A 57,671-nucleotide genomic window follows, 5' to 3' on the forward strand; every position below is an offset into this window, starting at 1 on the left:
TGGATTCGATCCCCCTGCTGACCTCCATCCCCGGTGTCGGATCAGCGCTTGCGCATCGGCTGCACGAGGATCTGCAGATTGACACGCTGGAACAACTCGAAATGGCGGCACACGACGGGCGGCTGGCGGACATCGAAGGAGTGGGGCCCAAGAAACTGCAGGGCATCATCGATTCCCTCACCGCCCGCCTCGGACGCCTTCGGCGGCCGCTTCATACTGCCGGACCCGCCTCAACCGGCGAACCCTCTGTCGAAGAATTGCTGGATGTGGACAGGGACTATCGGGAGTCTTCCCGTACGGGCACGCTCCAGCATATCGCGCCGCACCGCTTCAATCCCGGGAAAGAAGCCTGGCTGCCGATTCTCCATACTCACCGAGGCGCCCGCCACTATACCGCCTTGTTTTCGAACAGCGCGCTGGCCCATCAACTCAAGAAAACGCGCGATTGGGTGATTCTCTACTATGACGACGGTCAGGGCGAGAGCCAATGCACAGTGGTCACAGGGCGAAGCGCACCCTTTGCGGGCAAGCGGATCATTCGAGGAAGGGAAGCCGACTGCGCCTCGTACTATCACTCCCTTGCATCGAGCCCGGCGGTCGGGGATTCGGAAAGTCAGGCGTGATCGCGAAAGGCACTCCTGTGAACGACAAGCCCTATTGGTCGATACCTCCGCAAGAACTCCTCACACAGCTCCAGACGGAACCTGACGGTCTCCGCACTGCGGAAGCACGAGAGCGCCAAGCGCGTTATGCCTCCGCCCGCCTCAAGCCTCACCAGGACATCCGCCCGCTCCTTGTCTTGCTGGCCCAATTCCGGAGCCCGATTGTCCTGATTCTCCTGTTTGCGGCAGCCCTGTCGTTCTTTCTCGCCAGCCACACCGATGCGCTGATCATCCTGACCATCATCGTGGTGAGCGCCCTGCTGGGATTTTGGCAGGAGCACGGCGCGGCCAAAGCAGTGGCCTCCTTACTCGCCCTCGTCCGGGTCAAGACGGAAGTCTGGCGGGACGGGCAACTCGTTGAGGTGCCGCTTGAAGACATTATCCCCGGCGATGTCGTCAACCTCTCCGCCGGTTCCAGCATTCCCGGTGACGGGATCGTGCTTGAATCCAAAGACCTCTTCGTCGACGAAGCCACGTTGACCGGCGAAACCTATCCGGCCGAAAAATCGGCGGCCGTTGCCTCCCCCACAGCCGCCCTCAACCAACGGACAAACAGTCTCTTCCTGGGAACCCATGTGGTCAGCGGGAACGCGAAAGCCGTCATCGTGCACGTGGGCAAGGACACCGAATTCGGCGGCATTGCCTCTCACGTCATGCTGCGGCCTCCGGAGACGGAGTTCGAACGAGGCGTGCGGCGCTTCGGGTACCTCCTGCTCGAAGTCACGCTGCTGCTCGTGTTCGCCATCTTCGCCATCAACGTCTATCTCAACCGGCCGGTGCTCGATTCCTTTCTTTTTTCCATGGCCCTCGCCGTGGGCCTGACCCCGCAGCTTCTGCCGGCCATCATCAGCGTAAACCTGTCTCACGGGGCAAAACGCATGGCCCGACAGAAAGTCATCGTCAAACGCCTCGCCTCCATTGAAAACTTCGGCAGCATGAACGTGCTCTGTTCGGACAAAACCGGAACGCTGACCGAAGGCACCATGCGTCTGCATGCAGCGCTCGATCTGGAAGGGCAGAAGAGCGAGCGGGTCATGTTGTACGCCTGCCTGAATGCCACCTACGAAACCGGCTTCATCAACCCCCTCGATGAGGCGATTCGGAAACAATGTCTGTGCGATCTGTCCGAATATCGCAAACTGGATGAAGTGCCCTACGACTTCCTTCGTAAACGGCTCTCCATTCTCGTAGCCACACCCACGACCCACCTCCTCATTACCAAAGGCGCGGTGGAGCCGATGCTGACCGTCTGCACGAGGGCGGAACTGCCGGGCGGCACAATGGTTCCCATGGATGGATGCAAGGAGAAAATCCAACAGCAGTTCCAGGATCTGAACCGCCAGGGGCTTCGGACGCTCGGCGTAGCCTATCGCGACATGGGTGACCGGCCGCACATCGGCAAGGACGAGGAAGCAGAGATGACGTTCCTCGGGCTGATGGTCTTCGCGGACCCGGTGAAACCGGACATGGCCGCAACCATCGCCTCCCTGCGCCGGCTGGGCGTCTCCCTGAAGATCGTCACGGGCGATCATCGCCTCGTCGCCGCCCACGTCAGCGAACAGGTGCAGCTGGATCATCAGCGGCTCTTGACCGGTCAGGAGCTTCGCCGGATGACCGATGAGGCGCTCACGCAACGGGTCAACGACATCGATGTGTTTGCGGAGGTGGAACCCAATCAGAAGGATCGCATCATTCTGGCCTTGAAACGTTCAGGCAACGTGGTGGGCTACATCGGCGACGGCATAAACGATGCGCCCGCGCTGCATACGGCAGATGTCGGCATCTCCGTGGACGGCGCCGTCGATGTGGCGAAGGACGCCGCCGACATCGTGCTGCTGGAGAAAAACCTGGCCGTCCTGGCGCAAGGCGTGCGCGAGGGACGCACCACATTCGCCAATACCCTGAAGTACGTCTTCATGGCGACCAGCGCCAATTTCGGCAATATGTTCAGCATGGCCGGCGCCTCCCTCTTCCTGCCCTTTCTCCCGCTGCTGCCGAAGCAGATTCTGCTCACAAACCTGCTCACCGATATTCCCGAAATGACGATCGCCACCGACCGCGTCGATCATGAACTCATCGATCAGCCCCGCCGCTGGGATATCGCGTTTATTCGACGATTCATGCTGACCTTTGGACTGGTCAGTTCTGTATTCGATTACCTGACGTTCGGCGCGCTGCTCTGGATCCTCGAGGCGTCACCGGAACAATTTCGTACCGGATGGTTTATCGAATCCGTGATTTCCGCTTCAGCGATTGTACTGGTCATTCGAACCCGCCGGCCATTCCTGACGAGTCGGCCCGGTGTCCCCCTCATGCTGGCCACCCTCGGGATAGCCGTACTTACCTTGCTCTTTCCCTTCCTCCCGATCGCCTCGCCGTTCGGACTGACTCCCATGCCGACGTCGTTCCTTCTACTCTTGGCCGCAATTCTGGCCGGCTATGTCCTCACCGCCGAGGCGGTCAAACACCGCTTCTATGCCGGAATACGCAACGCCTAATTGCCTGTCACACGGCCGTTGGTCGATATGGTAAGGTATCGGCCGAAAGAGACGACGCCATGACTGTTCACGCACAATTTCCCGACGAACAAACCGCCGACGGGGCCTTCACCAGGCAGCCGGACGCGTTTCATCGCTGGGTCACCGCAGACGGCAGCTCAGGCTTTCCTGCCACTCCCGGACGCTACCACCTCTACGTATCCTGGGCCTGTCCCTGGGCCCACCGGACGATCATCGTGCGCGCACTCAAGAAGCTGGAATCCGTAATCGGCATGACCGTCGTAGACCCGGTCCGTGACGAACGGGGCTGGGCCTTCAGGGAAGGGCCCGGGCATTCACCGGACCCTATCAACGGATTCCGGTTTCTCAGCGAGGCTTACAAAGCGACCGATCCGCAGTACAAGGGGCGCGTGACGGTCCCCGTCCTCTGGGACACCGTCACCAGACGCATGGTCACGAATTCCGACGATGATCTGATGCGGATGTTCAACAGCGCGTTCAACCGCTTCACTGAGAGCACGTTGGACCTCTATCCGGAGCAGCTCAGAACGGAAATCGACGAGCTGAACCGGTTTCTCTATGACAATGTGAACGACGGCGTCTATCGCGCCGGCTTCGCGACCTCGCAACCGGTCTATGACAAGGCCGTGCGCCGGCTCTTCGACGCGCTCGATCAACTGGAGACCCGCCTCAAGGACCGTCGCTATCTGTTCGGCCCGCACTTCGTCGAAAGCGATTGGCGGTTGTTCGTCACGCTGGTGCGGTTCGACGCCGTATATCACGGCCATTTCAAGTGCAACATCCGGCGCATCATCGACTACCCGAACCTCTTCGGCTATCTCAAGGACCTCTATCAGACCGACGGCATCGCCGGGACCGTGAACTTCGACCACATCAAACGCCACTACTACGTCACCCACGACGATATCAATCCCACTCGCATCGTGCCGCTCGGCCCCGAGCAGGACCTGACCACTTCGCATGGCCGTGAACGGCTGGCCTGACAGTCGCTGACTCGACAGCAACCGAACGCAATCCTGAGAACACCGCTGCCCCTTTTTACCCCAGATGAATAGACAGCGCTGGGGAGCCACTCCCCACCGTCTCAACCCTCAGGCTCTCCCGGATTCCCGAACCACTTCATCTGCCGACATAATCCCATGCCGGGCGCCTGGCCTGTTGGATGCATAATTATCCATACGAACCATCGGCAATCTCCGTTCCGGCCATGCAACCTTGAGGGAGGAACAGATTTGCAGGCATCGGCAATCTGGAAATATTTCAGTTCCAATCGCATCCTGCAGCTTGGGTTAGGCTTCTGGTTGACAGTGCTGGTCTGGGATGCGCCTCTGCTTGTCCCGGCTTACGCGGAGAAAGAAGAATCCCGTTTCTGCCAGGGGTTCCTGTACTGCGAAGAGACGAAGGGGGACACAACCTCGACCCAAGCGTTTTTCTATCTCTATTCGACTGAAGAGCGCGGAGCTTACTCACGCCTCACCGTCATTCCGTTCTATTCACGTGAAATGAATCCCGAGACACACTATCTGCGGCGGAGCGTCCTCTGGCCGTTGGGGATTTCCGAAGTCAAAGGCGACGCCTCCTACCTTCAAATTCTCCCGTTCTACTGGCATGCCGAGGATCCGACCCGGCAATACACCGTCTTGGCTCCCCTCTATTTCAATTACGAATCAGGGGACCGCAGCTACACACACCTGATCCCCCTCTACGGGCATCATCAGCACGGCAATTATTATCATCGCTATTTTGTGTTAGGCCCGCTCGCCATGGCCACGTACAACACGAACACGAGCTTCAAGGAATGGGACGTGCTCTTTCCGCTGATCCATTACGAAACAGGCCTCAGAGGCTCTGCAACCAGGCTCTTTCCGATCTACTTCTCAGGGGACAACCGCCAGGACGGCAGCTGGTATCGCCATATTCTTCCCCTCTATGGCCGATCTGTGAGCCCTGAAATCGATCTGGGCTATCTGTTTCCCTTTTATGGATCATTCACCAACACCGCCGGACAAGAGACGCGAACCTCGGCCATTGGACTGCCGCCTATTCCCCGGTTGAGCCTTCCTGCGCTCGCCCTCTACGAACACGCCTCGACGCCGACGTCGGTCTCAGACCGCCTGTTTCCTCTGTACTCCTATGAGGAGGATCAAGCCCGCAGCCACACCGGCTGGTCATTCCTGGGCTACAATGAGTTCACCCTCACCGGGTATGGCCGCGATTCCAACCACACCTGGCATCAGTTCATTCCGCTCTACCGGACGAGCGAAGATCTCGCGACCCAGACCCAGGACACCACCGTCCTGGGCATCGGCCCGCTCTCACTCTTCCGGGCCTGGACCAGTCCTGAGGGCAGCGGCCACCGTTTCTTCCCGCTCTATCTCTACGATCATCCCGGCCCCCAGGAGTGGCACTGGTCCGCCCTGTTCCCGGGACCGCTCTCCCTCTATCGTCATGACCGCACAGGCAACGCGATCCAGGATCGTTTCACGCCTCTCTACGATTGGAGGCGCGACGGAGAGAAACAGGCCTTGTCCGTGCTCGGAGCATCCACGTTCTCGATGTTCTATCAAGAACGCAGCGGCGCAGAGTTTTCCCAGAGGCTGTTCCCCCTTTATGGATACAGAAGTTCCGATCAAGGCATGTCGCAACTGTCGTTCATGGGATTCCCGCCGCAAGAACAGTCATTCGCCTGGTCACTCTATGAGCAGGCCCGTTCCCCGACCTATTTCCTGACGCGGTTCTTTCCCTTGTATCGGTTCGAGCGGAACGACGAAACGAAAGAAGTGAACTGGTCGGCGATTCTCCTCTATCAACACACGGAGACAGAATCATATCTGCGCGACGAATTCCTACCGCTGCATGAATACGAACGCGACGCCCGCACGGACACGACGGAATTGAATCTCATCGGCCTCAAACCGATCACCTTCTTTAAACAGAGCGCCGGCCCTGATGTTCGCAGGTCCTATCTGTTTCCGCTTTACGATTATGACCGGAAGGGCGCCGCGAGTCGCCTCGCGTTGATCGGATGGCCCCACATGGGCACTCTGCCGACACTGTCTCTCTTCGAAAGGGAAGAAACAGACTCCCTGGACGCACACCGGTTCTTTCCGCTCTACCGCTATCGGCGGGATAACGCGACCGACGCCCGCGACTGGGATGCGCTCTTCCTGTGGTGGCATCGACAAACGAAGACCCATCTGCGGGATACCTTCATTCCGCTGACGGATATCGAACAGGAGGGCGAAACCGGTGGCAGCCGTGTCTCGCTCATCGGACTCCCGCGGATCGGCGACTTGCCGGCATTGACGCTCTTCAACTGGGAGCAGACGCCGTCGCTCAACACCCATCGCTTCTTCCCTCTCTATCACTATTCATACGACCAGCCGCAAGACGCCACGACATGGAACGCGCTCTGGCTCTACTGGCATTATTCGGATCCGGCAGAGACACACAACACCTTTTTCCCGCTGGGAAGCCTGCGGCAGAATGCTGACGGACAGGCCTGGGATTTCTCCGCCTTGGGAGTCGAGCCGCTAAGCCTGGTTCAGGTGAGTGGAGGCCCCGCCAGCGTCCGAAACCGCTTCTCACCGCTCTGGGACTATCACGAAGAAGGAGGCGACTGGGGGCTCTCGTTTGTCGGGATCCGGGAGCTGTCTCTATTCTCCCATGAGGAGACCGCCGGGAGCACCACCGACCATTTCTTCCCCGTATGGTTCCGGACAGAGTCGGAGGCAGAGTCGCGGAACCTCATCTTCCCGCTGTGGAGCACCGCTGAGAATCGTCGCAGCCGGGAACGCTCAACCGGCCTGCTCGGCGTCGGCCCGGTTTCGCTGTATTACCGGGAACAATCGCCGGCCGGCATCACCACGCGTCTCTTCCCCGTCTGGAGCGACCACTATGAGGAGGCCACACAGGAGAGCCGGACCGGCGTGCTCGGCGTGGCCCCGTTCTCCCTGTACTATGGGCGTACGAATCCGACAGCGCACGAAAACCGGCTCTTCCCCTTCTTTCGCTATACGAACGACCGGATCAAGGACGAGTCGGAGTTCTGGTTCTTATGGCCGCTGTTCGACCGCAAAACGGCCCAGGGGAGGACGACGGAAACCAGCTGTCTCTGGTGGCTGTTCGAATATCGAAGCCCAAAAGAGGACGAGTGGGAATATTGGATTCTGGGCCACCCTCCCATCGCCATGTACATGCGAACCGTCACACCGGCGCGGACTCTGGTGGAGGTCAACCCGATCATACCGGGGTGGAGGCGGGAATACGTGGAAGGGGTCGGCACATCCTGGGCGCTCTTCGGCGGCTTGATCGGGATGGACGCCATGCCCGACGGCACCCACAAACTGCGCCTCTTCTGGAGAGACCCCTAGAACAACGAGGCGGCAAAGCACAACTGTCGCCGTAAACTCCCGGCACATAAGATCGCCGCCCCCTGATGTCGGCTCCTCAGCTCGTGTGAACGAGCAACATCCTGCCGCGCCGGTTCAGGGCGCGCACCTTGCGCGCCCCCGTCGCTCCGTGCTAGTGTGACGCGAGATCGCGTAAGACCTTCCTGGTTCGGGGGCCGCAGTCCCCCCGGTAGAGACCTGGTCTGACGCGATCTTTTTCTATCTGCACGCAGCCGTCCTGCATCTGCTGAGCATACCCCGTAGGCATTACCGCCCATCGCTCGCACGTCCAGTCCGACCAAGTCGTGAGGATTGCTTTAACCATTTCAAGAGGTGTTTCGTTGTTTCATGCATGTCCGTCAACCGTTCGAGCCTTCCTTCGCAATGCGGCAGGAAGCCTCTATCACATCATCGTCGTCGCCCTCAGCGCAGGCATCGCGCTCCTGCTCCCGGCAGGCGCCAAGCAGTTCCTGGCGTTCTGGTCCCATGTGGAGCACGACAAACTCTCGCTCATCGCCGTGGAAATGACGGTGGCCGTGCTGCTCATTGCCGGCCTCAACTACATCCACCGCAGCATCCGGGACCGGGCCCTCGCTTCGGTGGCGACCGGAGCCGGCCTGGTGTCCTTCTTCCCCCGCCGCGCGCGCCGCGCACAGGAATCCATCGCGGAATTGAAAGAAGAGCATGGCACCGGCCGGACCATCAAGGTGATGGGATCCAGCGGGTGCAGCGCGTTCGTCGATCAAGTGGGAGATCTCTCCTCGGTGCTCGATAAATGTCTCGGCGCCCATATTCTACTGGTGAACCCGTATAGTTACGAGGCCAGCCATCGCATCCGGGCCCTCAACCACCCCGAGATCACGCTGGATGCCTTCCGGCAGGAAGTCCGGCAGAGCATCGCGCTGCTCAAACGACTGAAGGCGATGGGAAAAGCCGTCAAGCTGAAGCTCTATGCCGATCCGCCCCTGATGAAAATGGTGATCCTCGGCGATTACCTCTGGCTTCAGCACTATCACGCCGACCTCGCCGTCGGAACCATGCCGGAGTATGTCCTGCGCCATAATCGCAAGGAACATGGGCTCTTTACGCTCTACGCGCATTATTTCGAACAGCGATGGGAGAGTGCGGAGATTCCGGAATACGACCTGGAGACAGACGAATTGGTCTACCACAGTCGCTCCGGCCAGGAGATCCGCCGCGAGCGGTTTGAACCCCATGCGGCGCCTGAGAACATCGGCGCCCTCACAGACGGGCTGGATTGTCTCGACGAGCCCGGCCGAATCAGCCGAATCGACGGGTACAATCCCTACAGGGACGGGCAATCAATGGACATCCCGTCCTTGAGCAGCCGTTAGAAGACAGGCTGAGGCTCAGGTTGATGGAACGCGATGGTTCGACTCGCGCATCTCAGCCTGAGCCCCGACCTGAACCTTCCCATACCGCCAAGGACCTTCTTCAGCCACCCCCTAGAACAGCGGATGATGCGGGCTGGAGGTGAACGGCGCGGTGCCGGGCGCCTGGCCGGCATTCCCTAGAAACCTCCAGGCACCGTCTTCGTGCACCAGGAAATGGACTTCACGGAACCAGCTATCGAGCGTGATCCGTTGCCCGCCCTTCCTCTCGGCGCCGTACAGCCCGCCGGTACAGGTCACCTCCGCGCGGAGTTGCGAGCCGGACCGCAGCACCTTGATATCTGAGAAGAGATGCGTGGAGGACAAACCCGTATAGTGCTCAAACACCTCGCCCCAGATCCGCCGGACGTCCGCACGCTTCAGCCCGTGGTAGTTGTAGGCCTCGGCATAGAACTTCAGCAGGGCATCAAGGTCTTGGCGCTGGACGGCTGATTCCGCGCGGCCGAACGCCGCCAGGAGCTCCTGCACAACCGGCTGCGTGGCGATCGCCGCACGATCCGCAATCATCAGGCCGTCGACCGTCATCGACGCCTCCGGCAACACCTCCACCGCCGCATGGCTGTCCGGCGAGAGGCACAGCCCCGTGAACAACCACACCATGGTGAGGCTGAGTCGAACAGTCCCCCTCTTCATAAACGAACCTCCCCCTCTTGAACATTCGTGGCAAGGTGAGTCCATCCCTTCGCCTCCGTCCCGGCCTGAACGAACGACCTGCATACCATCACTTACTTCCTCCGGGTCATCGCCTTCTGCGCTTCGCCGAGCATGAACGGGATGAGTGCCAGCCCCACGGCCAGCAGCCAATGCCTTCCATCCAGCGAAACCACGTTGAAGATGTCGTCCGTCCACGTCACCTGAACGAGCAAGACTTGTAAGGCAATCGAGACCCCCACCGCCAGAATCAGGGACCGGTTGGTGAAAAGCCCCAGCGTGAAGATCGAGTGGGTCCGGCTCCTGCAGGCAAAGGCATGGAACAGTTGCGCAAGCACCATCACCACAAAGGTAAGCGTGCGGGCCTGCTCAAGGGGCGCTCCTTCCACATAGACGCTCAGGACAAAGGCGCACACCGCGACGAAAGCCAGGAGTACCCCCTGAACTCCCATCAACAGCAGCCTGCTCCTCTCCAGCACCGGAGCCTGTGGATCGAGTGGCCGCCGGCGCATTACGTCCGGCACGGCGGGATCCACCGCCAGCGCCAGCGCCGGCAGCCCGTCGGTCACGAGATTGATCCAGAGAATCTGGACTGGCAGGAGCGGGAGCGGAAATCCGGCGACCGTCGCGACAAGCATGACGAGGATCTCACTCAAATTGCACGACAGGAGAAAATGCACCGATTTGAGAATATTGGCGTAGATTGTCCGCCCCTCCTCGACGGCCGACACAATCGAGGCAAAGTTATCGTCGGTGACGACCATATCAGCGGCTTCCTTCGTCACATCCGTTCCCGTTAGGCCCATGGCCACCCCGATATCGGCGGTCTTGATGGCCGGCGCGTCGTTCACGCCGTCGCCCGTCATGGCGACAATCGCCCCGCGCGCCTTCCACGCATGGACGATGCGCAGTTTATGCTCGGCGGACACACGGGCGAACACCGTCACGCCCTCGACGAGTTGGGTCAACTCCGCATCAGTCAGACTGTCCAGTTCCGCCCCCGTCAAGGCCGATCCGTCCCCGTCGTAGAGGCCCAACTCCCTGGCAATCGAGAGCGCTGTGTCCCGATGATCGCCGGTGATCATCACCGTCCGGATGCCCGCCTCGCGGCATTGTCGCACCGCCCGTTTGGCCTCCGGCCGCAGCGGGTCTTTCATCGCCATCAACCCGAGAAAAATCAGATGGCGTTCGACGAGGCCGGGAGACTCGTCGAACGGCTCCACCCCGAGACTCCGCCGCGCCACCCCGAGCACCCGTAACGCATCGGCGGCAAAGCCGGCGTTGGCCGAAACGATGCGCTGCCGATCCGCTTCCGTCAGCGCCCGTACCGTGCCATCGGCGGCCATCACGAACTCGCACCGACCGAGAAGCACATCCGGTGCGCCTTTCAGGAATGCCACGGGACCATCGCTGGTCTGCCTGATGACCGTCATCATCTTGCGATCCGAATCGAACGGGATCTCGGCCACCTGCGGATTACCGGCCTCCAACTCACTTTTGTGGATCTGCCGTTTGGCCGCCGCAACCAGCAATGCCCCTTCAGTCGGGTCGCCGAGGACCGACCACACGCCCTCCCGCTCCTGCAAGATGGCCCCGCTGCACAGGACCGCCGATGTCAACACCTCCAGCAATCCAGGAGCGTTGCTCGGCACGGGGCCGGGGGCGAGGGGCGAGGGGTGCTCGGGCCGGAGTTGTAGCGCTTCACCATCCTTCCTCCCTTGCCTCTCGCCTCTGGCCTCTCGACCCGCACCATTAACTTCCCGAATATTCCCCGCCGGCTCATATCCTTCGCCGGTCACCTCGAACGTGCGCCCATCCACATAAAGCCGCGTTACCGTCATTTCATTCTTGGTCAGCGTCCCCGTCTTATCGGTACAGATGACCGTCGTCGCCCCCAGAGTTTCGACGGCAGGCAAGCGGCGAATCAGCGCATGCCGCTCCACCATGCGGGTCACACCCAGGGCCAGCGTAATGGTCACAATCGCAGGCAGTCCTTCGGGAATCGCCGCCACAGCGAGGCTGACGGCAGTCAGAAACATATCGACCAGCGGCTCGCCGCGGAGCACGCCCAGCCCGAACACCAGCGACACAATGGCCAGCGCCAGATAGATCAGGACATGGCCCAGACGCGCGAGGCGTCGCTGCAGGGGAGTCGGCTCACGCTCTGTCCGTTGCAGCAGCGACGCAATGCGCCCGAGCTCCGTCCGAAGCCCCGTTGCGACGACCAGGGCGCGGCCCTTCCCGCCGACCACGTTCGTTCCCAGGAACACCATGTTGACGCGATCGGCGAGCGGAAGATCGGGCACCGGCCGCAGGGCGGACGACTTCTCGACCGGGGTGGACTCTCCCGTCAGGGTAGCTTCTTGCGCCCTGAGATGCGTGGCCGACAGCAGCCGCGCGTCTGCCGGCACCCGATCCCCCGCTTCGAGGAGAATCAGATCGCCTGGGACCAGGGCCTGTGCCGGCAGCACATGGACCACCCCGTCTCGCACCACCCGCGCGGTGACGACCGACAGCCGCTTCAAGGCCGCCAGCGAGCGCTCCGCCTTGTATTCCTGCCCGAATCCCAGAAGGGCGTTGAGGACGACGATGGCGACAATCGCTCCCGCATCGATCCATTCCTGCAGGAGACCGGAAAGCACCGCCGCGCCGATCAACACCCAGATGATCAAGCTGGAAAATTGCGCGAGCGCGAGTTGGAGGAAAGAGGGCGGAGGGGTTTCCGGAAATTCGTTCGGCCCATGGTCGTTCAGCCGCTCAGCCGCATCGGGCCCGCTGAGCCCGGCCGTCGGATCGGAGCCCAATCGTCCCGCAATATCTTCTGATGTGAGACTATGCCACGGTTGAACGTCCATCTGCTGGTCAGATCCCATCCTGCTCCAACCTCCACTGCACAAGCCGTGCAAGACTGCACCCGGTGACTACGTTGTCATACCTCAATCGGCGGGAGATTAGAAGAAGGAAGGCTTCGGACCTGCGGCACTCCTCGACAAACCAGCAGACCGGTGTCGCCCCAAATGCCTCACGAGGGAGGAACTTTCGAAGAGCTGCGGAAGGCTATCACCCTTTCCCAGAGCCGGACTCCGGACGCAGGATGCCCCGGAGCCCGGCCCGGTCGTTCATCGCGCCCTCACCGGTCCTCACTGCGGAGACGCATTCACCTTCGTCCCTTCTTTGACCGGCGGTTCAATCATGATATTCGGACCCTGCACTTTCGGCAGGAGGCCGGCGCCCGGTTTTTCCAGGATCCGTCCGTCATGATCATTGATGGACAGATTCTGCATCACGTGAGGATCATCAATCGACGCAGCCTCGAACAACCATTTCTCACCGGTCGCATTGATCTGTCCCGGATCATTTGCCAACGACTGCCCGTTCACCGGATCAACCGCCTTGCCCATAGGATACCCGTGATGTTGCGGCAGCATCGCCGGATTGGCGGCAGCCCCTGAGACAGTCCCGATCACAAGCACGAGCGTCGCGTATATGATGTGTGAGGTCTTCATAAGCCAACCTCCTTGCTGAACGTGGGAAACACAACAACGCCCTCGCGGGCACAGGACCGGCAAGGGCGCAACGACACTAGAAGAGAGGGGGGAACACGTGAACGGTAAGAAGAGGCCTACCCCGGCTTCATAGCGACCTCCGGGTGACGCTATAGCAAACACCCCGCTTCATCGATGAGTCAAGCGTCGGGGACCGGCGGCCGAAGCCGCGCGACAGGGACGCAGCGGTCAAGGATCGTACTCGCCGTGTCCAACGGGGCGGCCGGTCCGCAGCGCCTCACGCCCTGCGCAGGAACTCCGGCCGATCTCTGATGGATACCATCTTGATCAGGTCCCGGATGGAGAGCACCCCGACAATCTTGGCATTCTCTGTCACCGCCAGGTGGCGCACCCGCTTCCGGGCCATGAGATCGCTGGCATCGCGAATCGTCCGGTTGATATCGATGTCGAGCAGCGGGGAGTTCATCAGCGATCCGACACGGACCGTCCTGGCATCCAGTTGATAGGCAATTCCCTTCCGGACCAGATCGCTTTCCGTAACAATCCCCACCATCTCGCCGGCCTCGATGACGAACAGGGAGCCGATGTGTTTCTCCACCAGGCGGGTCGCCGCCGCCGCCACGGTCTCGCCGCTCTCGATCGTCTCCAGGGCGGTGCGCATCAGCACGCTCAAGGGGCGATAAACATTCTCCAATTCCCGGGCCGGGCCGGTTTCCGCCTCGACGAAGTGCCGGACCAAATCCCGCGCGGAGATCAACCCGACCACGTCGTTCCCCTCCGCGACCGCGAGGTGGCGGACTTTGTGCGTCTCCATCAGATGACTGGCGTCCAGCATCGGACGATCCGGCGCGATCGTCAGCAACGGACTGGCCATCACCTGCCCGGCGGTGGTTCGCGCAGGATCGAGCCCTTGCGCCAGGACCTTCCGAACCAGATCCGTCTCCGTGATAATGCCGACCATGCGGCAGTCCTTGCCCTGGCGATCGAGCGATTCCACCAGAATGGAACTCAGGCCCTGCTCCCGCATGCGCCCCGCCGTCGCCACCACCGTCGCCTCCTGCGGCACAGCCTCCAACTGGCGATGCATGTACTCACTGACACGTTGCCCTGCCGCTTCTGTCATACCGGCTCCTTTCATCGGGATAGATCTATAAAAGCAATCCCTGCTTTGTCATGCATACTTTATCCTCCCTCCTCACACTCACTCAGGCGGCTGGATGAGCGGAGGTGCGGGCTGGTTTGTGCCCTGGCGGACATTGCCACCAGGAAAGCCAAGATGACGCCGATGTGCGCCGACATTGCGATGCTCCATCGCAGCTTCAGAGGCGCACTCGGCTCACAAACACATGCCCTAACCGTCACCATGCCATCCGCGCATCATGGCGCAACCAGACCGGGCACCGCTCATCCAGCCGCACTCCCCCTCACCAGCCTAACTGCCATTGATGTCCATACCGTTCGACGAGCGCATCCGCCTCGCGCGGCCCCCAGGTGCCGGCCGTATAGGGATACACGGTGCGATCGCCGGTCAGCAGGGGAGTGTAGAGCCGCCAGGCCGTTTCGGTAAATTCCGCGCTGACAAAGAGCGTCTGATCCCCGATCATCACGTCACGCAGGAGCGTCTCGTAGGCTTCGGGCAACTGGCCGAGGGATTTCTGATAGTCGAATTGCAGCGCATGATCGCTCAGGCGGAACGGCCGCCCCGGGCTCTTCACGGAAAAACAGAGCGAGAACCCTTCGCTCGGCTGCAGGGTAATGAGCAGCTTGTTGGAGGCGATGCTTCCCGGATCGAGCGACCGAAAGACCTGCGTGGGGGCCTCGCGAAAGATGACCGCCACCTGCGTGAGTTTTCTGGGGAAGCGCTTCCCGGTCCTGAGGTAGAACGGCACGCCCTTCCAGCGCCAATTCTGAATCTCCGCTTTCAGGGCGACATACGTCTCCGTGTCCGAGTCCTTCGGCACGCCGGGTTCCTCGCGATAGCCCGGAATCGTCTGACCCGCAATCTGCCACGAGCTGTACTGACCGAATACCGCATCCTCATGAGTGATCGGCGCGATGGAATGCAGCACTTTGAGTTTTTCACTCTGGATCGCCCCCGCATCGAACGACACCGGCACTTCCATCGCGACCACGGTCATCAGTTGGGTCAGATGGTTCTGGACCATGTCGCGGAGCGCCCCGGCCTGCTGGTAGTAGGCCCCGCGATGCTCGACGCCGAGGTCTTCAGCCACGGTGATCTGCACATTCTCAATGCGGTCGCGGTTCCACAGCGATTCGAAAATCGGATTGGCGAAGCGGAATGCGAGGAGATTCTGCACCGTCTCCTTGCCGAGATAATGATCAATGCGATAAATCTGGGATTCGTCGATATAGTGATGCAGTGTCGTATTCAGATGCTGGGCCGAGTGAAAGTCGTGGCCAAAGGGTTTTTCAAACACGACGCGGACCCACCCACGACTCTTGAGCAGCCCCGCCTGATCGAGCCGCTGTATCGCGATCGGCACCGTATCAGGGGGCAGGGCCAGATAGAACACCCGGTTCTCAGGCATGTTGTGGGTGCGCTCCAACCGGCGAATATACCCGGCCAACGCCTCGTAATCCTGGACGGCCCCCTCATGCACCGTCTGGTAGTGAAGACACTCGTCGCACCAGGCGCGCAGCTCCGTATTATTGTGCCAGCCGGCTTTCTGCAGGCCTTCAAACGCCCAGAGCCGGAACCCCTCTTCGCCCATCTCGGGCAACGCCGCCCCGACGATCAGCGTATTGCGAGTTTCCAGTATCCCCTGATCCCGCAGATGATACAGCGCAGGCAGCAGTTTCCGGCGCGTCAAATCACCCGTCGCACCGATAATGACAAACATATGCGGCTCAACCTGCTGTTGCGACATCCCTACGTTCCTCTCTCACAACAATCATTGGAGCCTTTCGATTCACCCGATACAGATATCATGCTCCTTCTACCATTCGTCGTTCCATCCCATCCCTCTCTTCCTACTCCTAAGGCTGAAAGAGTGAACAGGTTCGGTGGCAACATCGCAGGACACAGTGCTCAGTAGCAATATCAGATCGCCTGCGACGACATTACGCCGTTTCGGCGCAGTTTTATAGGAGCAGGCGCCGACTGCCCCGGAGACAGGCTGATCGAGTTCACTTGCATGATATCGCCACCGAACCTGTTCACCCTTTCAGCTGCCCTCTCCTTCCCCTTACACCCATTCCGGCGCATATTCCTTCCCCGCCTCCCTCTCCGCAAACCATCGATACAAGGCCGGCAACACCACCAGCGTGAGGGCGGTCGACGTGAACAACCCGCCGATCACCACCGTCGCAAGCGGCCGCTGCACTTCCGCCCCGATCCCCTGGGCGAGCGCCAACGGCAACAGACCCAGCAGGGTCGTCATCATGGTCATGACGACCGGGCGCAGCCGCAAGCTGCAACCCGTGACGATCGCCTCATCCGTCTGTTTCCCTTCATGGCGCAGCTGATTGATATAGGACACCAGCACGATCCCGTTCCCCACCGCCAGGCCGAACAGTTCGATGAACCCGATCGACGCCGGCACACTTAAGTATTGACCGGAGAGCCAGAGCGACACCACGCCGCCGATCAGGGCGAAGGGAAGATTGAGGATGATCAAGGTCGCGTACCGGAGCGAGTGAAACGCCCAGAAGAGCAGGAAGAACACCAGCCCCAGCGTGATCGGCACGACGATCAACAACCGCGCATTGGCCCGCTCCATGTTCTCGAAGGCCCCGCCCCAGGTCACGCGATACCCTTCCGGTAAGAGAATCTGCGCCGCCAGCTTCTTCCGCCCTTCATCCACGACGCCGCCGATGTCCCGCCCGACCACGTTGAAGCCGACATAAATGCGCCGCGTGACCTGTTCGCGGCTGATACGGAGCGGCCCTTCCCGCATCTCGATCGTGGCAAGCTCGCTCATCGGGATCAGCGCGCCGGACGCCGCCTTGACCCGAATCTCCCCGATAGTCGCGACACTGTTGCGTTGCGGTTCAGGAAACCGGAGAATCAATTGGAACCGCCGCTCACCTTCGTAGACATGGGTCGCCGGTTTGCCGCCGATGGCGGTAGTGATAATCTCCTGCACGTCGGCTACGTTGATGCCGAAGCGGGCGATCTTCTGCCGGTCGATATCCACAGTGAGATACGGCTGCCCGGCAATCTGCTCGACTTTGACATCTTTGACGCCCTTGATCTGTTGCATCAAGGCGGCAATCTCCTCCGCCTTGTCATGCAACACGTCGAGATCCCCCCCGTAGAGCTTGATCGCGCACTCGGTCCTGATGCCGGAGATCAGCTCGTCCACCCGCTCCTGAATCGGCTGGCTCATGAGCACGGAGATGCCGGGAATCTCCGCCAGCTTGTTTCTGATGGCATCGGTCAACTTCGGCTGAGTGGTCGCGGTCTTCCACGTGCTCCGATCCGTGAGGGACACGATCGGGTCGCTCTCATTCGGCTCTTCCGGTCCAAAGGCAATGTCGGGCCGGCCGATCTTGCTCACGGCCATCCGCACTTCGGGAAACTCCAGCATCGCCTTATGGGCCTGCTTCTCAATCTCGATGGACTCGGGAAGCGACACGCTCGGCAGCCGGACGATCTGAGGCGTCAATGCGCCTTCTTCCAGAAGGGGCATGAACTCCCGCCCGACGAACGGTACAAGCGCGAGGCTCCCCACCACGATCGCAGTCGAGCCGCCCAGGACGAGCGCACGACGCTGGAGCGCCCATCGCAACACGGGTTCATACCGCTGCTTCATCCAGCGGGTCAGGCGCGTTTCCTCCGGATGGTCTCCGCGCAGCATGACCGACGCCAGGACGGGCGACAACGTCAGGGTGACCACCACCGAAGCCAGGAGCGCGATCACCAGCGTGTAGGCCAGCGGCGCGAACATCTTCCCTTCCATGCCGTGAAGGGTCATGAGCGGCAGGAAGACGACGCTGATGATCAAAATGCCGAACAGGATCGGTCGGCCCACTTCCTTCGTGGCATGGAGGATGACCTCAACCTTGCTTTTCCTCACCTCGCTGTTGTTCTGGGCCAGATGGCGATAGACGTTTTCAACGACGACCAGCGACCCGTCCGCAATCTCGCCGATCGCAATGGCGAGTCCGCCGAGCGTCATCAGGTTGGCCGAGAGCCCGAACCGTTCCATGACGATAAACGTGACAAGCGGAGTGACGATCAAGGTGGCCGTCACGACGATCGCGCTGCGGACGTGGCCCAGGAAGAAAAAGAATACGAACACAACCAGCACGATCCCTTCGATCAAGGCGTCCCGCACCGTGTCGATGGCCGCCGTGACCAGTTCGATACGATCGTAGTAGGGCAGGATCTTCGTCCCCGCCGGCAGGATGTGGTTCTGGTGTAGATCCTCCACCTTGGCCTTGACCGCTTCAACCACCTGGCGCGCGTTGCCGCCACGGATCATGAGGACCGTACCGGTGACGACCTCCCGCTCGCCGTTGAGCACCACCGCGCCGTGGCGGACCGCGTGTCCGATGCGGACTTCCGCGACATCGCGCACAAACACCGGCGTGCCGCCGGACTCTTTCACGATGATGGATTCGATGTCGGGCAGGCCCTTGATCAAGCCCAGGCCCCGGACGATCGCGCGCTCGGCATGCCGCTCCAGCACATTGCCGCCGGCATTGGCGTTGTTCTTCGCCACCGCGTCGTAGATGTCGTGGAGCGTCAGGTCGAATTTGCGCAGCTTGGCCGGATCGACCAGGACTTGATACTGTTTCACGAAACCGCCCATGCCGTTCACATCGATCACGCCCGGCACACCCTTAAGCAATGGGCGCAGCACCCAATCCTGGAGCGTGCGCTGGTCGGTCAGCTCCGTTTCGGCGATCTTCGGATCGGTCGTGGTCGCATGGGGCCCTTCGACGTAGTATTGATAGACCTCGCCCAACCCGGTACTGACGGGGGCCATCACCGGATCGAGCCCCTCCGGCAATCGCTCTTTCGCCGCCATCATCCGTTCGAGCACCAACTGGCGCGCAAAGTAGATATCGACGTCGTCGTTGAACACCACCGTAATCTGGGAGAGCGCGAATTTGGAGAGGGAGCGGATTTCCGCGAGACCCGGCAGGCCGGTCATCTGGAGTTCGAGAGGATAGGTGATGAACCGTTCGACCTCGACCGGCGACAGTCCCGGCGCGTCGGTCAACACCTGCACCTGGATATTCGTCACATCGGGATAGGCGTCGATGGGAATAGACTGAAAGGCGAAGAGGCCGGCGACCGAAAACAGACAGGCCAATCCCAGGACCAGAATCCGTTGCCGCAGGGAAAATTCCAGAAGAGACGCAATCATGGTGCCGGCTCGATTTTGTGCCGTTCCATCTCGGACTTGAGGACAAAGGAGCCCTTCGTCACCACCTGCTCCCTCTCGTTCAGCCCATCTACCACCGTCACTATCTCTCCCTGCTCCGTGCCCAGCGTAACCGTCCGCGCTTCGAATTCGTTCATCCCCCGCTGCACAAACACCATGTTGCCGGTCGACCCGTTGTGGACGGCTGAGAGCGGGATGGTCAGGGCATCCGGAGTCGGCGCCCCATAGACACGGACTGTCGCGAACATTTGGGGTTTCAGCAGCCGATCTGGGTTGGGCACCGTCACCCGCAGCCTCATTGTGCGGGTCGCCGGATCGAGCACGTCTCCAATATAGGTGATCGTTCCCGAAAAGATGGCATGGGGATAGGCGGACACAATGACATCGACCTTCTGATCCTTCCGGATAAATTGCACATCCTTTTCCGGCACGTTGCCAACCACCCACACATCTGAAAGATCGGCAACCGTGAACAGCTTCTGCTGGGTTTCGACCACCTCACCTCTCGTGATATTGCGCATGATGACCCGGCCGTCGAACGGCGCGCGCAGCGGCACGTCGGCCTTGATCGTATGCTCTCGATCCAGCCGCACGACTTCCTCCCGGGGAACGCCGAGCAGTTCCAGGCGGTTCTGCGTCTCGCGGGCATCGGCCCGCGCCGTCTTCATTTCGGCCTCGCGCCGCTGCAGCTCGGCCAGGCTCACCGCCTTGTGTTCGTGCAAGTCTTTGGCCCGCTCGTACGCAAGTTCCGCTTCATGCAGCTTGGCCCTGGCCTTCAGATACGCCCCCTCGGCCACACCGAGATCCGTACTGTGGAGCATGGCCAGCAGGGTATCTTTCTTGACGTCCTGACCGACATCCACATGAACTTTCACCACCCGCCCCCGGATGAGCGTGGTGACTTCAGCCAGTTCATTTTCGTTGGATTGCACGGTGGCGGGAAACTCCCTCGGCACATGTAGCTGACCGCGGACGACCGGTGCGACCTCAATCGCCGTCCGGGCCAGTTCCTCCGGCGTCAGACGAAGCACCCCCTGTTTCTCGGTCACTGGAGGCGTCTTGGCATCAGGTGTTTGGTCGGGAGGCCGATCACAGCCCATCAATCCCGCAAACACCAGGGCCGCAAGGAACACAACCCCGGATCGTTCGGGACATGTGCCACGTGACACGTTCGAATCAGGACAGGCGCTTTGTATTTCGAACAACGCCCTATCCTTCCCGCCTGTCGAACAGACGGCGAGAATGGAGGGGTCGGATTGTTCCAACATCCCACTGGCAGCTCTCAGTCTCTTGATCATAAGACTCCACTCAAGTATCAGCAGGGAGTATGCCTGAGAAAACCCTCGATTTCATGGGAGAATTGAACAGGTCAGAGGCGTTTTGCTACGCCACACACAATAGGACCGTGGTGAAATGCGACAGCGGAAACTCCGGCAAACGAAGAGAGGGGGGAAATCATCGAGAAATATCCGTCGTCCTGACGTTCGGAAGCCGGGAAGTCGCGAAGGTGACCGACATGGCGAGGAGCGCCCCGGCCAAGGCTGCCGCCATGTCCTTCTGAGCATCCCACTCATCCCCTTGGGTGCCTAGGTACAGGTTCCCCAATTCCGGACTCACGAGGACTGCGACTATCGCCTCAATTACTTCAAATAAACCGCTCTGAGCCAGAATCGCGCTAACCGAGAAATAGTAGGACCAGGTCCCCTGCACCCTGGCAACACGCATCAGCAATTCCCGGAATGGATAGGCCAACAGGCCGCCATAGGCGAAGTGCACCATCCGGTCGAACGGATTCCGGCTCAACGAAAGAATGTCCTTGAGCCAATAGCCGAACGGCACTTCGGCATAGGTGTAGTGCGCGCCGATGGCGTGTAACGTCAGGAACAGGGCGATCAAGCAATAGGAAAGGCGAGAGAACTGAAAGCGCCGATAGGTCACGATCAACAGCGTGAGACCGGTCACGGCCAACAGGTTCTCAAGCAGCCAATCTCTCCGGTTGACCGGCTCAATTGCCAGACAGATCCAGAAAAGCCCATACCACAGGAGCAATCCCTGAACGAGACGCCGGGTTTCCCGCCCTGTCCCGCTCTGGTCTGTCGCCCCACCCTCCATGTGGTGTGGATTACTCTGAAACCGCCGGTTCGGCCTGCAGCATCGACTGCGGCCTGCGGAGCCCACGCACAATCGCCAGCACCGTCACGCACAACATGGCCCCATAAAGCGCTGCCGCCATATCCTTCTGGGCATCCCAGATATCTCCCTGAGAACCGAGATACGTCACCCCCAACTCAGGATGCACCGCACTGGCCACCCAGGATTCGATGATTTCCCACAGGCCGCTCAATCCCAAAACCGTCATCACCGGCAGATAGTACAGCACCCACCCCCGCGCGTGGGCCAGAAGTCGAAAGGCCTCTTCCATCGGATAAGCCAGGAGAAAACCGAAGCTGAAGTGCACGACGCGATCAAAATGATTGCGCCCCAGGTGCAACGCCTGGTCCACCCACGCCCCCAGCGGAACCTGGGCGTAGGTGTAATGGACCCCGATGGTATGGAGGCTGAGAAACACGGTGATCAACACATACGAGAGCGGGGACAAGGGCAGCCATCGGTGAGCCGCGATCAATCCGACGACAAGGCAGGCCGGAAGAATGCTCGCGATGGCCCAAAACTCTGGATCCACCGGGCCATAGGCGGTCCATCCTGACAGAGCCAGATACCAGGCAAAGAGGCCCCACAGCAGCCACTTGTTACGATCCATCGCGTGCCTCCTGACGCAGCGCGGAATGCAGTGAAATTTAGTTGAGCAAAATATGAGATTGAAATGCCTGTTCACTGTACAAGGGAACCGCCTATCGTTCAAGCAGTCGACCCGTGTGGAAATCCGGGATCACGAAGATTGGAGGCCTCCTCGCGAGCCCCAGATTACAGCCCACTTCTCAAGAAAGCTCTCTCATATGCTGTCGCGCTTTGCATCAGTCCCCTGTCAGAGGTGAGGACTTCTGCCCACAGCCCTGAGAGAGGCTGCCCCGGAGACCGTCATCGTTCCCCCATAACCTCATGCGCTGCCGAATTCCTCCTAAAGAACTGGGCCAAGGCTACGAGGGCATAGGGCTTGCGTGTGACTCGGATGTGGACATGAACAACTCGGTGATCGTTGGAAGGTGGATGTCATGGCATTGGAAGTTGGAATCGTACAATCTATGTCTCAGTCGGATGAGGTTTCCGGAGGCCCCCCAGCAGGAACGCGCCCGCTGCTTCCCGTCTGTTGTGTCTGCGAACTTGTCGGCGATGAAATCAGCGCTGTTCCCAGGCACATATCCTGGGTCCCGCTGAAAACCTATCGAAAGACCCACAAGACAAACTCCACGGATTGTCTCTTCACCCACACCTATTGTCCCGCCTGTCTTGGACAGGCTCGCGAAAAAATGTTGCAGTTCTTCAGGTCGCAAGAAAACCAGGGGCACCGCTCAGGGCCAAATCCCTGACTGCATTTAGCTGATAGGATGGGGCTGTCCGATTTCACATGACCGGACATAGCCTGACATCGTCCGGAGCGAACAGCTCACAAAAGAGGTCGCGACTCGATGCCACCAGCGGTTCCTGAAGCGGATCGCAATTGCTCTCGCATCCCGCGGGCGACGGTTGCTTTGCTTTGCCTGCTCCTCGCGTCGGCCTATGCCCTCGCGTTCGGCGCCACGATCCAACCCACGGAGGCCCCCACCGAAGTCGTCAGGGCGACCCTTACTGAGGTATTCCGCATCCTGGAGGATCCCAAGCTGAAGGATCCCGCCAAGCTCATGCCGCGCCGCCGTCTGCTGGAAGAGGTGATCGCGGCCCGCTTTGACTATGCCGAAATGTCGAAACGTGCGCTGGCCGCCCACTGGGCCCCCTTGTCAAACGACCAACGGGCGGAATTTGTGGAGCTCTTCAAAGCCTTTCTATCAGACCGGTATGCGGGGAAAATCGAGGGCTATTCAGGGGAAAAGGTGGCGTATCTGAGCGAACGGCTTGAAGGCCCGTACGCGGAAGTCCGCACCAAACTCGTCTCCAGCAAAGTCGAGATCCCGATGGATTACCGGCTGATCAACAAGGCCGGCCGGTGGTATGCCTACGATATCATCGCCGACGGCGTCAGCCTGGTAAAAAACTACCGCAGCCAGTTCGACAAGATCATCCGGTCCGACTCCTACGAAGAACTTGTCACGCGTTTGCATAACCGGACCATGGTCGAGGAGAAGAAGGAGAAGAAGTAACCCGCGCGGTCAACGGTCTCATGGGGCCACGCCGGCTCATCCGGCGCCCGGGGAGAGCAGAAAATCAAAGTCGGCTTTCGTCAACAGGCCTTGCCCGGAGCCGCGCACCGCGCCGGCCATGACCGCGGCGTAGAGATCGAGCTTCCGCTGCTTAAGCGCCATCATCTTCTCCTCGATGCTGTGCCGCATGAGAATCCGCACGATCGAGACGGTTCGCTGCTGCCCGATCCGGTGGGCCCGGTCCGACGCCTGATTCTCGACCGCCGGGTTCCACCACGGGTCCAGGTGAAAGACATAGGTCGCTTTGGTCAGATTCAGCCCCTGGCCTCCCGCCTTGAGACTGAGGAGAAACACGCTCGGCCGTTCGCCCCCCTGAAATGCCGCCACCCGGTCCTTGCGCGCGGCGGCGGCGGTGGAGCCATCCAGCCGCTGATACGGCAGTCCGTGCCGGACGCAGGCTTCCTGCACCAGATCCAGAAAACTGGTGAACTGCGAGAAGACCAGGGCGCTGTGCCCCTCCTCCAACAACACCTGCAGCCGCTCGACCAGAAAGCTGAGCTTCGGTGAAGACTCATTGTCCTGCTTCGTCAGGAGACGCGGCGACAGACAGACCTGGCGCAGCTTGAGGATGGCGGTCAGCGCGATAAACTGCGCCTGCCCCGGCGACTTGGTTGCATAGGCCTCGTCGATCGTCGAGCGGACCTGGGCGACCGTCTGCTGGTAGAGCGCCTTTTGCCGATCAGTCAAATCGAGGAACACCTCGCTCTCGATCTTCGGCGGCAGGTCATGGAGGATCTCGGGCTTGGTCCGCCGCAAAATGAAGGGCCTGGTCCGGCGAAGCAACCGCTCCAACAGAGGCCCCTCGGCCCGCTTCAATTGCGGCTTGAACTTGTCATAGTCGCCGAGCAAGCCCGGCAGGCAGAGATCGATGACGGAAAAGTACTCGCCGAGATGGTTTTCGAGCGGAGTGCCGGACAGGGCGAGCGTGAAACGCCCCCTGAGCCGGCGGACCGCGCTCGTCGTGTCCGCCAGGATGTTCTTCACCGCCTGCGCCTCGTCGAACACGATGACGTGAAACGGCATGCGCTCCAATTGCTCTATATCCCGCCGGACCAGCCCGTAGGTCGTGAGCACGACCTCGCCATCCTTGGCGTCGAGCGTCCGCTCGCTGCCGCTGTAAGTATGGACGTTCAAGCCCGGCGCAAAACGCGCGAGTTCCTGTTCCCAGTTGAAGAGCAGACTCGTCGGCACAACGACCAGATGCGGCCCCGGCACCCCGCGGGCCCCCTTGATCCGTCCTTCCTGGATGGCGGCCAGCAGGCAGATGGCCTGGAGCGTCTTCCCCAATCCCATATCATCCGCCAGGCAGGCGCCGAACCGGTGTTCATAGAGAAAGGCCAGCCAGGCATAGCCCTCTTCCTGATAGGGGCGCAGTGTGGCATGCAACTCCTTCGGCAGAGGCTTCGCGGCGATCCGCGTGAACCCCAGAAGCCGGGCCAGCACCGCCTCGTCTTCGGGCGGGAGCGTCACAGTGATGCCCTGCTCCCGCAGCGCCAGCCAATCGAGCATCTGAAGCCGGGGCACGCGGACGATCTTTGACGGTTCCCGGCCCGCCTGCTCCTCGCCGGTCAGGTCGAGGATCGCCCGCAACCGCTCCAGCGTCTGCCGATCCAGAACGCGCAAGCCCCGTTCACTATCGATCAGACCTCCCTGCAACAGGGCCGCCCGCCATTCCGTCTCATTCAGTGTGAGCCCGTCGCACCGGATCTCCGGCCGGATTTCAAACCAGTCGATCCCGGTCCCGTCCCGCTCGCCGCGTTCCACCTGGACCGCGCACTCCCACCGGGCAGTGCGGAGCGGCTTGTCCTCGTACAACATCTCAATCCCGGCTGCCATGAGCCGGTCCAACAGCTCCGGCAATCGCCGGAACAGTGCCGCCGCGTCCAGTGTCAGTTCATCGACACGCCGCATGCCCCGGAACGCCTCCGGCCCGAACACCTCAAGCGGAATACTGTAGAGCAACGCCTCCCGGGCCTTGTCGATGGGCTGTAACTCCCATCGGCCCGCGCGAATCTGCAAGCGCACATCCGGCCGGGCATAGGCCGCCAGCTGGGCACGCAGCCACCGCGCGCCCTCCTCTTTGACGGCGCGCGTCCAGCCCTCCAGCGCCAGCACCGTTTTGACGCGCTGGTCCCGCTCCTTGGCCGTGCGCACGGCCCGCAAATGGAAGAATGTCTCATAGAGGACCGCCTTGCGTTTTTGCGCGCGCAACGAACCGGAAATCCCGCGCCCCTGCTCCAGCGCCGGAATGAACCCGAACGTGGACTGGCTCGGCGCGCACCGGGTCTCCCCCAGGCGGGATCGTATGACTAGCGTCCAGACCGTCGACGGGCTCCCCTTCGCGCCGGAGGGCGGCTTCAAGATCAGGGCATACGAGGGGGCATCGCCCTTCGAAGGCGGGGCAGGACGCTGAACGGGAGCCTCTATTCCTTCGAGCTTCAGCCGGAGATCGCGCAAGATCCGGTCTGCCCGGCCCTGCGGGAGATCGACCTGAGCCGCCTCAAAGTCATCCTGAGAAACCGTGAACTCCATCTCCCGGTTGATGCCCGTCCATCGCCCGGCCCACGTCCCGCCCGGCAACGTGACCGCACGGAGTTCTCTGTTAAGACGATCGGCCTGCGGATCATGATCCAGGAAACATTGCCGCAGAGAGCGGAAGGAGGCCCAGCCTCGTTCGTCCTCCAGATAGAGCAGCCGGCCGCCGTCCAGATCGACGACAAAACTTCTCACCCGCGCCATCCGTTCGAGCGGCACCCCGTCCGCGAGGCAGAGCGCGCGAATCCTGACCCGGCCCCCGACGAGATCGATCTCTGTCCTGCTCCGGCACTTGACCGCCGGACACCACTCCAGCGACATGCTCCCCCGGCCGGACTCCAACACGATCGGATAGCGTCTTTCACGCAGTCGGAGGTAGCGCCGCAGGGGATCCTCCCCGAACCCGGACAAGAACCGGGAGGCATTGAAGAGCGGAACCAGCTCCGGGGGCAGCACCGGGGCCCAGCTCGGGGCCAGCGGCACCCCGTTCCGTTGAATTACGATCTGCGGGTGCCCCTGCCGGATATCGAGCACAATCTCATAGCGCGGGTCCGTACGGACCGCCTCGCTCCGTGCCGAGCCGGCAGGCGCCGGACGCGCGCTTTCCCTCGTGGCCGGCAGATCGCCGAATAACTCGGTCCGGAGGGCTTGGGCACGACTCGGCTGCCATTCAGGCATCCTGAATGCCTCGGGCGAAAGCAGATGCTTGGTCGTGAAGCAGGCGCAGAGGACGTGTTTGCAGAGCCGGCGGGGATCCCAGGCAGGACAATCGCATGAGGTCGTAAGGAACCCCTCATCGAGAGAAAAAGCAACCGCATACAGCCGGATCCCCTGGACCTGTGCAATCAGCGTGGTGTGATCCTGATTCCAGAGATAGCGCTGCAACCGCTGCTGTCGGGCATAATCGAAGCCCCGCACGACCGCTTCCTTCGGCGCCATCGTGTACACGTCATTAGAGGATAGGGCACGAAACGCGGCGAGGAGCGCGAACGGCTCTCCGGAGAGGTTCGAGGGCACACCGCCCCTTCCGGACAGGGAACGGTCCCCCAGTCCGCGATGAGATACAGTCTTTTTTCGCATGACCTGTCACTATAGCGGGGAGAGGAGCACCCCAGCAAGGCACAGCGCCCGAAGTGTCACCATGCCTCATTGATCGCTCGCGATTCGCGGCTATCTTGGAATTGAGCGGAGGCCCCGGTGAGAGGAACACTCAAGGGAATCGTGGTCAATCGCAGGGGTAGTGTGCAGGCCCACAGGAGAGTGGGAAGCCTGAATCCCCTCCAAGACATCCAGAATGCGGAGAGTTCTTTTGAGCCGCCTCCGCTTGGGTGTTTTTTGCGCCGACTCACCACTCAGAAGTTCCCTGTTGTGATTCCTGAGAGATGAATTTGCGTAGGGCGCCCGGTGGACCGAGGCCTCACTCCTCCGGCTTCGGCGGTCGTGCGATGACCCCTTCGCCGGTCAGCACAGCGAGCGCCCTCCGGGCCTCTCTGATCTTCTGCTCCGCAGACCGGTACAACTCCTCAGGAGCTCTCGCCAGTCTCGCCACTCCCTGCTCGATGGCTTTCAATGCCGTGGCCACCGCCACGCGCGGAACGACCTCCCATTCATCCATGGTCGGAAGAATGTACGCATCGCTGAGCCCTCTGGCCTCAGCGCAACCCGCCAGCTCATGGGCTGCGGCCATCGCCATCTCGTCGGTGATGGTCACGGCCCGCACATCGAGGGCCCCTCGAAAGACGGCGGGAAACACCAGCGAGTTGTTCACCTGATTGGGAAAGTCCGATCGCCCCGTTGCCACAATGCGCGCCCCTGCCGCTTTTGCCTCCCAGGGCCAGATCTCGGGAACCGGATTCGCACAGGCAAATACGATCGCGCCCGGCGCCATCGTCCGCACCCACTCCGGCTTGATGATCCCGCCGGCGGAAAACGCCACGCACACATCCGATCCGGCGAGTGCCTCTGCGATCCCTCCTCGACGTTGGTCTCTATTCGACTCCGCACACACGGCCCATTGCTCGCTAAAGTCCTGGTTCGACTCATAGTCATGACGATACCGCCCGAGGATCCCGCCAAGGTCGCAGGCGACGATCCTCCCCGGGTCCGCGCCGCCGGCCTTCAGATACCGGTACGTCGGAATATTCGCGGCTCCCATGCCGATCATGGCGATACGCACCTGACCGATGTGTTTGCCGACCACTTTCAGCGCATTCAGCAGCGCGGCCAGCAGAACGGTCGCCGTCCCCTGCTGATCGTCGTGCCACACAGGAATGGAACTGGCCCGCCGGCATGCCTTGAGAATCGAGAAACACTTGGGCATCGATATATCTTCAAGATTGATCCCGCCGAAGGAAGGTTCCAGGATCTTCACCGTCCGAATGATCTCCTCCGGATCTTTGGTTCCGAGGCAGATCGGTATCGCATCCACCCCGCCCAGATACTTGAAGAGCAGCGCCTTGCCTTCCATGACCGGCAAACCGGCTTCCGGGCCGATGTCGCCCAGGCCAAGGACTCTCGTGCCGTCCGACACCACCGCAACGGAGTTCGCCTTGTTCGTGTGCTCATACACCAGATCCGGCTGAGCCTGAATCGCGCGGCAGGGGGCTGCGACGCCCGGCGTGTACCAGATCGAGAAATCCTCGATCCCGCGAATGGGACACTTGGGCGCCGTTTGGATCTTGCCTTTGTAATAGGCGTGAAGTCGCAAGGCCTCTTCGGCAGGTTTCCCGGCTTTCGCCAGCAATTCTTCAGGTGTGGGCATCATTCCCTCTCATATAGCGCTCAATAAGGGCCGACCGGGAGGCAGAACGGGAACCGGCCCGGACAGGCTGCCGGGCACGCGACCGCGGCGTTTCCACGTGCAAAGCCGCTCCCTGCGGACAGAGGCCTGCCAGTAAAACTCTCCCGGCTTGAGATGGATGAGGTTGATGGAGAACTGACCCCGCGTGAACAGGGGGCGGTAAAGCCCCCGTTCCAGCGGGAGCGGGGTTTAACTCAGCTGCAGCTTCGCGTGGCTGGTAGAGACTTTCTCCCCTTCGGGACGCACAAAATCCCCCCGGCGATGGGCGAGGATCACCGGATCGACCCGTTCGCCGCAACTGACGCAACGCCATTCGAACGATGCGAGTTCGTGCACCTGCTCGGGAACCATAAGACCGCCGCACCGGTGACAGCAATCCACCGGACTCCGCCGACCGACAGACACCTTTGAGACTTTTGAGACTTTGGTCATAAACACTCCCTCCCTTCATGGAGAAATGCCGGACTACCCTTTTGAGCCACAATCCCCCGAAAGGATTCATCCCTGCCCTCCCTCCCGGAGTACCGCCGAAAGCATGTCCTTGAGTATCGCCCCGTCGCCTGGTTCGAATTCATAGCCGACCCGGCAGGTTGGCTGTCTGATCGAGATCAGCCGCCGCAGATCTACCGGTGTGGCAATGAGCACCAGATCACAGTCCGCGCGGTTGATCGTGTGTTCCAGATCCCGGATCTGCTCGGATCCGTACCCCATCGCAGGAAGCACACAATCAAGGTGCGGATTCGACTGGAAGGTCTGGCGAAGGCTGCCGACCGCAGCGGCCCGGGGATCAATCATCGCTGCCGCCCCGTACTGCTTCGCCGCAAGCACGCCGGCCCCGTATGACATACCGCCGTGAGTGAGCGTCGGCCCGTCTTCCACAACGAGCACCCGCTTGCCTTTGATCAGCAACGGATCGTCGACGGTGATCGGCATCCTCGATTCGAGAATCTTCGCGTGCGGATTCGCGCCGGCGATCGCGCGGCGAACCGCATCCACCTTCAGAGAATCGGCCGTATCCACCTTGGTAATGATGACCAGATCGGCGCGCAATAAATTGACCTCACCGGGGAAATAGCTGCGCTCGTGGCCGGCCCGGTGAGGATCCACGAGAACAATTTCCAGATCCGGTTCGAAAAACGGCGTGTCATTGTTCCCGCCGTCCCAGAGAATCACATCGGCCCCGGCTTCGGCCTGACGAAGAATCCGCTCGTAGTCCACGCCGGTAAAGACGACGTCCCCCTGCCTGATGTGAGGCTCGTACTCTTCCCGCTCTTCGATGGTGCAGCGGGCCTCCTGAAGATCCTCGATCGTGGCGAACCGCTGCACCGCCTGTTGCGCCAGATCTCCGTAGGGCATTGGATGGCGCACGACCGCAACCCGCACGCCCTGCGCTCGTAACAAGGCGGAGATCTTCCGCGCAGCAGGACTCTTGCCCGCTCCTGTCCTGACCGCGCAGACAGAGATCACAGGCTTCTTCGACCGCAGCATCGTAGAACGCGGGCTCAGGAAACGGAAACTTGCTCCGGCCGCCAGCGCCCGCGAGGCCTGCCGCATGACCCTGTCATAGGACACATCGCTGTAGGCAAAGATGACCTCATCGACCGCATGGGCTGCGATCACCGCTTCCAGTTCCTCTTCCGGCGCAATCGGAATGCCCTTCGGATACAGATCCCCAGCCAGCTCAGGAGGGTAGGTTCGCCCTGCGATGTTGGGAATCTGGGCGGCAGTGAAGGCCACTACCCGGCAGTCTGAGTTCTTTCGAAAGACCATATTGAAATCATGAAAGTCGCGGCCTGCCGCTCCCATAATCACCACATTCATTCTCCGACTGACGCGATTTGCCACTGGCTTTACCTCGTGCTGGCGATTTTTGCGACAGACTGCGCTCCCCCGTAGGATCTCCTCCCGGTCGGAATCCCTTGATTCACAAGAAGATCACACGGGCCGAGCTGCTCATCTTCTGGTCTCTACCTTGCAGATCCCGTGCTCATAGTCGAGAACGGACAGCTCACAGGAGGAATGGTCCCATGAATTTTCAATCAGTCTCGATCTTGGGCACAGTATGTCTCGGACTAGGGCTCTGGGCTTCACAGCCCTCTGTCGTTATCGCCAAGACCCAGGTCACGCCCAGCACCATTCAGGAGGTCGAACCACAGGCGGCCAAAGAGCTGCTTTCCACATTTGAGCAAGCCGAACAGGCCATGCAGGCCCGCGACATCGAGGGGATCATGGCGCTCTATTCAGATGAGTACTACTACCATGGACTCAAGAAATCGGACATCCGCAAGATCTGGAGCCAGCTCTTCGAGCACTACAAAGAACTGGAGAGCTTTCATACGTTTTCAGTCATGAGGACCGTGGGCAGCGGCAGCAAACTCACCGCCGAGATTACTTGCACGGGAGTGATCTGGGGCACAGCCAAGGATACGAAACTGCGGACCCCCATCGATAGCTGGTATGAAGAAGTGCACTACCTCCGGAAGGAGAACGGCCGCTGGCGCATCGTTGGAAATGTGGGCGGTGAATCCGAGCCCGTGCTCCCATTCGGAGTCGCGCCGCACCCGCTCTTCTAATCAGGAGACAACGAGGAGAGAACTGCTTCCGCGCATCTGCGAGAAGATAACCGAAAGGGGAACCCTTATGGTTCCCCTGCTCATAAGCACGGACAACCCGCCCTTGTGTGAGTACCCATCCTGCCTTCTTTCCGAGAATAACCCGAACGATCCAGCGATCTATCTACGCTCGACCGTCCCGCGCCCCCCGTTCATCGGGCTCCCTTGAGAGCCGTGCCTCCTACTGGCACCGAGATGGGAGTGCGTCCCCTCGGACCATCCTCTCAAACCGGCACAGAACCGACACCCTTTTTACCGCGCCGCACAAGAGCGGGACCATTGGCTTATCCTGGCGCCACCCCCTTTCCTGTTTCCTATATAACGCGCCGATCAGCAAGATCAATGTCGAACAAATCCACAGCCCTGCATCTGTCACTGTCCTGAAACGCTACAGCAAACTCCACTCTCTTGCAGGATGGACGCGCACAAGGTGGTCGAAATCATTGAATCTTCACAGGTCGGACATCTTGAACGACCCGGTCTCCGGCTTGGCACCATCAATGCACAGTCACGAGTAGCACTGCATAAGAAGAAGCCTATGGAGGAGACGATGGCAGGAGGCGAAGAGCTCGGCTCTCGATTGTTGAAGATCGTGCAGCAGACTCCGGACTGTGACGTGGACAGTCTCGCGGCGCATTGTCCTGACATGACCTGGAATCAAGTATTCCTGGCACTGGACCAGCTCAGCCGGTCCGGGCAGGTTATTCTCAAACAACAGGGCCCCGGGCATTACAACGTGACGGCGTTGCCGGAGAAGCCGTTACATCAGTCGCATGTCATTCACCGTTCATAGCGCCGCTCATAGCGCCGCGCAGGCGAGAAGGAGACGATCATGAGCAGCCTGATGAGATGGGATCCCTTTACCCGCTGGAATCCGATGAAAGAGATCGAGGAACTCGACAAACGCCTTTCGGCCATCCTTGGACGCGGCTCGTCCTCACCGGCCGGCGACAAGCAGGAGGCGATTACCGTCGCCGAATGGTCGCCCCTCGTCGATATCACCGAAGACGAAAAGGAATATCTGATCAAGGCCGAACTGCCAGAGGTCAAGAAGGAAGACATCAAGCTCAACGTGCAGGACGATGTGCTGACGATCACCGGTGAGCGGAAATACGAGAAAGAGGAAAAGGGGAAAAAGTACCACCGGGTGGAACGGTCCTATGGCAGCTTCCTGCGAAGTTTCACCCTGCCGGAAAATGCCGATGGCACAAAAGTGTCTGCGGAGTACAAGGACGGCTTATTGATGGTGCGATTACCGAAATCGGAAAAAGCGAAACCGAAGGCGATCGAAGTCAAGGTGTCATGATCGCATCAAGGAGGCGGTTATGTTTCGCCATCCCCATTACTTGGACATTCCCTGGGAGGTCCACTGGCAGCCGGAATCAGGAAAACACCACCGCCACCTTTGGTGGCTGATTGCGGCACTGGTGCTGTTGGCCATGTTTTTAATCGGGGTTGGGGTGACGAGCGGACTCGTCTAGCTGTTGCCGTCTGTTGAGTCCCTCAGGTTATGGAACCGGACGAACGAGGCATGTGGTGATCTTTCAGGACCGTGAAGAGGCAGGGCGCCGGCTCGCCGCCAAATTGCAGACATATCGCGCACATCCGGCGGGCGTGATTCTGGCGCTTCCGCGCGGGGGGGTCGCTGTCGCCTATGAGGTGAGTCTTGCCCTTCATCTGCCGCTCGATGTATTTATCACCCGCAAGATCGGCGCACCCGGGAATCCCGAGTATGCGCTGGGCGCGATCAGCGAAAGCGGAAACATCTATGTGAATCCCTATGCCATGGCCGAGTTTCGCCTGACCGATGACGACCTCACCGACCTCGCCGCCGTCCAGCGGCAGGAAATCAGACGCCGCCAGCAGCTGTACCGGCAAGGACGGCATCCGTTGCCGCTGAAGGACCGCGTCGTCATCGTCGTGGACGACGGGATCGCGACAGGAGCAACGTTTTTTGCATCGGTGGAAGCGATTCGCAAGCAGGCACCCAAGCGTCTCATCGCGGCCATACCCGTCGGCCCGCCTGATACGATCGAGAGGGCACGGGAGGTCGTCGATGAACTGGTCGTGCTGGCAACCCCGGAGCCGTTCTGGGCGGTGGGTAACCATTATGTGAATTTCGCGCAAGTCGAAGACCGCGAGGTCCTGCAATATTTGAATCTGGCCGATGAATCGTTTCGTGAGTGGACCGAACGGAGCCACTCTTCCCCCGCATAAACAACAACGAAAAGGAGCATGCATGGCCGCAAAAGCTAAAGCAACGGCAAGACAAGGGGTTCGACGGGATCGCAATCTGAAAGAGCACCGCCACGACTCATACAGACTGTTCGGGAAGCTGAAGGAACCGACCGTCTGCAGCGGATGCGGCGCCCTCTTCCACAAGGGACGCTGGACCTGGGGGGCTGCTCCAAAAGGCGCGGCGACGACCACCTGTCCGGCCTGCCATCGCATGCACGACAAGTACCCCATGGGCCTGGTCACCATCGCGGGCAGCTTCAAAGAGAAGCAGCACGAGCAGGTGATGGGGGTCATTCATAATGCGGCCGCGCAGGAGAAGAAAGAACATCCCCTGTCGCGCATCATGGCAGTCGAACGGCGGCCGGAGGGGCTTGTGATCTCAACGACTGATACGCATCTGCCTCGCCGGATCGGCGAAGCGCTGAAACATGCCTATCGGGGTGAACTGGAATACCACTACGATCAGGAGGAAGAGTTCATACGCGTCAATTGGACACGCTGAGCTGAGCAGACCTGACGCATGAAGCATCGCGTATTTGTCGCCCTGTAACACGAGGACCTTATGAAGATTGTGGTCGGCGTCGACTGGTCTGAGCAAGCCTTCGCCACTGTGCAGCAAATTCTCCACCTGTACCGGCCGTCGGAATTGACGCTGGTTCACGGAGTCGATCTCGGCGTCTTTGAATATCCGGTCGTCGCTCAGGCGGCCAACCTGCAGGGCTATGACGACTTCCGCAACGCGCTCGTTGACGCCGGCCGGCAGGTCTTGGCCCGCGCCGCCAACATGCTGCCCGGCGACTCCGATTCTCTCCGGCAAGTCAACGAGATCGGCAACCCGGCGGAAATCATCCTCAAGACCGCGGAAACGGTCGGCGCTGATCTCATCGCGGTGGGCGCGCGGGGGCAGAATCGCCTGGCGGAACTCGTCCTCGGCAGCGTCTCCCACCGGGTGCTGATGCACTCCACTCGTCCCACCCTCATCGTCAAGTCCGACGCCAAGCCTATCCAACGCGTGCTGGTCGCCGTCGAAGGGCGCGCGGATGCGGATCGGATCAGGCAATGGCTGCTGGTCCATCCCTTCGTCAACCCGGTCGAGCTCCTGGTGCTGAGCGTCGTCGTGCCGCTCCGGCTGGCTGATCCGTACAGTCTGGTCGGATTCGAATCCTGGACAGATCGTGCCATGTCCTATGCGGAGGATCTCGTCAAAACCGTCGGGTCGGAGTTGATGGGCAGCCGGTATAGCATCGGCACGCGCGTCGTCACGGGAGAAGTCGCCGCAGCCGTGGCGGAGCAGGCTCAAGACATGGATCTTGTCGTGGTCGCCTCGCACGGGCGCAAAGGGCTTGAGCGCTTCCTGCTTGGCAGCACCTCCCATTCGATCGTCCACCGGGTGCATTGTCCTATTCTGGTCGTACGCTGAAAGGAACCGAGCATGAAAACGATTTTGGCAACCATTGCGGTCCTGGTCTTCGTCGCCACGTCTTGGGTCTCGGCACAGGTCGTTCGCGGCAATCCCAAGGAAGGGCAAGCCGTCTACGAAAAGAACTGCCTCCGTTGCCACGGGGAGAAGTTGGACGGAAACGGGCCGGAGAGCCGGGATTTGATCGTGCGGCCGGCAAATCTACAGTCCTCAATCGTCCGCTCCAAGACCGATTGGGAATTGCTTGTGACGATCTCAAACGGGGTGCTGTTCAGCCCGATGCACGGCTTCCGGGGGAAATTGACCGACCAGCAGATGCTGGATGTGCTGTCGTACATCAGAGCCGTTTCACCGGCTGACATTGTCAGCTGACAGCAGTCCTGTCCCGTCAGCGCACAGGACTGCGGAGATTGGCCCCGCGATTCGACCCGTCGCTTGCTCCGCGCCCCTTGTTCTTCCGCGTGAGCCGCCATCGGGGTGGGTCGCCGTCCACATGCTCGCCGGGAACTCGGACGTGCGGTAGCCACGGCGACCTCAGATCGCACGTCCCGGGTGAAACCAATCTCGACCGTGCGGAAGTACGACCGCCCCATGACGAGAACTGTGGTGATGGGATTGACGCAATTCTCCACTGCCCCCGGCTTGACCTGGCGACTTCTGCTACAGCACGGGCGAACGTTTAGCTCAGGATCGTTGCCCGGACTTCGGATTTGGGAGAAGTTTTGTCGCTTCCCGCCCAAGCCTCGATGGTCTATGCTTTGCAGAGCTCTCGTGCTGAGGGGGATTCGTCTGTGCCTTGGACCACGATCATCAAATCCCGCCGGGAATGGGAAACTGTTCCGCACCTCTACGATTACGACACCATTCATTCCCATTTTTCATGGGATCAGGCCAGACAAGAATTGGATGGGCTGCCTGGGAACCAGGGCCTCAACATCGCACACGAAGCCGTCGATCGTCATGCCAATGGCGCGCGGGCATCACACCTGGCCATCCGGTGGTTGGGGAAGAATGGGGCCGTCGAGGATTACTCCTACAGCCGGCTGAATGAGCTGACGAACCGGTTTGCCAACGTGCTTCAGCAGTTGGGCGTCGGCAAAGGCGATCGCGTATTCGTTCTGGCGGGACGCATCCCGGAGCTCTACATTGCCGCGCTGGGAACCTTCAAGAACCGCAGCGTGTTCTGTCCGCTATTTTCCGCCTTCGGCCCTGAGCCGATCCGGGCACGGCTCAATATCGGCCAGGCCAAAGTCCTCGTCACCACCACCTCGCTGTATCAACGAAAAGTAGCCGCAATCCGCGCGGCGATCCCGAGCCTTGAACAGATCCTGCTCATCGGAGAGGACCAGCAGCCTGCCGCCATCCCTGACACACAGGAATGGCGCACGCTCATGCAGCAGGCCAGCCCGTCCTTTGCCATCGGGCCCACAGACCCGGAAGACATGGCGCTGCTCCACTTTACGAGCGGCACGACCGGCACACCCAAAGGCGCCATGCATGTCCATCAGGCAGTGGTCGCGCACCACATGACCGGCAAGTACGGGCTGGATTTCCACAAGGATGACGTGTTCTGGTGCACGGCAGATCCCGGATGGGTCACCGGGACGTCGTATGGGATCATCGCGCCCCTGACGAACGGCATTACCAGCATCGTGGACGAGGCGGACTTCGATGCCGAACGCTGGTACCGCATCCTGCAGGAAGAACGTGTGAACGTGTGGTACACAGCCCCCACCGCCATTCGCATGATGATGAAAGGGGGCGCGGAACTCGCCAGAAAATACGACCTCCGCCACCTCCGTTTTCTAGCGAGCGTGGGGGAGCCCCTCAATCCGGAAGCCGTCGTGTGGGGACAAGAGGCGTTCGGCCGGCCATTCCACGACAATTGGTGGCAGACGGAGACCGGCGGTATCATGATCGCCAATTATGCCGCCATGGACATTCGACCCGGTTCAATGGGCCGCCCGCTTCCCGGCATCGACGCGGCCATCGTCCACAAGACCGAGGATGGCCGGGTCGAGGTCGTCGAGAAGCCCGATGTCCAAGGCGAACTGGCCCTGCGGCCCGGATGGCCCTCGATGTTCCGCGGCTATTGGAATGAACCGGAACGGTACAAGAAATGTTTCGCAGGCGGCTGGTACCTGACCGGCGACCTGGCCAGAAAGGACGGAGACGGTTACTTCTGGTTCGTCGGCAGAGCAGACGACGTGATCAAGACCTCCGGCCACCTGATCGGCCCGTTCGAGGTGGAGAGCGTCTTGATCGAACACAAGGCGGTAGCGGAGGCCGGCGTGATCGGGAAGCCGGATCCCGTCGCCATGGAGGTGGTCAAAGCCTTCGTGTCGCTCAAGGATGGCTATGAGCCCAGCGACGAGTTGCGTCGTGAATTGCTCGGTTTTGCGCGCGCGCGTCTTGGCGCCGCCGTGGCGCCAAAAGACATTGCGTTTCTCCCCTCCCTGCCCAAAACAAGGAGCGGGAAGATCATGCGGCGATTGCTCAAGGCCCGTGAACTGGGTTTGCCGGAAGGGGATACGTCGACGCTGGAATCAAACTAGGGGTGGGTATGAGGCAAGAGGGAATCGTGGGGCAAGATGAAGAACGGCATTGATCGCGCTCACGGGTTGGAGTTGCTCCGCCAGATGCTCCGCATCAGACGGTTTGAGGAGAAGTGCGCGGAACTCTATAGCGGGGGCAAGATCCGCGGCTTCCTCCATCTCTACATCGGTGAAGAAGCGGTCGCGGTCGGTGCCATTCCTTGTTTCACGCCGGAGGATGCGATCGTCGGCACCTACCGAGAGCACGGCCACGCGCTGATCAGGGGCACCCCGATGGGTCCGCTGATGGCGGAACTGTACGGGAAAGCGAACGGCTGCGCGCGGGGACGCGGCGGCTCCATGCACTTCTTCGACGCGGCGCGCCGCTTCTATGGAGGCCTGGCGATTGTCGGCGGAGGGCTGCCGGTCGCGGTCGGACTGGCGCTGGCGCAGAAGCTCACCCCCCCGCCTCCCCCCCTTAATAAGGGGGGGAACAAAGAGGGGGTGACCGCGTGCTTCTTCGGCGACGGCGCTGTAGCCGAAGGAGAGTTCCACGAGTCCCTCAATCTCGCCGCGCTCTGGAAACTCCCGGTGCTGTTCCTCTGCGAAAATAATCTCTATGCGATGGGAACGGCGATCGGACGGCACCAATCCCAGACCGACATCGCCCGCAAGGCCGACGCCTATGCCATTCCCGCTGAAGCCGTGAACGGAATGGACGTCCTCGCGGTGGGAGCAGCCACGAGGAAAGCCGTCGATTTCGTTCGCGCGGGCCAGGGGCCCTATCTTCTTGAGTACCGCACCTACCGGTTTCGCGCCCACTCAATGTACGATGCGGAACTGTATCGGACGAAGGACGAGGTCGCCCAATGGAAACAGCGTGACCCTATCCCCCTCTTCCAGCAACGGCTCCGCGCCGAAGGGTACGTGAGCGATTCTGATCTCGACGATATGGAAACCGCCATCGCGGCGGAGATTGCAGAAGCCGTGTCGTTTGCCGAAAATGGCCCGTGGGAGCCGCTGGAAGATCTCACGAAGGACCTGTATACGCCGGCGAAGCCGGCAGGCTAGAGGTACGAGGCGAGAGGCCTATGGGCGGATTCCTTTCACACCCCTCGCCCCTGGCCTCTGGCCAAGAGGGACTTGATGACCAAGATGACCTATCGAGAAGCAGTACGAACTGGATTGCGTGAGGCACTCCAGAGCGACCCGCGCGTGTTTCTGATGGGCGAGGACGTCGGCAAATACGGCGGGACCTATGCGTGCAGCAAGGGGTTGCTCGATGAATTCGGGCCGGAGCGCATCAGGGATACGCCCCTCTCCGAAAGCACGTTCGTCGGCGCCGGCATTGGAGCCGCTCTGGGGGGCATGAGACCGATCGTCGAAGTGATGACGGTGAATTTCAGCCTGCTGGCCCTCGATCAGATCGTCAACAATGCGGCCACGATCCGCCATATGTCCGGGGGACAGTTCAGTATTCCCCTCGTCGTCCGGATGGCCACCGGCGCAGGCCGGCAGGTAGCCGCTCAACATTCGCATAGTCTTGAGGGCTGGTATGCCCACATCCCCGGCATCACCGTGCTCGCGCCGGCTACCGTCACGGATGCCCGAGGCATGCTGCTCGCGGCCCTCCACGAACCGGACCCTGTCTTTATCTTCGAGCATGCGTACTTATATCCGCTCGAAGGAGAACTCGAGGACCATCCTCTCCCGGTCGATCTGACCCGGGCGGCAATCCGGCGAGCCGGGACAGACATCTCGCTGATCACCTTCGGGGGCTCTCTCTGGAAAGCGCTCGAAGCGGCGGATCACCTCGCCCAGGAGGGCATCTCGGCAGAGGTCGTCGATCTTCGAATACTCCGGCCCCTTGATATCTCGACGGTCCGGACCTCCGTGCGCAAAACGCACCGCGCGGTCGTGATCGACGAAGGGTGGCGCACCGGCAGTTTTGCCGCCGAAGTATCCGCACAGATCATGGAGGGCGCGTTTTACGATCTGGATGGCCCGGTCGCCCGGGTCTGCAGCGTCGAGGTGCCGATCCCCTATCCAAAACACCTGGAAGAGGCGGCACTGCCCCAGCCGGAGAAAATTGTCCGGGCGGTCCGTAGTCTTATGGGACGGTAAGAGAACCGTCTTTTTTGTTCGCTGTCTCGTCGTACGTCATTCGCATTTCGGATGTGATCTGAAACGATTGACGCGTGACGGATGACGGTTCACGAGGTTCAAAGATGGCTGAGTTTGTGATGCCGACCCTCGGCTCAGACATGACCGAAGGAACGCTCATCGAATGGAAAAAGAAGGCGGGTGATCGGGTGAGCAAGGGTGAGATCATCGCGGAAGTGGATACCGAGAAGGCCGCGATCGAGATTGAATCCTTCCACACAGGGATCATCGAACAACTGCTCGCGAAACCCGGCGAGACTATTCCCGTGGGCAAGGTCATGGCAATCATCCGGGAAGAGGGGGCTCACGCTCAACCTGTCGCGCAAGCCCCCGCACCCGCGCCTCCCGTGCAGACAACCCCGCCGAAGGCAACGGTGTCATCGCGCTCTCCTGCACCTCCGCCGATTGCGGCACCGGTGACAGAACCGGGACGGCTGCGCATCTCGCCTGCGGCGCGAACGCTCTCCGGTGAATTAGGCGTGGATCCTGTTTTTGTTCAAGGCACGGGTCCGGACGGCGCCATCACCCGCGACGACATTCTGCGCGTCGCGGAGGCTCGTGGCCAGAGGCCCGGGGCAGGAGGTGAAGAAACGATCCCGCCGCTCGCCCCTCGCCCCTCACCTCTTGCCGCTTCCACAGAAACCGGCGATCGCCAGGCCAGGATGCGACAGACCATAGCAGCGGCGATGGCACGATCGAAGCGGGAGATCCCTCATTACTATCTGAGCACCACTATCGACATGGGCCGGGCTCTGACGTGGCTCAAAGAAGAAAACCTTAAACGGCCGGTGACGGATCGGCTGTTATCCGCCGTCTTGCTTATGAAAGCCGTGGCCCTGGCGCTGCGGGAAGTGCCGGAGTTGAACGCGCTGTGGAAAGACAATGCCGCCATTCAGAGCCCCGACATCCACGTCGGTGTGGCAGTGTCCCTCCGGCAGGGAGGCCTCGTCGCGCCGGCCATTCACCACACGGACAAGCGCAGCCTCGGTGAACTCATGAACAACTTCCATGATGTCGTGAAGCGGGCCCGTGCGGGAACCTTGCGGAGTTCGGAATTATCCGATCCCACCATCACGGTCACCAGTCTCGGCGAGCAGGGCGTGGACACCGTGTTCGGCGTCATCTATCCGCCGCAGGTCGCCCTGGTCGGTTTCGGAAAAGTTGCGGAGCGGCCCTGGGTTGTCGATGGACAGGTGGTTTCGAGGCCGGTCGTGACCGCAAGCCTGTCCGCGGATCATCGCGTGACCGACGGCCACCGCGGCGGAGTCTTTCTTTCAATCGTCGATCGTTTATTGCAGGAGCCCGGGCAGCTATGAACAACCAGGTCACGCCGGATGAAATCAGACAGACAGTCCTTCGCCTCCTTGGCGAGATCGCGCCGGAGGCGGATCTGACGGCCTTGAAGCCCGGCGTCAGCTTCCGTGATCAGCTGGATATTGACTCGATGGACTTTCTCAATTTTGTGATCATGATCCACAAAACCTTCGGCGTGGAGATCCCGGAAGCCGACTATCCGAAATACGGCACGCTCAATGGCTGCGTGGAGCAGTTATCAGGGAAGCGAGTGAGATGACTCTCTCCGCCTTTACCACCGATCAACCGATTCTCAAGGTCCTCATCGGGACCGATCGGGATCGGCCTGTCATGGTTTCCAAGTCGGATGTGCTGTCGTCTATCAGAAGCATGGCGCGGATCAACACAGTCGGCTAGCGAGATATTGTGCTCTCTCCACCTCAAGGCATATGGGGGATCGCCCGTACCATCGGCATCTGCCTTGTCCTGCTCGTCCCGGGGAGCGGGACAAGGGTCCAAGCCGGCGAGCCGGTTCCGGACCTCGAAGTCTTTGTTCGCGCCGGCTGTCCCCACTGCGAAGCGGCAAAGATCTTTCTCGATGAACTTCGCCATGAGCGCCCTTCGCTTCAGGTCGCCATCCATGACGTGGCTGAGAATCCGGTCGCGCGGCAGCGGCTTGCGACACTGGCTATTGAACGGGGGATCACCGGCATCGGCGTCCCCACCTTCCTCATCGCCTCGGAACTCATCGTGGGCTTTCGCTCATCCGACACGACCGGAGCAGAGATTCGCGCCAGGCTCGACCGGCAAGCCCAAGGCGCCTCACGGCCTCAAGCCGTTGAAAGTATCCGGACAGGCTGGTTCGGCGAGCTTCGCGTCAGGGACCTGGGCCTTCCGCTGTTCACCATCGTCATCGGACTCCTGGACGGGGTCAATCCCTGCGCCATGTGGGTGCTGCTCTTCCTCCTGTCGTTGCTCGTCAACCTCCAAGACCGGCGGAGGATGGCGCTCATCGCCGGGACGTTCGTCCTTGTCAGCGGCCTGGTGTATTTTGCCTTCATGGCGGCCTGGCTGAATACCTTTCTCCTGATTGGCCTCTCACGCACCCTCCAAATCGGTCTCGGGAGCATCGCCCTCTTCGTAGGAGCGGTCAACGTGAAGGATTTCTTTGCGCTGCATCATGGCCTCTCGCTGAGAATTCCCGAATCCGCCAAGCCGAGACTGTACGCCCGTGTCCGAAGCATCCTCCAAGCAGAGCATCTCGCCGGCGCGCTCGCAGGTATCGTGATCCTGGCGGGATTCGTGAACCTCATCGAACTGCTGTGTACTGCCGGGTTCCCGGCCCTCTATACGCAGATTCTGACCCTTCGGCAGATGCCCATGTGGGAATATTATGGGTACCTCGGCCTATACAACCTGGCCTATATCTTCGACGACACCCTCATGGTCATTCTCGCGGTCGTCACGCTGAGCCGGAGGAAATTACAAGAACGCGCAGGCCGCTGGCTGAAGCTGACCAGCGGCCTGGTGATGGCCGGCTTAGGCGCGATCTTGCTTCTTGAACCCAAGTGGCTTATGTGATGGTAAGCATGCGCCCTCTCGTGTCTTCACAGAGCCGTCCGGGTATCCATATGATCCACGGTGAGTTCGTATCCTTGAGCCTCCTGTTCCATAAGGATTTGTGCGGCCCGGGTCTGTTACCTTGCCGCTCTCCCGTCAGGAGCGCCCCATGACAACTCCGGCGAATTCTCCTCCCCCTACAGGGTTTCACGTGGACCGGGGAACCTGTTTCGTGCTGTTTGCCTATGACATTGCCCGCTCCGTCGACCTGAATAGAGCCGAACGCCGAATCACGGCCATCACGGAACGGAGCCGACTCAAACACAAACGGCGGGCCCCGGCCTATTTCGACTATACGCCGGCGCCGCTGCGTATTACGGCCGACATCGAACCGGTCGCCATTGGCCAGCACCGGACCGGGCCCGTCGTCGATATGCTGCTCTACGACTTCGGCGCCGTGTGCGTGTCCTACAGTCTTCCACTCCAAGGCCCATTCAGCTCGCTGGGCACGCTGAGCCAGGACCTCTATGAGAATGAGGCGCTCCTGAGCGATTCCCGCCGCCGGATCGAGGAACTCCTGACCGGACTCGGAGATGCCGCGGAGCGCCCTCATATCGCCGACTTCGTGGAAGACTATGTGATCGTGCACATTGAACAGGCCACCCCCTCCCTCGCTCCGGACACGCTGCTGACCGGGTTCGCCCAGCCTCTCGCGCAACTCCTCCGGTCGGAAACCCTGGAACTGGCAGAACAGGAAGTCCACGACTCCGTCAGCCAGCGGATCTCGTTCGGTTCGGATGATGTCGCGATCATTGATTGGAACGCGACGCTCATCTACGGCCGGAACATGGAGGATGTCGTGGCGGTGATAGAGTTCGCCAACGTGGAGTTGCTTGAAATGCGGTTTCTCGATCAGCAGCTCGATCTCGCGCTGGATCAAGCCTATCACGCCTCGTCCAAGCGACGCTGGGACCTTCCCTGGTTTCCGGGAACGGCGCGCACAGACGTCCGCCGCATCGCTCAACTTCAGGTGGACAGCGCGATTTTATTCGAGCAAGTCACCAACACGCTCAAACTCTTCGGCGACCAGTATCTGGCCCGCGTGCATCGGCTGATCTCCCAGCGCTTTCACCTGGAATCGTGGGACGCCAGCATCTCCCGCAAGCTCCACACGCTCGACAGCATCTACGGGAAAATGACCGAGAGCGCCGCCTCCTGGCGGATGGAGTTGCTGGAGTGGATCATCATCGTCCTGATCGCCATTTCGATTGCCGTCTCGTTTCTGCCGGGATTGACCGGCCACTGAGGAATAACATTGGCTCATGCGGTTCATATGGGACATCCGACAGCATTTCAACCGGCGCACTCACTGACGGCATTGGTTCGCCTGCGATCCGCCGGCGGCGCGTCACGCCAGCCCTCACGCATCCGGCACCGTCTCCTCGAATCGCTGCAGGGAGGAGGCGTTACCGGATCGATCATTCCGCCCCTCCCCCACCCGACCGGGATCCCCATGCCGCTCCCGCTTGTCCTTGGGGTTATCGGCGACTGTGCCGCGATAGTGAATGCGGCCGATCGAGGGGGTGGCCGGATATGAAGCAGATCCACCCGTTGTTCCAACCGCCTCCGGCCTCCGGAAGTCCGGAATCGGGACCGGTCATCCTGCGCGACGGCACGACCGCGGCTATCCGCCCCACCCATGCGGAGGACCGGGCGATGATGCAAGCCTTCATCAACCGGTTGTCCCCCGCATCCAGGCGCCATCGGTTCTTTTCTGAAACCGGTCCCCCTGCGGACACCATGGCGTCGCTCTGCGATTCCTCGAACCCCGCCAAGCAACTCACCGTCGCGGTCACGAGGACCATCGCCGGACAGCCGCGCATCATCGCCGCCGGTTCCTATTGGGCGCGGACCGCCGACGAGGCCGAGGTGGCCATGGCAGTCGCCGACGACTTTCATGGGAAAGGCCTGGGAACAATCCTGCTCGAACGGCTGGCGATGCTGGCCATACACCGGGGCTTCACCAGACTGTGGGCGGTCACCCATACGGACAATGTGGCCATGCGGGAAGTCTTCCGTGAATCCGGGTACCCGATCCACGAATCCTATGAAGGCGGCGACATGCAAGTCCAGCTTTCGCTGCACCCGAGCGAACACACGGCGACCCGCCTGGAGTTGCGCGAGCGTATCGCCACGACCGCCTCCCTCCGCCCGTTCTTCTATCCCCGCTCCGTGGCGGTGATCGGAGCGTCCCGCGATCCCAAGAGCATCGGGTACCGGATCGTGGAAGCCCTCGCCGTCAACCGATTTACCGGCCTCATCTATCCGGTGAACCCCAAGGCGGCGACCATAGCCGGCTTGACCGCCTTCTCCTCCGTCGCCGCGATCCCCGACGTCGTCGATCTGGCGGTGATCGTCGTGCCCCGTGATTCGGTCCTGCCCGTCCTCACCGATTGTGCCGGCAAAGGCATCAGCTCCGTGATCGTGATCTCCTCCGGCTTTGCCGAATCAGGCCCTGACGGAAAGCAGGCCCAGGACCGTCTGCTGGAGGCGGTCCGTCAACAGGGCATGCGCATGATCGGGCCGAACTGCTTCGGGCTGCTGAATGCCGATCCGGCCATCCGTCTCAACGCCACCTTCACGTCGGCCTTTCCTCCCGCCGGCCGCATGGCCATGGCCTCGCAGAGCGGCGCGCTGGGGCTCGCGATCCTGGCCGCGGCCCATCGGCTGCAACTGGGAGTATCCTCCTTTGTGAGCCTGGGAAATAATGCCGACGTCTCCACCAACGATCTGCTGCAATATTGGGAGGACGACCCTTCCACCGACCTCATTCTCCTCTACCTGGAGTCCTTCGGGAATCCCCGACGCTTCGCGAGAATTGCGCGTCGCGTCGCTCGCCGCAAACCGATCGTGGCGATCAAATCCGGCCGGAGCCTTGCCGGACGGCGCGCGGCCAGCTCCCACACCGCCGCGCTCGCATCGAGCGAGGTGGCCGTGGACACGCTCTTCCAGCAGTCCGGTGTGATCCGCGCAGACACCCTGGATGAGCTCTTCGCCCTGGCCCGTGGGCTTGCCGAGCAACCCCTGCCGAAGGGACAACGCGTCGGCATCATCACCAATGCCGGCGGCCCCGCCATCCTCTGCACCGACGCCTGCGAAGCGGGCGGGTTGTCCGTCCCCGAACTGTCCAAGGCGATCACCGAGGCCCTGACGGCTTTCCTGCCTCCCGCCGCCTCGGTGAAAAACCCGGTCGATCTGATCGCCTCCGCCGCTCCGGACCACTACACGCAAGCGATTACCACCCTCCTCGCCTCCGGGGAAGTCGATGCGTTGATCGTCCTCTACATGTCCGTGACCGTCGGCGACGCAGCAGGCATTGCGAGCGGGATCTTGCGCGGGATCTCCACCGCCAGACAAGCCGGCGGCATAGACATCCCTATCTACATTTGTTGGATGGCTGAAGGCGACCTCGAACGAACCTTCCAGGCGGCAGGCGAAACGATCCCCACATTTCCCTTGCCCGAACATCCGGCGGTCGTGCTCGGCAAAGCCCGCCGGTACGACGCATGGCGCAGCAAGCCGCTCGGCATGATTCCGGATTTCGACGATATGGACTTCGCCACCGCGCGAGCCATCTGCGCCACAACCCTGTCTCACGAAGGGCCCGGTTGGCTGACCGTCGAAGACACCAGAGCCCTCCTCGCCGCAGCGAAACTCCCCGTGGCGCAGGGCGGAGTCGCAAGAACCGCGGACCGGGCGGTGGCCCTGGCACATGAAGCGGGGTTTCCCGTCGCGGTCAAGCTTGCGTCACACCAGATCCTGCACAAAACCGAGATAGGCGGCGTGCATCTGAACCTGGCTGATGAACAGGCCGTGCGGAATTCGTTCGAAGCGATTCGGGCCAGGCTTGCGCAGGATGACCAACTCGATGCGATGGAAGGAGTGCTCGTGCAGCCGATGCTGTCCGGCGGCACGGAAGTGATGGTCGGCGTGACGCATGACCCGCTCTTCGGACCTTTGATTGCGTTCGGTCTTGGCGGCATTCACGTGGAAATCCTCGGCGACGTGCGGTTCAGGATTACGCCGTTGACCGACCGCGATGCGGCGCAGTTGGTGCGAGAGATTAAGGGCTATCGATTGCTGCAAGGCTACCGGGGTCATCCTGCAGCGGATGTGGCGGCGATCGAAGAGGTGCTGTTGCGTCTCTCTCGCCTCGTCGAAGAAATTCCGGAGATCAGCGAACTGGATTTGAATCCGATCTTCGCCCTGCCGCCAGGCCAAGGCTGCCGGATCGTGGATGCGAGGATCCGTGTCGTGAAGTAGGCCCAGGCTGAAAGCCTCGGGAGCCCCTCCTGAGGCCCTCCTCTCGGCTACTCAGTGCATTGACATACCACGCCCGGCAACTGCCACAGTGAACGACCAGGAGGCTTTGTGGCCGACTCCAGGAGGAACGCGCGAGCCGACCACAAAGTGGAGCCTCTCCGGACAAGGCTCATGAGAGAAAGGACTTCTTAAAAGTGGTAACTTACGCCGAACGCAAGATGATTCGCGTTGTAGTTTGCCGAGAGGTCGACCCCACCATTCCCAATCACATCAGAGTGGTTAATATTGGCGTAGTTGTACTTCCATTCTCCGAAGAGAGCTACGTGGTCCGACACCCGAAACCTCAGCCCCAGTTGCGTATTCAGGCCGACATCCGTCCCTGAGCTCGAACCGGATGGGCCAGAAAGATGCGAGAAGAACACGCCTAAGCCCACTCCCGCGTAAGGCTCGAACTTCCCCATTTGCAACCTGACAAGGACGTTGATGGGAGCCCAGGTCAGAACCCTGAAGTCTTGGCCTGGCAGAATGAGACCATTTCCAAAGTCTTTCTGTTTAACACTAGGATTAGAGTTGAACACTTCCGTTTCCACGCCAAGCCACTTGATTGATTCAAAGTAATAGCCCAACTTGGCCCCGTACATCACTGAGTCGTTTAACTGTAAGTCATCAATGCCTCCGGTTGCCCCTCCTGCAGTAAGTTCAATACCGCTCAGGCTTTTCGGCAGCGTCGCACCCACCTGACCTGCGATATACATTTCTGCCCGGGCCTGAGGAGCAGATACCGCCAGACACAACACCCCCGCTACGACAGCACATAGCCCAAGTCCGTAATTCATTCGCCTCATACAAGACACCCCTTTCTCCGGCTTCCATGCCGGCCAAACAATAATTACCCCATGAATTGATAAGAACCGCTCACTCGGAGAGACTTAAGTGCAACTACTAGACCTACTCTCTTCCTTTCCGCGCAACGCCATATTTCATTCAGAATTCCACAATAAATGATGCAACCTAGAATCCAAGGGAACAACAAAGGCTGGCTGGAGGGGGCAATTATCTACACACCGCCGCTATTCGTTGCTGCACTTCGCAACAACACACAATGCATCCTTTAGCTTTCTAACTGTCAGAGGGTATCGACTTGAGACCTCTGGGCACCTCAGCAAGAATCAAAACCAGTCCACTGCAGTATCAATTCTGATTCCATTGGCCCCGGCGCAAGCTGGCCATCTTGACTCATACAGTAAGTCAGGGAAGACCTTGTCAACTATGAGAGGAATGGCAGGAGTCAGCCTCCCTGATTCCAACCTCCGGCATTCAGTACCGCAGACTCATCGTCAGATCGAGGTTCTCCTCCTTGTACGGAAAGCTGGCGGCGGACAATGAGGGTGCACCGATGAGCCCTTGGGCGTCATTGGAAAACCCGTAGCCTTCCGTCGGGATTCCCGGCAAATGGGTATCGAGTTTGCCGTTCATGTTCTCATCATGAATGACGGCCATCGCATAGGTTCCCGGCGGGATGTCTTCAAAGTCGCACCGCGCCTGCGCCTGCCGGATTTTCATGACCATCACATTTGTGGCCCAACGCAGAAACTGTGGATTGAGGCTAAGGAAGAAATTGGGCTATATGAGTCACCGTAGCGTCTTCAGCCAGGCCTGGATGTCGGCCATCTGCTGCTCGGTGACGGTCCCCTTCAAAGGCGGCATCACATGTCGCCCTTCGTAGACGACCTTCCAGAAGGCCGGCTCGTTCGACAGCACGGGGTTGCCGGCCAATCGCGGACCGATGCCACCGACTGCTTGCGGGCCGTGGCAGACGATGCAGCTCGCGTTGTAGAGCCCCTCGCCCCGCGTGCTGTCCCCCGCGGGATACTTCGCCGCATTCCCGGATGAACTATTCCTGTCCGCCCTCTGCGTGCCGCCGTCTTTCGCTTGAGCGAGACTGTCGTTCACATTGATGGCAGAGCCCAGGACGAATGCGGAGAGGGCAACGCAGGCCAACAACTTGTTCATCGGCATAGATTGTTTTCTCCTCCTTTTGTCCCGGAAGCTCCGCGTCATTTGCGCTTCGCGGAGCCTTCCTTCCGGAGCACCTCCAGATAGGCCAGCGTGTCGGTGAGTTCCTGAGCCGTCATCGTCGTGTCCGGAAACATCCCCGTGCCGGGATGACCTTCACGTATGGCATTGAACCGGGCCTTGTCGGTGGTCAATCGGAGCGTCTTCCGATTCCTGAGGTCCGCTGGCGGAGGGTTGAGCTGCGCGATGAGCGCAACGGTGTCGGCCTCGAGTTGAGGCGGCTGATCTCGATACCCATCGACGCCATGGCAGTAAGAGCAGGCGCCCTTGCCGTTGAAGACCGCTCGCCCCCGTTCGGGATCGCCCTCCCCCCCCTTCGCCCCCTTGGTCGACGACTGGGAACCGGCCCAGACACTCGCGTCGCTGTTGTATGCGAGCTGAATCCCCAACCAGCCCATGAGTAGAACGCCTGCGACTGAACATCTTCCAAGCATCTTGCGAATTGAGCCAATCATCAGATCACCCCTCCCATCGCTCTCCGTCAATGCTCCCCGCAACAGCCGTGATTCCGGTCCTCCGGAATGTTCTTCATGTCACGAAACACCTTTTCACGCTCTTCCGCACTGGTCACCTGATCGATGGAGGGATACAGCACCCGTTCCTCTTTCATGTTGTGAGAACGGAGCAGACTCACCAGCATCTGTTCCTCCTCATCGCTATCGAGATTCTCCCCGGCCACTTTGTCATGAATGGCTTCGAGCTGCTGCCCGATCAGACGATGCTCACCGCGCATGACGAACGTCGGCCCGCCTTCGGTCATGCCGGTTTTCTCCTCCCACAGAGGGAACAGCAGATCCTCTTCCCACACAATATGCCGCTGCAGACCAGCCTCGAATGCCTTGAACGCCTCCTTGGCCTTGGGAAAGTCGGACCGCTTCAACTGCTGGAACGCCTTGAACAACTCGTCCAACCGGTCATGGTCCTCCTCATAATACGAGCTGATTGTCCTTTCACTCATCCCCCCCCCTCTATGGTCGGCACGATAATCCCCATGTCCGCCTTCCTCGCAAATCTCGAGCGAGCCGGGCGTGGCTGACGCGACTCGCATAGATGCAATCGCGGACCATTCTCGCACTCCCCCCTCCTCTCGCAAGTCTCACGACACCTCCCTCAGGATCCACTCCTGACTTTAAATTCCAAGTGACAGGCCACGCAGGCCTTCAGCACGTTATTAAACTGCGGCAGGATCTGCTTCAGGTCTTTCGTCGGAATGATGCGCGCAAGCTCCTCCGCCGCCTCATGATGTGCCATGGCCAGGTCGTGATAGGCCGGCGGAAAATTCTCCGGCTGCTGACTCACCATCGCCTGCCGATGCATAAAGAAACCCAAATGCGTTTCGGTCAGCCCCTTCGCCAGCTCAAAGTCCTCTTCAACCAGCGCGTTCATGATCACTTGAATGGTCTCCAGATGCTGCAACATCACCGCGCGATGTTCTTTTCCTGCCGGTGGCGGCAATGGAATGGGATGCCTGGTATCCGGCGTCAAATAGGGATTGGGCCGCTGTTCGCCATGGCGCTGTTCAACCTCCGCGCAGCCGCCCGAAAACAGAACAGAGAGGAGCCCGAGGCCCACGCCTTTAAGAAAGAGCTTTTTTCCGCTAAAGAATAAGAATGGCAGCGGTGAACTCCGGGGCATGTAGAACCTCTCTCAGCAGCATCCATCCATGAGTCCCATCAGGCCGGATTTACGACCCGGCGCCTTACCTCAATCCTGTCCCTACCATTCCGGCTCCCCCACTCCATCAGGCAGACGGATTACTTACCTATACAGAGATACGGAGCAATGGGCATGCCTTAGCCCCACACACGATCAACACCTATTTTATCTTGTACAGACAATAACTTCATGGTCCACGGCCAAGAATCAGCAGGGAAGATGGGGTCAATTGCGCCAATAGTCCGATCGGCACTGGCGCAGAATGCAACAATTAGAACCCCTGGCACCGTCATACCTTAACATAGTTCGGTTCCCTCGCATGAGACAATTCTGACCGTGACTGAACTGGGCAGAAGAAGGCATCCCATGAGTAGGGAGAATACCCGGTGACCGGCACCCCTCCCTTCGGTCTGCGTTCATGGACGTTGAGGCGAGGGGTCTCTCTATGATTCGCGGGTCGCGCCGGCATGGTCGGGCGCGTTCTGCGGTTCGACGAGGTTACGCAACCGTTCGATGCCAATGGGCTCCTCGGGCTGCATCGGTACGAGCGCGACACGTCCGGCGTGGCGGGTGCGCACCGCCTCAATCTGGGCCAGCTCCAACGCCGCACGCCGTTTCAAGAAGGGTGACGAGGTTGGCGCCGCAGCCAGGCTGTTGTTGATGAGCCAGGCCCATGGCTCGATGCCGGCACGGCGCAGCTCCTCCTGTAATCCTGCGGCCTCCAGCACCGGCGTGGTTTCCGCCAAGGTCACAATCATTACCTTCGTACGTGCCGGGTCCTGTAGCCGCATCATCGGCGTGGTGTGGTGCAGATGTGGGTCGATATGGCGGGTCGCTTCGCGGTGATAGGCGCCGGTGGCATCGAGCAGCAACAGGGTGTGCCCGGTCGGCGCCGTGTCCATCACGACGAATTTCCTGCCGGCTTCGCGGATGATGCGGGAGAAGGCCTGGAACACCGCGATTTCCTCCGTGCAGGGCGAGCGCAAATCTTCTTCCAGCATGGCACGGCCCTGGGCATCGAGCTCCCTGCCCTTGGTGTCGAGGACATGTTGCCGGCAGCGCGCGATCTCGGCCTGCGGGTCGATCCGGCTGACGTCGAACGATTGGACAATCTCATCTAATTGCTTGAGGGTTTCCGCATTAAGGGAACAATACGCCCATCGTCCATTCTGACAGGGCATGAAAGAGAATCACGCCGTTCTCTCGCCGCTTGGCCGTCGTCGTCGTGCCTGCATCATATCAATACTTCTTGATGATTCAAGAATGAGAAGACCGCTGGGATCGTTGGCCCCGTGCGGCATGGACCACGAGGCTACCATGCCGGGGGGGCGGCTTCGGGAATCAAGAGGCCGGGAGAGATGAATCCGACGCTATAGGGCTCCAGGGGCACAATGTTCGACATCACACGTTGGCACGGGCACGGACCCACTGCACGATGTCCTGCGCGCCGAGGGCCCCGGATTGCCGCGCCACTTCACGCCCTCCGCGAAAAAGGATCACGGTCGGGATACTCTGAATGCCGAAGCGGGCTCCAAGCGACGGCTCCTCTTCCGTGTTCACCTTGGCCAGGCGAATCTGTGGTTCCAGAATCTTGGCCGCCTGCTCATATGCCGGCGCCATCATTCGGCAGGGCCCGCACCAGGGCGCCCAGAAATCCACGACCAGCGGAATGTCGCTTCCGGTGGCGTGCAGGTCAAAGTCCGCCGCCGTCAGCGCAAGCGGGTGTCCGGTGAACAGCCGCTCGTGGCACTGGCCGCACTTAGGGCCATCCGCGAGTCGTGCTGTCGGGACGCGATTGATGGTGTGGCAGCGGGGGCATAGGATACGCGTCATATCACTCATGATTCAGGTCCGTAACAGTACCAATCATTACAACACCAACAGCCGCCCGGATGCCGGAAACAGGCAACGGCAGTGACCGGAGACCGGCCGGACGAGTCGGCTCCCCCGCGTCCCTTGTGCGGCAAGCCTATTCCGCATCCAGGCCGGCCCGCTTCAGGCGAGCGCGCAACTGTTCGATCTGATCGAGCAGATCAAGCATCACTGCGGCCGCATCGAGACTGGCATCAAAATCCCGTTGCAGGCGGGCCACTCGGCGGGCACAGGTGAGATCCGTCGCGCGGAACCGCCAGCCCGAGGCCTCCGCACCTTGCGGCTCCAGCACCCCCACGGCCACCAATTCGACGATCCACTGCACCTCCGCGCCACAAGCTCTCGCCAACTCCTCGATCGACAGCACACCCTCATCACCGATGACGCTTCCTGTCACAAGATCCTGCTCCCTATCCATAGTTAGACCCCCAGCGCTTTGCGCGGATTGAAGGCCAGTTCCCGCGCCATGGTGCGATAGATCTGTTGTGCCTGCTCCGTGTCCGCGTTCGGAAGGACCACGTTCAGGACAAGATAGAGATCCCCCGCCGGTTCGCCGGGAATGCCGCGCCCCTTGAGCCTTAGCCTTCGCCCGCTCTGCGAACCCGGGGGGATTTTGACTTCAACCACGCCGGTCGGGGTCGGTGCCTTGACCGTCGCTCCGAGGGCCGCTTCCCAGGGTGCAAGCGGCAACGAGAGGGTCAGATCACGGCCTTGTACCTGGTACAGGGGGTGGGGATGAAAAAAGATCTCGAGATAGAGGTCGCCCGCCGGCATTCCGCCGGCTCCCGGGGCGCCTTGCCCCGCCAGCCGGATATGCTGGCCTTCACGGATGCCTTTGGGGATCTGTACGTTCAGCGACCGCTCCCGCAGCACCACCCGGCCTTGCGCATCCGCCTGCGGCGAACGCAGGGTCATCGTGTGGGTTCCGCCGTGAAACGCATCCTCGAGGTTCATGAATATCTTGGCATGATGGTCCTCGCCGTGAGCACGGGTGGATGCGCCGCGACGGGAGAAGTTGCCGAACAGAGTGGAGAAGAAGTCGCTATAGTCGGCGGCTTCCGCCGCGGAAGCGCCACCGGAGGTGAACTCGAAGCCCGCGCCCCATTCGGGCGGAGGGGTAAATTCCTGCCCCGCTCGCCAGCGATTGCCGAGTTGATCGTAGGCGGCGCGCTTCTCCGGATCCTGGAGCACTTCGTAGGCTTCGCCGATTTCCTTAAAGCGCGCTTCCGCTTGCGGCTCTTTACTCACGTCCGGATGATATTTTCGCGCCAACTTGCGGTAGGCGCTTTTGATGTCGTCGGCCGTCGCCGTGCGGTCAACCTCGAGAAGCTTGTAGTAGTCCTTAAATTCCATCATCCTTCGTTCCCGGCCGTACAATCGGCGACGTCGGAAGCTCTCCGGACATTCGTTGCGCGCCTGCGGAATGATCCGCGCAGCATCGTAGCGATTGCACGACAACGCTTCGCTTGCCCCGGCTCACCTCCGGACACGATCATGATCCGCCGACAGGCAGCCAATATTCATCGACCCGCGCTTGAATATGCCGGATCGCTTCGTCCTGCCTCGTCGGTTCGAACAGATGCCGGAACCGTCCCTGCAGCTTAAGGTATTCTTCCACCGGTTTGCGCTTCGGAATGTAGGTGTGCGTCACTTCTCCGTTGATCGCTTCCTTCAGCGGCCAGAGGCCCGTCTCCACCGCCAGCTTCGCCACTTCCGGAGTTTCTCCCGGGTCGTACAGCCAGCCGGTCGGACAGGCCGAGAGCGCAAGGAACAGTTTCGGGCCTGTGAATGTGGACGCGCGCGCGAATTTTTCTTCCAGATCCAACGGGTACCGTGGCGCGACCGTCGCGATGTAGGGCGGTTTGTGCGCCCGCCAGATTTCGAATATATCCTTCTTCTCCTGGATTGCGCCGGACGGATGCTGCAGACTGCAGGGCGACGTGGCCGTCCGCGCGCCGTAGGGTGTCGCAGCGGATAACTGCATGCCGGTGTTGCCGTAGGCTTCGTTATCGTAACAGAAATAGTAGAAATCGAGGCCGCGATAGATGGCGCCGGACGTCGAAGAGAGCGCCATGTCATAGGTCGAACCGTCCCCTCCCAACACCACGACTTTCAGATTCTCTTCTTTCGGCAACCGCCCTTTGGCAATCAGCACATCCAACGCATCGCGCACGCCTTGCGCACCGGCCGGCGCCGACCCCATCGTCGTGTAGAGCCACGATCCTTTGAAGGGTGTAAAGGGATAGGCCGCCAGCATGGTAAAGCACCCGGCGGCATTCACGTAGACCACGTCGTCGCCCAGCACCTTCGCGGCAAGGCGCAGCGCCTCCAGCCCTCCGCATCCGGCACAGAGTGCCGTTCCTGGCAGCACATGCTCTTCGCGGGGGATCTGCTTGATCTTCTTGAATGTCTCGCGGTGCCAGGGCATGACGAAACCTCTCAGCTATTTGCTATCAGCTCGCGATCCGGCTGCAAGAACCTGAAGCTGCGTCATCTCACGGTGCTCGGCCTCTGTGTAGAGCAACACCGGCCCGATGCCTTTCCCACGGACTCCCGCATCCGCCGTCTGCTCGAAGATCGCTCGAAACTCGCCCTCCGAGAGGTTCTTTCCTCCCAGACCGCCGATGAACGAGCAGAGCGCCCGCGGACGCAAGGCTTCGTCGTAGAGACAGGCTGCAACTTCCTGAAAGAGGATGCCGCCCTGCCCGGGAGCCAGATTCTGATCGAGCACCGCGACAGCCCGGCGGCCTCGCAACGCGTCACGGATGGCGTCCGCCGGCCAGGGACGGATCATGCGGAGGCGGAGCAGGCCCACTCGCTTGCCCTCCGCCCTGGCCACATCGACGGCGGCCTTGCCTTTGCTCGCAAAGGCGTTGGTCATGATGAGCACATCTTCAGCATCGTCAAGCCGATAGCCCTCGACCACATCGTACCGCCGTCCGAACAACCGCTCGAATGCCACAGCCGCTTCCTGATGCACCTCCAGCGCGTTCATGGCAGCCAAATGCATCTGATGACGGAAGTACGAGTACGGCGTCCCGCCGAGGACCGCCACGCCGAACGCATGCGGCGCGGAGGCTTTGAAGCCCAAGTGGGCAGGGCGAAACGGCGGCAGGAACTCCTTGACCTTCTCCGGATCCGGCAGACTCACCGGCTCGCGGGTAAACGACAGGTAGAAGCCGTCCAGATTGACGATGACGGGCAACATGACCCGCTCATCCTCCGCGATCCGATAGGCCATCAGAATCGAATCCAACACTTCCTGGCAGGTCTCGGCATGGATCTGAAGAAAACCGCAGTCCCGGGCGGCCAGCACATCGTTGTGATCCGGCTCCAGCGTAATCGGGGCAGCCAGCGCCCGGGAGACGTTGACCAGCACAAGCGGCGCGCGCCACCCTGAGATCGAATAGAGCACTTCGATGGCATACAACAGACCCTGGCTGGATGTCGCAGTGAACACCCGGGCTCCCGTGGCCGCTGCGGCTCCGGCTGCTGTCATCATGGAATGCTCGGAATCCATGCTCACAAACCGCGCATCCATCGCGCCGCTCTCGCACCACTTGGCCAGCGCCTCCACAATTTCCGTCTGCGGCGTGATCGGGAAAGCCGGCACATAGTCCACGCCGGCCAGCCGCGCGCCCCAGGCCGCCGCGAGATTGCCGGTCATCATTTCGCCTTCCACGCCACGCCCCCTTCCTTCTCCCGCTCAGCCACTAAGGCATCGGTGGGACATTCATGGATGCAGATCTGGCAACCCTTGCAATGATCGTAATCGATCACGGGCCTGTCTTCCTTCGTCATCGAAATCACGCCGTCCGGGCAGTAGGCAAAACACAACCAGCAGCCATTGCACTTGTCGGGCACCAGCACCGGCCGGAAGGTTCGCCAGCCGCCGGTTTCGCGCAGAATCGAGTTCCCTGCAGCGCTGATCCTCGCGGTTCCTCTTGTCGGAGGTTCATAGGTCGGCGCTTGAAGCTGGACCGGGGCAGCCGGCCGCAGCGCGCCTGCGTCGAAGAGAAGCGGTTGAACCGCGTCAGAACACTGAGCCGCCACGGCTTGATTGCGCTCGATGACCTGAGCGGAGATCCCGAGATCCGCCAATTCCCGTGCGATGGCTTCACGGATCGATTCCTGACGGAGTCCGGCGAGCCTGGCCGCCACGGCACCGAGCAGGGCGCTGAGCGCACCGCGTGCGCCGAACTGCTGCAACGCAATGCCCGTCAGGTCGAGCGTCACCACACGGCCGGGAAGGGACGTCTGGGCCCGACATTCCACATCCGACAACGGCGAATTGACAAAGACCGCCGTGTGTTCGTCGATCCCGTCCAACACACGGGCCGCGGCATCCGTTATCAGCGAGGCGTCAGCCACGACCACCAGGTCGGGATGGGCAATCAGTCCCCGCTCCCGTATCGGCTCCTGGGCAATCCTCGTATAGGCGGCGACCGGCGCCCCGCGGCGCTCGGCTCCGTAAATCGGGGAATCCTGCGCCACGAACCCTTCAAGGAACGCCGCCGTCCCCACAATGCGACTGGCGGTCTTCGCACCCTGCCCCCCTCGGCCATGGAACCGGATGGCGATCACGACATCTCCTCAGCTACAGCACTTCTCCATCTTCTCTTTCATCGTCTCCCGACCGGCCTTGACCGCCGATTCGACCTCCGCCTTCTTCTCCGCCACAAACTGCTTGCCCCGCTCGATCACCTCATCAAGGGCGACTCGCGCCTCTTTGGCCCTTTCCAGGACCTCCTCTTCCGTTCTCCTGGCGAAATCCCT

The 57,671-nt window shown here is 60.8% G+C and carries 50 protein-coding genes (2 of these 50 cut by a window edge); 23 read left to right on the top strand and 27 right to left on the bottom strand.

Annotated features, from left to right (window positions below):
• The 5 genes from ACO9S2_RS14320 to ACO9S2_RS14340 all read left to right on the top strand — a co-directional run.
• On the top strand, positions 1 to 623 hold the 3' portion of the coding sequence (locus ACO9S2_RS14320) for a helix-hairpin-helix domain-containing protein (protein WP_423723053.1). The gene continues 283 nt to the left of window position 1, outside the view; 623 of the gene's 906 nt are visible here — the last part of the coding sequence; its start codon lies beyond the left edge, outside the window; its stop codon occupies positions 621 to 623.
• Positions 620 to 3,160, top strand: a complete 2,541-nt coding sequence (gene mgtA / locus ACO9S2_RS14325) for a magnesium-translocating P-type ATPase (protein WP_423723054.1) — start codon at positions 620 to 622, stop codon at positions 3,158 to 3,160. Before ACO9S2_RS14320 ends, mgtA begins: the two co-directional genes overlap by 4 nt.
• Before the next feature lie 59 nt (positions 3,161 to 3,219).
• The gene (locus ACO9S2_RS14330; protein ID WP_423723055.1) at positions 3,220 to 4,164 is read left to right on the top strand and encodes a glutathione S-transferase family protein; all 945 of its coding nucleotides are present in this window, start codon (positions 3,220 to 3,222) and stop codon (positions 4,162 to 4,164) included.
• Positions 4,165 to 4,413: 249 nt separating this feature from the next.
• A complete protein-coding gene (locus tag ACO9S2_RS14335) occupies positions 4,414 to 7,554 on the top strand; it encodes a hypothetical protein (RefSeq protein WP_423723056.1) in 3,141 nt (1,046 codons plus the stop codon).
• A 359-nt stretch (positions 7,555 to 7,913) separates the two neighbouring features.
• Positions 7,914 to 8,927, top strand: a complete 1,014-nt coding sequence (locus ACO9S2_RS14340) for a hypothetical protein (protein ID WP_423723057.1) — start codon at positions 7,914 to 7,916, stop codon at positions 8,925 to 8,927.
• 111 nt (positions 8,928 to 9,038) lie between these two features.
• Here the strand turns inward: ACO9S2_RS14340 and ACO9S2_RS14345 are convergent, their stop codons facing one another.
• The 9 genes from ACO9S2_RS14345 to ACO9S2_RS14385 form a co-directional block, all read right to left on the bottom strand.
• Positions 9,039 to 9,617 carry a hypothetical protein gene (locus tag ACO9S2_RS14345; protein ID WP_423723058.1) on the bottom strand — a complete coding sequence of 193 codons (579 nt, stop codon included), beginning with the start codon at positions 9,615 to 9,617 and terminating at the stop codon, positions 9,039 to 9,041.
• 92 nt (positions 9,618 to 9,709) lie between these two features.
• Complete coding sequence (locus tag ACO9S2_RS14350) at positions 9,710 to 12,508, bottom strand: cation-translocating P-type ATPase (protein ID WP_423723059.1); 2,799 nt, start codon at positions 12,506 to 12,508, stop codon at positions 9,710 to 9,712.
• Positions 12,509 to 12,775: 267 nt separating this feature from the next.
• The gene (locus tag ACO9S2_RS14355; protein ID WP_423723060.1) at positions 12,776 to 13,141 is read right to left on the bottom strand and encodes a hypothetical protein; all 366 of its coding nucleotides are present in this window, start codon (positions 13,139 to 13,141) and stop codon (positions 12,776 to 12,778) included.
• A 277-nt stretch (positions 13,142 to 13,418) separates the two neighbouring features.
• Complete coding sequence (locus ACO9S2_RS14360; protein WP_423723061.1) at positions 13,419 to 14,264, bottom strand: cyclic nucleotide-binding/CBS domain-containing protein; 846 nt, start codon at positions 14,262 to 14,264, stop codon at positions 13,419 to 13,421.
• A 301-nt stretch (positions 14,265 to 14,565) separates the two neighbouring features.
• Positions 14,566 to 16,029, bottom strand: coding sequence for a glucose-6-phosphate dehydrogenase (zwf, locus tag ACO9S2_RS14365; protein WP_423723062.1), 1,464 nt, complete (start codon positions 16,027 to 16,029; stop codon positions 14,566 to 14,568).
• A gap of 318 nt (positions 16,030 to 16,347) precedes the next feature.
• The gene (locus ACO9S2_RS14370) at positions 16,348 to 19,479 is read right to left on the bottom strand and encodes an efflux RND transporter permease subunit (protein ID WP_423723063.1); all 3,132 of its coding nucleotides are present in this window, start codon (positions 19,477 to 19,479) and stop codon (positions 16,348 to 16,350) included.
• The gene (locus ACO9S2_RS14375) at positions 19,476 to 20,666 is read right to left on the bottom strand and encodes an efflux RND transporter periplasmic adaptor subunit (protein WP_423723064.1); all 1,191 of its coding nucleotides are present in this window, start codon (positions 20,664 to 20,666) and stop codon (positions 19,476 to 19,478) included. Before ACO9S2_RS14375 ends, ACO9S2_RS14370 begins: the two co-directional genes overlap by 4 nt.
• 286 nt (positions 20,667 to 20,952) lie before the next feature.
• Complete coding sequence (locus tag ACO9S2_RS14380; RefSeq protein ID WP_423723065.1) at positions 20,953 to 21,609, bottom strand: DUF2238 domain-containing protein; 657 nt, start codon at positions 21,607 to 21,609, stop codon at positions 20,953 to 20,955.
• A 10-nt stretch (positions 21,610 to 21,619) separates the two neighbouring features.
• Positions 21,620 to 22,258 carry a DUF2238 domain-containing protein gene (locus ACO9S2_RS14385; RefSeq protein WP_423723066.1) on the bottom strand — a complete coding sequence of 213 codons (639 nt, stop codon included), beginning with the start codon at positions 22,256 to 22,258 and terminating at the stop codon, positions 21,620 to 21,622.
• An 826-nt stretch (positions 22,259 to 23,084) separates the two neighbouring features.
• On the opposite strand from ACO9S2_RS14385, the gene ACO9S2_RS14390 reads away from it, so the two are divergent.
• Positions 23,085 to 23,753 carry an MlaC/ttg2D family ABC transporter substrate-binding protein gene (locus tag ACO9S2_RS14390; RefSeq protein ID WP_423723067.1) on the top strand — a complete coding sequence of 223 codons (669 nt, stop codon included), beginning with the start codon at positions 23,085 to 23,087 and terminating at the stop codon, positions 23,751 to 23,753.
• Between the two features lie 36 nt (positions 23,754 to 23,789).
• On the opposite strand, the gene ACO9S2_RS14395 is transcribed toward ACO9S2_RS14390, so the two are convergent.
• From ACO9S2_RS14395 to ACO9S2_RS14410, 4 genes are all read right to left on the bottom strand, one after another.
• The gene (locus tag ACO9S2_RS14395) at positions 23,790 to 27,365 is read right to left on the bottom strand and encodes an SNF2-related protein (protein ID WP_423723068.1); all 3,576 of its coding nucleotides are present in this window, start codon (positions 27,363 to 27,365) and stop codon (positions 23,790 to 23,792) included.
• A gap of 400 nt (positions 27,366 to 27,765) precedes the next feature.
• On the bottom strand, positions 27,766 to 29,109 hold the full coding sequence (locus tag ACO9S2_RS14400; protein WP_423723115.1) for an NAD(P)-dependent malic enzyme: 1,344 nt from the start codon (positions 29,107 to 29,109) through the stop codon (positions 27,766 to 27,768).
• A gap of 228 nt (positions 29,110 to 29,337) precedes the next feature.
• Positions 29,338 to 29,580: a hypothetical protein gene (locus tag ACO9S2_RS14405; RefSeq protein WP_423723069.1), complete on the bottom strand. Its 243-nt coding sequence runs from the start codon at positions 29,578 to 29,580 to the stop codon at positions 29,338 to 29,340.
• A gap of 66 nt (positions 29,581 to 29,646) precedes the next feature.
• A complete protein-coding gene (locus tag ACO9S2_RS14410) occupies positions 29,647 to 30,969 on the bottom strand; it encodes a cyclic 2,3-diphosphoglycerate synthase (protein WP_423723116.1) in 1,323 nt (440 codons plus the stop codon).
• Between the two features lie 206 nt (positions 30,970 to 31,175).
• On the opposite strand from ACO9S2_RS14410, the gene ACO9S2_RS14415 reads away from it, so the two are divergent.
• From ACO9S2_RS14415 to ACO9S2_RS14495, 17 genes are all read left to right on the top strand, one after another.
• Entirely contained in the window at positions 31,176 to 31,721 is a 546-nt protein-coding gene (locus ACO9S2_RS14415; protein WP_423723070.1) for a YybH family protein, read from the top strand.
• Between the two features lie 577 nt (positions 31,722 to 32,298).
• A complete protein-coding gene (locus ACO9S2_RS14420; RefSeq protein WP_423723071.1) occupies positions 32,299 to 32,553 on the top strand; it encodes a hypothetical protein in 255 nt (84 codons plus the stop codon).
• Positions 32,554 to 32,592: 39 nt separating this feature from the next.
• Positions 32,593 to 33,066, top strand: coding sequence for an Hsp20/alpha crystallin family protein (locus ACO9S2_RS14425; protein WP_423723072.1), 474 nt, complete (start codon positions 32,593 to 32,595; stop codon positions 33,064 to 33,066).
• Positions 33,067 to 33,085: 19 nt separating this feature from the next.
• Positions 33,086 to 33,241, top strand: coding sequence for a hypothetical protein (locus tag ACO9S2_RS14430; protein ID WP_423723073.1), 156 nt, complete (start codon positions 33,086 to 33,088; stop codon positions 33,239 to 33,241).
• Between the two features lie 52 nt (positions 33,242 to 33,293).
• Entirely contained in the window at positions 33,294 to 33,977 is a 684-nt protein-coding gene (locus ACO9S2_RS14435) for a phosphoribosyltransferase (protein ID WP_423723074.1), read from the top strand.
• Between the two features lie 22 nt (positions 33,978 to 33,999).
• Positions 34,000 to 34,500, top strand: a complete 501-nt coding sequence (locus ACO9S2_RS14440; RefSeq protein ID WP_423723075.1) for a BCAM0308 family protein — start codon at positions 34,000 to 34,002, stop codon at positions 34,498 to 34,500.
• Positions 34,501 to 34,560: 60 nt separating this feature from the next.
• Positions 34,561 to 35,418, top strand: coding sequence for a universal stress protein (locus ACO9S2_RS14445; protein ID WP_423723076.1), 858 nt, complete (start codon positions 34,561 to 34,563; stop codon positions 35,416 to 35,418).
• Positions 35,419 to 35,430: 12 nt separating this feature from the next.
• Entirely contained in the window at positions 35,431 to 35,790 is a 360-nt protein-coding gene (locus ACO9S2_RS14450) for a c-type cytochrome (protein WP_423723077.1), read from the top strand.
• A gap of 374 nt (positions 35,791 to 36,164) precedes the next feature.
• A complete protein-coding gene (gene acsA / locus ACO9S2_RS14455; protein ID WP_423723117.1) occupies positions 36,165 to 37,973 on the top strand; it encodes an acetate--CoA ligase in 1,809 nt (602 codons plus the stop codon).
• A gap of 36 nt (positions 37,974 to 38,009) precedes the next feature.
• Positions 38,010 to 39,023 carry a pyruvate dehydrogenase (acetyl-transferring) E1 component subunit alpha gene (pdhA, locus tag ACO9S2_RS14460; protein ID WP_423723078.1) on the top strand — a complete coding sequence of 338 codons (1,014 nt, stop codon included), beginning with the start codon at positions 38,010 to 38,012 and terminating at the stop codon, positions 39,021 to 39,023.
• 75 nt (positions 39,024 to 39,098) lie between these two features.
• The gene (locus tag ACO9S2_RS14465) at positions 39,099 to 40,076 is read left to right on the top strand and encodes an alpha-ketoacid dehydrogenase subunit beta (RefSeq protein ID WP_423723079.1); all 978 of its coding nucleotides are present in this window, start codon (positions 39,099 to 39,101) and stop codon (positions 40,074 to 40,076) included.
• Positions 40,077 to 40,180: 104 nt separating this feature from the next.
• On the top strand, positions 40,181 to 41,431 hold the full coding sequence (locus ACO9S2_RS14470) for a dihydrolipoamide acetyltransferase family protein (RefSeq protein ID WP_423723080.1): 1,251 nt from the start codon (positions 40,181 to 40,183) through the stop codon (positions 41,429 to 41,431).
• Positions 41,428 to 41,688 carry an acyl carrier protein gene (locus ACO9S2_RS14475; RefSeq protein ID WP_423723081.1) on the top strand — a complete coding sequence of 87 codons (261 nt, stop codon included), beginning with the start codon at positions 41,428 to 41,430 and terminating at the stop codon, positions 41,686 to 41,688. The genes ACO9S2_RS14470 and ACO9S2_RS14475 overlap by 4 nt, the downstream gene beginning before the upstream one ends.
• A complete protein-coding gene (locus tag ACO9S2_RS14480) occupies positions 41,685 to 41,825 on the top strand; it encodes a hypothetical protein (protein ID WP_423723082.1) in 141 nt (46 codons plus the stop codon). Before ACO9S2_RS14475 ends, ACO9S2_RS14480 begins: the two co-directional genes overlap by 4 nt.
• A gap of 9 nt (positions 41,826 to 41,834) precedes the next feature.
• On the top strand, positions 41,835 to 42,989 hold the full coding sequence (locus ACO9S2_RS14485; RefSeq protein WP_423723083.1) for a glutaredoxin family protein: 1,155 nt from the start codon (positions 41,835 to 41,837) through the stop codon (positions 42,987 to 42,989).
• 148 nt (positions 42,990 to 43,137) lie between these two features.
• Positions 43,138 to 44,274, top strand: a complete 1,137-nt coding sequence (locus tag ACO9S2_RS14490; RefSeq protein ID WP_423723084.1) for a hypothetical protein — start codon at positions 43,138 to 43,140, stop codon at positions 44,272 to 44,274.
• Between the two features lie 287 nt (positions 44,275 to 44,561).
• Positions 44,562 to 47,291, top strand: a complete 2,730-nt coding sequence (locus ACO9S2_RS14495) for a GNAT family N-acetyltransferase (RefSeq protein WP_423723085.1) — start codon at positions 44,562 to 44,564, stop codon at positions 47,289 to 47,291.
• A 188-nt stretch (positions 47,292 to 47,479) separates the two neighbouring features.
• Here the strand turns inward: ACO9S2_RS14495 and ACO9S2_RS14500 are convergent, their stop codons facing one another.
• The 14 genes from ACO9S2_RS14500 to ACO9S2_RS14565 all read right to left on the bottom strand — a co-directional run.
• Positions 47,480 to 48,127 (bottom strand): outer membrane beta-barrel protein, encoded by a 648-nt coding sequence (locus tag ACO9S2_RS14500; protein WP_423723086.1) that lies wholly within the window; start codon positions 48,125 to 48,127, stop codon positions 47,480 to 47,482.
• Positions 48,128 to 48,608: 481 nt separating this feature from the next.
• The gene (locus ACO9S2_RS14505) at positions 48,609 to 48,863 is read right to left on the bottom strand and encodes a DUF2141 domain-containing protein (RefSeq protein WP_423723087.1); all 255 of its coding nucleotides are present in this window, start codon (positions 48,861 to 48,863) and stop codon (positions 48,609 to 48,611) included.
• 60 nt (positions 48,864 to 48,923) lie between these two features.
• On the bottom strand, positions 48,924 to 49,310 hold the full coding sequence (locus tag ACO9S2_RS14510) for a c-type cytochrome (protein WP_423723088.1): 387 nt from the start codon (positions 49,308 to 49,310) through the stop codon (positions 48,924 to 48,926).
• Positions 49,311 to 49,348: 38 nt separating this feature from the next.
• Positions 49,349 to 49,765: a c-type cytochrome gene (locus ACO9S2_RS14515; RefSeq protein WP_423723089.1), complete on the bottom strand. Its 417-nt coding sequence runs from the start codon at positions 49,763 to 49,765 to the stop codon at positions 49,349 to 49,351.
• An 83-nt stretch (positions 49,766 to 49,848) separates the two neighbouring features.
• Positions 49,849 to 50,325, bottom strand: coding sequence for a hemerythrin domain-containing protein (locus tag ACO9S2_RS14520; RefSeq protein ID WP_423723090.1), 477 nt, complete (start codon positions 50,323 to 50,325; stop codon positions 49,849 to 49,851).
• Positions 50,326 to 50,477: 152 nt separating this feature from the next.
• A complete protein-coding gene (locus ACO9S2_RS14525) occupies positions 50,478 to 51,002 on the bottom strand; it encodes a cytochrome c (RefSeq protein WP_423723091.1) in 525 nt (174 codons plus the stop codon).
• Positions 51,003 to 51,466: 464 nt separating this feature from the next.
• Positions 51,467 to 52,204 carry an ArsA-related P-loop ATPase gene (locus ACO9S2_RS14530; RefSeq protein WP_423723092.1) on the bottom strand — a complete coding sequence of 246 codons (738 nt, stop codon included), beginning with the start codon at positions 52,202 to 52,204 and terminating at the stop codon, positions 51,467 to 51,469.
• A gap of 220 nt (positions 52,205 to 52,424) precedes the next feature.
• A complete protein-coding gene (gene trxC / locus ACO9S2_RS14535; RefSeq protein WP_423723093.1) occupies positions 52,425 to 52,865 on the bottom strand; it encodes a thioredoxin TrxC in 441 nt (146 codons plus the stop codon).
• Positions 52,866 to 52,992: 127 nt separating this feature from the next.
• Entirely contained in the window at positions 52,993 to 53,292 is a 300-nt protein-coding gene (locus ACO9S2_RS14540) for a chaperone modulator CbpM (RefSeq protein ID WP_423723094.1), read from the bottom strand.
• Positions 53,293 to 53,315: 23 nt separating this feature from the next.
• The gene (locus ACO9S2_RS14545; RefSeq protein ID WP_423723118.1) at positions 53,316 to 54,248 is read right to left on the bottom strand and encodes a DnaJ C-terminal domain-containing protein; all 933 of its coding nucleotides are present in this window, start codon (positions 54,246 to 54,248) and stop codon (positions 53,316 to 53,318) included.
• A gap of 139 nt (positions 54,249 to 54,387) precedes the next feature.
• Positions 54,388 to 55,323 (bottom strand): thiamine pyrophosphate-dependent enzyme, encoded by a 936-nt coding sequence (locus ACO9S2_RS14550; protein WP_423723095.1) that lies wholly within the window; start codon positions 55,321 to 55,323, stop codon positions 54,388 to 54,390.
• 15 nt (positions 55,324 to 55,338) lie between these two features.
• Positions 55,339 to 56,577, bottom strand: coding sequence for a pyruvate synthase (locus ACO9S2_RS14555; RefSeq protein ID WP_423723096.1), 1,239 nt, complete (start codon positions 56,575 to 56,577; stop codon positions 55,339 to 55,341).
• Positions 56,562 to 57,479: a 2-oxoacid:acceptor oxidoreductase family protein gene (locus tag ACO9S2_RS14560; RefSeq protein ID WP_423723097.1), complete on the bottom strand. Its 918-nt coding sequence runs from the start codon at positions 57,477 to 57,479 to the stop codon at positions 56,562 to 56,564. Before ACO9S2_RS14560 ends, ACO9S2_RS14555 begins: the two co-directional genes overlap by 16 nt.
• Before the next feature lie 9 nt (positions 57,480 to 57,488).
• A protein-coding gene (locus tag ACO9S2_RS14565) for a YtxH domain-containing protein (protein ID WP_423723098.1) crosses the window boundary here: on the bottom strand, positions 57,489 to 57,671 show its 3' portion. The gene runs 129 nt beyond the window's last position; the window shows 183 of its 312 coding nt (coding positions 130-312); its start codon lies off the right edge, out of view — the gene reads right to left on this strand; its stop codon occupies positions 57,489 to 57,491.

The organism is Nitrospira sp. NS4, from assembly GCF_049546785.1.
Classification (GTDB): domain Bacteria; phylum Nitrospirota; class Nitrospiria; order Nitrospirales; family Nitrospiraceae; genus Nitrospira_D.

What these genes read in the sequence shown, in the direction of transcription:
- pdhA (WP_423723078.1), top strand. Translation starts at nt 38,010, where the DNA reads ATGAAGAACGGCATTGATCGCGCTCACGGGTTGGAGTTGCTCCGCCAG.
- zwf (WP_423723062.1), bottom strand. Translation starts at nt 16,029, where the DNA reads ATGTCGCAACAGCAGGTTGAGCCGCATATGTTTGTCATTATCGGTGCG.
- ACO9S2_RS14400 (WP_423723115.1), bottom strand. Translation starts at nt 29,109, where the DNA reads ATGCCCACACCTGAAGAATTGCTGGCGAAAGCCGGGAAACCTGCCGAA.
- ACO9S2_RS14550 (WP_423723095.1), bottom strand. Translation starts at nt 55,323, where the DNA reads ATGCCCTGGCACCGCGAGACATTCAAGAAGATCAAGCAGATCCCCCGC.
- ACO9S2_RS14545 (WP_423723118.1), bottom strand. Translation starts at nt 54,248, where the DNA reads ATGGAATTTAAGGACTACTACAAGCTTCTCGAGGTTGACCGCACGGCG.
- ACO9S2_RS14350 (WP_423723059.1), bottom strand. Translation starts at nt 12,508, where the DNA reads ATGGGATCTGACCAGCAGATGGACGTTCAACCGTGGCATAGTCTCACA.
- ACO9S2_RS14415 (WP_423723070.1), top strand. Translation starts at nt 31,176, where the DNA reads ATGAATTTTCAATCAGTCTCGATCTTGGGCACAGTATGTCTCGGACTA.
- ACO9S2_RS14330 (WP_423723055.1), top strand. Translation starts at nt 3,220, where the DNA reads ATGACTGTTCACGCACAATTTCCCGACGAACAAACCGCCGACGGGGCC.
- ACO9S2_RS14470 (WP_423723080.1), top strand. Translation starts at nt 40,181, where the DNA reads ATGGCTGAGTTTGTGATGCCGACCCTCGGCTCAGACATGACCGAAGGA.
- ACO9S2_RS14450 (WP_423723077.1), top strand. Translation starts at nt 35,431, where the DNA reads ATGAAAACGATTTTGGCAACCATTGCGGTCCTGGTCTTCGTCGCCACG.
- ACO9S2_RS14380 (WP_423723065.1), bottom strand. Translation starts at nt 21,609, where the DNA reads ATGGAGGGTGGGGCGACAGACCAGAGCGGGACAGGGCGGGAAACCCGG.
- ACO9S2_RS14370 (WP_423723063.1), bottom strand. Translation starts at nt 19,479, where the DNA reads ATGATTGCGTCTCTTCTGGAATTTTCCCTGCGGCAACGGATTCTGGTC.
- ACO9S2_RS14425 (WP_423723072.1), top strand. Translation starts at nt 32,593, where the DNA reads ATGAGCAGCCTGATGAGATGGGATCCCTTTACCCGCTGGAATCCGATG.
- ACO9S2_RS14430 (WP_423723073.1), top strand. Translation starts at nt 33,086, where the DNA reads ATGTTTCGCCATCCCCATTACTTGGACATTCCCTGGGAGGTCCACTGG.
- ACO9S2_RS14410 (WP_423723116.1), bottom strand. Translation starts at nt 30,969, where the DNA reads ATGAATGTGGTGATTATGGGAGCGGCAGGCCGCGACTTTCATGATTTC.
- ACO9S2_RS14345 (WP_423723058.1), bottom strand. Translation starts at nt 9,617, where the DNA reads ATGAAGAGGGGGACTGTTCGACTCAGCCTCACCATGGTGTGGTTGTTC.
- ACO9S2_RS14465 (WP_423723079.1), top strand. Translation starts at nt 39,099, where the DNA reads ATGACCAAGATGACCTATCGAGAAGCAGTACGAACTGGATTGCGTGAG.
- ACO9S2_RS14405 (WP_423723069.1), bottom strand. Translation starts at nt 29,580, where the DNA reads ATGACCAAAGTCTCAAAAGTCTCAAAGGTGTCTGTCGGTCGGCGGAGT.
- ACO9S2_RS14520 (WP_423723090.1), bottom strand. Translation starts at nt 50,325, where the DNA reads ATGAGTGAAAGGACAATCAGCTCGTATTATGAGGAGGACCATGACCGG.
- ACO9S2_RS14515 (WP_423723089.1), bottom strand. Translation starts at nt 49,765, where the DNA reads ATGGGCTGGTTGGGGATTCAGCTCGCATACAACAGCGACGCGAGTGTC.
- ACO9S2_RS14530 (WP_423723092.1), bottom strand. Translation starts at nt 52,204, where the DNA reads ATGCCCTGTCAGAATGGACGATGGGCGTATTGTTCCCTTAATGCGGAA.
- ACO9S2_RS14525 (WP_423723091.1), bottom strand. Translation starts at nt 51,002, where the DNA reads ATGCCCCGGAGTTCACCGCTGCCATTCTTATTCTTTAGCGGAAAAAAG.
- ACO9S2_RS14385 (WP_423723066.1), bottom strand. Translation starts at nt 22,258, where the DNA reads ATGGATCGTAACAAGTGGCTGCTGTGGGGCCTCTTTGCCTGGTATCTG.
- acsA (WP_423723117.1), top strand. Translation starts at nt 36,165, where the DNA reads ATGGTCTATGCTTTGCAGAGCTCTCGTGCTGAGGGGGATTCGTCTGTG.
- ACO9S2_RS14440 (WP_423723075.1), top strand. Translation starts at nt 34,000, where the DNA reads ATGGCCGCAAAAGCTAAAGCAACGGCAAGACAAGGGGTTCGACGGGAT.
- ACO9S2_RS14445 (WP_423723076.1), top strand. Translation starts at nt 34,561, where the DNA reads ATGAAGATTGTGGTCGGCGTCGACTGGTCTGAGCAAGCCTTCGCCACT.
- ACO9S2_RS14495 (WP_423723085.1), top strand. Translation starts at nt 44,562, where the DNA reads ATGAAGCAGATCCACCCGTTGTTCCAACCGCCTCCGGCCTCCGGAAGT.
- trxC (WP_423723093.1), bottom strand. Translation starts at nt 52,865, where the DNA reads ATGAGTGATATGACGCGTATCCTATGCCCCCGCTGCCACACCATCAAT.
- ACO9S2_RS14500 (WP_423723086.1), bottom strand. Translation starts at nt 48,127, where the DNA reads ATGAATTACGGACTTGGGCTATGTGCTGTCGTAGCGGGGGTGTTGTGT.
- ACO9S2_RS14475 (WP_423723081.1), top strand. Translation starts at nt 41,428, where the DNA reads ATGAACAACCAGGTCACGCCGGATGAAATCAGACAGACAGTCCTTCGC.
- ACO9S2_RS14510 (WP_423723088.1), bottom strand. Translation starts at nt 49,310, where the DNA reads ATGCCGATGAACAAGTTGTTGGCCTGCGTTGCCCTCTCCGCATTCGTC.
- ACO9S2_RS14420 (WP_423723071.1), top strand. Translation starts at nt 32,299, where the DNA reads ATGGAGGAGACGATGGCAGGAGGCGAAGAGCTCGGCTCTCGATTGTTG.
- ACO9S2_RS14360 (WP_423723061.1), bottom strand. Translation starts at nt 14,264, where the DNA reads ATGACAGAAGCGGCAGGGCAACGTGTCAGTGAGTACATGCATCGCCAG.
- ACO9S2_RS14355 (WP_423723060.1), bottom strand. Translation starts at nt 13,141, where the DNA reads ATGAAGACCTCACACATCATATACGCGACGCTCGTGCTTGTGATCGGG.
- ACO9S2_RS14490 (WP_423723084.1), top strand. Translation starts at nt 43,138, where the DNA reads ATGACAACTCCGGCGAATTCTCCTCCCCCTACAGGGTTTCACGTGGAC.
- ACO9S2_RS14480 (WP_423723082.1), top strand. Translation starts at nt 41,685, where the DNA reads ATGACTCTCTCCGCCTTTACCACCGATCAACCGATTCTCAAGGTCCTC.
- ACO9S2_RS14390 (WP_423723067.1), top strand. Translation starts at nt 23,085, where the DNA reads ATGCCACCAGCGGTTCCTGAAGCGGATCGCAATTGCTCTCGCATCCCG.